At 66.0% G+C, this 57,671-nt stretch carries 47 protein-coding genes (2 of these 47 running past the window's edge); 27 read left to right on the forward strand and 20 right to left on the reverse strand.

Annotation, left to right across the window (positions count from 1 at the left end; translation table 11 throughout):
- The 10 genes from gltB to KU884_RS01050 all read right to left on the reverse strand — a co-directional run.
- Positions 1-2,137: the start of a glutamate synthase large subunit gene (gene gltB, locus KU884_RS01005; RefSeq protein WP_254432138.1), read on the reverse strand. Its footprint begins 2,339 nt before the window's first position; only the first 2,137 of its 4,476 coding nucleotides appear in the window; the start codon lies at positions 2,135-2,137; its stop codon lies beyond the left edge, outside the window.
- Positions 2,138-2,407: 270 nt separating this feature from the next.
- Positions 2,408-3,607 carry an Ig domain-containing protein gene (locus KU884_RS01010; RefSeq protein WP_167780873.1) on the reverse strand — a complete coding sequence of 400 codons (1,200 nt, stop codon included), beginning with the start codon at positions 3,605-3,607 and terminating at the stop codon, positions 2,408-2,410.
- A 281-nt stretch (positions 3,608-3,888) separates the two neighbouring features.
- The gene (locus KU884_RS01015) at positions 3,889-5,004 is read right to left on the reverse strand and encodes a deoxyguanosinetriphosphate triphosphohydrolase (RefSeq protein ID WP_254432232.1); all 1,116 of its coding nucleotides are present in this window, start codon (positions 5,002-5,004) and stop codon (positions 3,889-3,891) included.
- Positions 5,005-5,058: 54 nt separating this feature from the next.
- Positions 5,059-6,171 (reverse strand): 3-dehydroquinate synthase, encoded by a 1,113-nt coding sequence (gene aroB, locus KU884_RS01020; protein WP_167780875.1) that lies wholly within the window; start codon positions 6,169-6,171, stop codon positions 5,059-5,061.
- The gene (aroK, locus tag KU884_RS01025; RefSeq protein WP_167780876.1) at positions 6,168-6,692 is read right to left on the reverse strand and encodes a shikimate kinase AroK; all 525 of its coding nucleotides are present in this window, start codon (positions 6,690-6,692) and stop codon (positions 6,168-6,170) included. The genes aroB and aroK overlap by 4 nt, the downstream gene beginning before the upstream one ends.
- A gap of 134 nt (positions 6,693-6,826) precedes the next feature.
- Entirely contained in the window at positions 6,827-9,010 is a 2,184-nt protein-coding gene (pilQ, locus tag KU884_RS01030; RefSeq protein ID WP_254432139.1) for a type IV pilus secretin PilQ, read from the reverse strand.
- A gap of 20 nt (positions 9,011-9,030) precedes the next feature.
- Entirely contained in the window at positions 9,031-9,585 is a 555-nt protein-coding gene (locus KU884_RS01035) for a pilus assembly protein PilP (RefSeq protein WP_167780877.1), read from the reverse strand.
- On the reverse strand, positions 9,582-10,175 hold the full coding sequence (locus KU884_RS01040) for a type 4a pilus biogenesis protein PilO (protein WP_167780878.1): 594 nt from the start codon (positions 10,173-10,175) through the stop codon (positions 9,582-9,584). Before KU884_RS01040 ends, KU884_RS01035 begins: the two co-directional genes overlap by 4 nt.
- A complete protein-coding gene (locus KU884_RS01045; protein WP_167780879.1) occupies positions 10,172-10,747 on the reverse strand; it encodes a PilN domain-containing protein in 576 nt (191 codons plus the stop codon). The genes KU884_RS01040 and KU884_RS01045 overlap by 4 nt, the downstream gene beginning before the upstream one ends.
- Complete coding sequence (locus KU884_RS01050; protein ID WP_167780881.1) at positions 10,744-11,805, reverse strand: pilus assembly protein PilM; 1,062 nt, start codon at positions 11,803-11,805, stop codon at positions 10,744-10,746. The genes KU884_RS01045 and KU884_RS01050 overlap by 4 nt, the downstream gene beginning before the upstream one ends.
- Before the next feature lie 268 nt (positions 11,806-12,073).
- Here KU884_RS01050 and KU884_RS01055 point away from each other — a divergent pair, with 268 nt between their 5' ends.
- Both KU884_RS01055 and KU884_RS01060 read left to right on the forward strand, forming a co-directional pair.
- Positions 12,074-14,428, forward strand: a complete 2,355-nt coding sequence (locus tag KU884_RS01055) for a penicillin-binding protein 1A (protein ID WP_254432140.1) — start codon at positions 12,074-12,076, stop codon at positions 14,426-14,428.
- Positions 14,429-14,473: 45 nt separating this feature from the next.
- Positions 14,474-15,127: a M3 family oligoendopeptidase gene (locus tag KU884_RS01060; protein WP_167780883.1), complete on the forward strand. Its 654-nt coding sequence runs from the start codon at positions 14,474-14,476 to the stop codon at positions 15,125-15,127.
- Between the two features lie 117 nt (positions 15,128-15,244).
- Here KU884_RS01060 and KU884_RS01065 read toward each other — a convergent pair whose 3' ends face one another.
- From KU884_RS01065 to KU884_RS01075, 3 genes are all read right to left on the reverse strand, one after another.
- Positions 15,245-16,540, reverse strand: coding sequence for a citrate synthase (locus KU884_RS01065; protein ID WP_167780884.1), 1,296 nt, complete (start codon positions 16,538-16,540; stop codon positions 15,245-15,247).
- 428 nt (positions 16,541-16,968) lie between these two features.
- Positions 16,969-17,229: a type B 50S ribosomal protein L31 gene (locus KU884_RS01070; RefSeq protein WP_167780885.1), complete on the reverse strand. Its 261-nt coding sequence runs from the start codon at positions 17,227-17,229 to the stop codon at positions 16,969-16,971.
- 127 nt (positions 17,230-17,356) lie between these two features.
- On the reverse strand, positions 17,357-17,731 hold the full coding sequence (locus tag KU884_RS01075; protein WP_167780886.1) for a DUF3135 domain-containing protein: 375 nt from the start codon (positions 17,729-17,731) through the stop codon (positions 17,357-17,359).
- A gap of 146 nt (positions 17,732-17,877) precedes the next feature.
- On the opposite strand from KU884_RS01075, the gene KU884_RS01080 reads away from it, so the two are divergent.
- The gene (locus KU884_RS01080; protein WP_167780887.1) at positions 17,878-19,098 is read left to right on the forward strand and encodes a hypothetical protein; all 1,221 of its coding nucleotides are present in this window, start codon (positions 17,878-17,880) and stop codon (positions 19,096-19,098) included.
- A 34-nt stretch (positions 19,099-19,132) separates the two neighbouring features.
- Here KU884_RS01080 and KU884_RS01085 read toward each other — a convergent pair whose 3' ends face one another.
- Positions 19,133-20,557: an FAD-binding oxidoreductase gene (locus KU884_RS01085; RefSeq protein ID WP_167780888.1), complete on the reverse strand. Its 1,425-nt coding sequence runs from the start codon at positions 20,555-20,557 to the stop codon at positions 19,133-19,135.
- A gap of 76 nt (positions 20,558-20,633) precedes the next feature.
- On the opposite strand from KU884_RS01085, the gene dinB reads away from it, so the two are divergent.
- Positions 20,634-21,713 (forward strand): DNA polymerase IV, encoded by a 1,080-nt coding sequence (gene dinB / locus KU884_RS01090; RefSeq protein WP_167780889.1) that lies wholly within the window; start codon positions 20,634-20,636, stop codon positions 21,711-21,713.
- On the opposite strand, the gene KU884_RS01095 is transcribed toward dinB, so the two are convergent.
- The 5 genes from KU884_RS01095 to rph all read right to left on the reverse strand — a co-directional run bounded on the left by KU884_RS01095 (position 21,708) and on the right by rph (position 24,982).
- On the reverse strand, positions 21,708-21,944 hold the full coding sequence (locus KU884_RS01095; protein WP_167780890.1) for a transcriptional antiterminator, Rof: 237 nt from the start codon (positions 21,942-21,944) through the stop codon (positions 21,708-21,710). The genes dinB and KU884_RS01095 overlap by 6 nt on opposite strands.
- Before the next feature lie 137 nt (positions 21,945-22,081).
- A complete protein-coding gene (locus KU884_RS01100) occupies positions 22,082-22,270 on the reverse strand; it encodes a CPXCG motif-containing cysteine-rich protein (RefSeq protein WP_167780891.1) in 189 nt (62 codons plus the stop codon).
- The gene (gene hemW, locus KU884_RS01105; protein WP_167780892.1) at positions 22,267-23,427 is read right to left on the reverse strand and encodes a radical SAM family heme chaperone HemW; all 1,161 of its coding nucleotides are present in this window, start codon (positions 23,425-23,427) and stop codon (positions 22,267-22,269) included. Before hemW ends, KU884_RS01100 begins: the two co-directional genes overlap by 4 nt.
- A 207-nt stretch (positions 23,428-23,634) precedes the next feature.
- Positions 23,635-24,228 (reverse strand): RdgB/HAM1 family non-canonical purine NTP pyrophosphatase, encoded by a 594-nt coding sequence (gene rdgB, locus KU884_RS01110; protein ID WP_167780893.1) that lies wholly within the window; start codon positions 24,226-24,228, stop codon positions 23,635-23,637.
- 31 nt (positions 24,229-24,259) lie between these two features.
- A complete protein-coding gene (gene rph / locus KU884_RS01115) occupies positions 24,260-24,982 on the reverse strand; it encodes a ribonuclease PH (RefSeq protein WP_167780894.1) in 723 nt (240 codons plus the stop codon).
- Between the two features lie 101 nt (positions 24,983-25,083).
- Between rph and KU884_RS01120 the strand changes: the two genes are divergently transcribed.
- From KU884_RS01120 to KU884_RS01210, 19 genes are all read left to right on the forward strand, one after another.
- Positions 25,084-25,947, forward strand: coding sequence for a YicC/YloC family endoribonuclease (locus KU884_RS01120; RefSeq protein WP_167780895.1), 864 nt, complete (start codon positions 25,084-25,086; stop codon positions 25,945-25,947).
- Between the two features lie 7 nt (positions 25,948-25,954).
- Complete coding sequence (gene gmk / locus KU884_RS01125) at positions 25,955-26,569, forward strand: guanylate kinase (protein ID WP_167780896.1); 615 nt, start codon at positions 25,955-25,957, stop codon at positions 26,567-26,569.
- Between the two features lie 147 nt (positions 26,570-26,716).
- Positions 26,717-26,989 carry a DNA-directed RNA polymerase subunit omega gene (gene rpoZ, locus KU884_RS01130; RefSeq protein WP_167780897.1) on the forward strand — a complete coding sequence of 91 codons (273 nt, stop codon included), beginning with the start codon at positions 26,717-26,719 and terminating at the stop codon, positions 26,987-26,989.
- 8 nt (positions 26,990-26,997) lie between these two features.
- Positions 26,998-29,175, forward strand: coding sequence for a bifunctional GTP diphosphokinase/guanosine-3',5'-bis pyrophosphate 3'-pyrophosphohydrolase (gene spoT, locus KU884_RS01135; RefSeq protein WP_167780898.1), 2,178 nt, complete (start codon positions 26,998-27,000; stop codon positions 29,173-29,175).
- A gap of 25 nt (positions 29,176-29,200) precedes the next feature.
- Positions 29,201-30,889: an ExeM/NucH family extracellular endonuclease gene (locus tag KU884_RS01140; protein WP_167780899.1), complete on the forward strand. Its 1,689-nt coding sequence runs from the start codon at positions 29,201-29,203 to the stop codon at positions 30,887-30,889.
- A gap of 162 nt (positions 30,890-31,051) precedes the next feature.
- Complete coding sequence (locus KU884_RS01145; RefSeq protein ID WP_167780900.1) at positions 31,052-31,441, forward strand: RidA family protein; 390 nt, start codon at positions 31,052-31,054, stop codon at positions 31,439-31,441.
- Positions 31,442-31,446: 5 nt separating this feature from the next.
- A complete protein-coding gene (recG, locus tag KU884_RS01150; RefSeq protein WP_167780901.1) occupies positions 31,447-33,537 on the forward strand; it encodes an ATP-dependent DNA helicase RecG in 2,091 nt (696 codons plus the stop codon).
- 72 nt (positions 33,538-33,609) lie between these two features.
- Positions 33,610-34,203: a chorismate lyase gene (locus KU884_RS01155; RefSeq protein WP_167780902.1), complete on the forward strand. Its 594-nt coding sequence runs from the start codon at positions 33,610-33,612 to the stop codon at positions 34,201-34,203.
- On the forward strand, positions 34,200-35,078 hold the full coding sequence (gene ubiA, locus KU884_RS01160; protein ID WP_167780903.1) for a 4-hydroxybenzoate octaprenyltransferase: 879 nt from the start codon (positions 34,200-34,202) through the stop codon (positions 35,076-35,078). Before KU884_RS01155 ends, ubiA begins: the two co-directional genes overlap by 4 nt.
- Before the next feature lie 32 nt (positions 35,079-35,110).
- The gene (locus KU884_RS01165) at positions 35,111-36,535 is read left to right on the forward strand and encodes a phospholipase D-like domain-containing protein (RefSeq protein WP_167780904.1); all 1,425 of its coding nucleotides are present in this window, start codon (positions 35,111-35,113) and stop codon (positions 36,533-36,535) included.
- A gap of 152 nt (positions 36,536-36,687) precedes the next feature.
- Positions 36,688-38,019, forward strand: coding sequence for a nitrate- and nitrite sensing domain-containing protein (locus tag KU884_RS01170; RefSeq protein WP_167780905.1), 1,332 nt, complete (start codon positions 36,688-36,690; stop codon positions 38,017-38,019).
- Between the two features lie 300 nt (positions 38,020-38,319).
- The gene (locus KU884_RS01175; protein WP_167780906.1) at positions 38,320-39,738 is read left to right on the forward strand and encodes a CmpA/NrtA family ABC transporter substrate-binding protein; all 1,419 of its coding nucleotides are present in this window, start codon (positions 38,320-38,322) and stop codon (positions 39,736-39,738) included.
- A 16-nt stretch (positions 39,739-39,754) separates the two neighbouring features.
- On the forward strand, positions 39,755-40,681 hold the full coding sequence (gene ntrB / locus KU884_RS01180) for a nitrate ABC transporter permease (protein WP_167780907.1): 927 nt from the start codon (positions 39,755-39,757) through the stop codon (positions 40,679-40,681).
- A 12-nt stretch (positions 40,682-40,693) separates the two neighbouring features.
- Complete coding sequence (locus KU884_RS01185) at positions 40,694-41,491, forward strand: ABC transporter ATP-binding protein (RefSeq protein ID WP_167780908.1); 798 nt, start codon at positions 40,694-40,696, stop codon at positions 41,489-41,491.
- 335 nt (positions 41,492-41,826) lie between these two features.
- Positions 41,827-44,259 carry a nitrite reductase large subunit NirB gene (nirB, locus tag KU884_RS01190; RefSeq protein WP_167780909.1) on the forward strand — a complete coding sequence of 811 codons (2,433 nt, stop codon included), beginning with the start codon at positions 41,827-41,829 and terminating at the stop codon, positions 44,257-44,259.
- A 144-nt stretch (positions 44,260-44,403) separates the two neighbouring features.
- A complete protein-coding gene (gene nirD, locus KU884_RS01195; protein WP_167780910.1) occupies positions 44,404-44,754 on the forward strand; it encodes a nitrite reductase small subunit NirD in 351 nt (116 codons plus the stop codon).
- 148 nt (positions 44,755-44,902) lie between these two features.
- Complete coding sequence (locus KU884_RS01200; protein ID WP_167780911.1) at positions 44,903-47,578, forward strand: nitrate reductase; 2,676 nt, start codon at positions 44,903-44,905, stop codon at positions 47,576-47,578.
- A gap of 245 nt (positions 47,579-47,823) precedes the next feature.
- Positions 47,824-48,570: a uroporphyrinogen-III C-methyltransferase gene (gene cobA / locus KU884_RS01205; RefSeq protein ID WP_167780912.1), complete on the forward strand. Its 747-nt coding sequence runs from the start codon at positions 47,824-47,826 to the stop codon at positions 48,568-48,570.
- Positions 48,571-49,004: 434 nt separating this feature from the next.
- Positions 49,005-50,333, forward strand: coding sequence for a nitrate/nitrite transporter (locus tag KU884_RS01210; RefSeq protein ID WP_167780913.1), 1,329 nt, complete (start codon positions 49,005-49,007; stop codon positions 50,331-50,333).
- Between the two features lie 3 nt (positions 50,334-50,336).
- On the opposite strand, the gene KU884_RS01215 is transcribed toward KU884_RS01210, so the two are convergent.
- Positions 50,337-50,819 carry a DUF2721 domain-containing protein gene (locus KU884_RS01215; protein WP_254432141.1) on the reverse strand — a complete coding sequence of 161 codons (483 nt, stop codon included), beginning with the start codon at positions 50,817-50,819 and terminating at the stop codon, positions 50,337-50,339.
- Positions 50,820-50,929: 110 nt separating this feature from the next.
- Between KU884_RS01215 and KU884_RS01220 the strand changes: the two genes are divergently transcribed.
- From KU884_RS01220 to KU884_RS01235, 4 genes are all read left to right on the forward strand, one after another.
- Positions 50,930-51,550: a flavin reductase family protein gene (locus KU884_RS01220; RefSeq protein ID WP_167780914.1), complete on the forward strand. Its 621-nt coding sequence runs from the start codon at positions 50,930-50,932 to the stop codon at positions 51,548-51,550.
- 370 nt (positions 51,551-51,920) lie between these two features.
- On the forward strand, positions 51,921-54,533 hold the full coding sequence (locus KU884_RS01225; RefSeq protein ID WP_167780915.1) for a carboxypeptidase regulatory-like domain-containing protein: 2,613 nt from the start codon (positions 51,921-51,923) through the stop codon (positions 54,531-54,533).
- Between the two features lie 2 nt (positions 54,534-54,535).
- Positions 54,536-55,741 carry a hypothetical protein gene (locus KU884_RS01230; protein WP_167780916.1) on the forward strand — a complete coding sequence of 402 codons (1,206 nt, stop codon included), beginning with the start codon at positions 54,536-54,538 and terminating at the stop codon, positions 55,739-55,741.
- Positions 55,666-57,671 carry the 5' portion of a hypothetical protein gene (locus KU884_RS01235; RefSeq protein WP_167780917.1) on the forward strand. Its footprint extends 136 nt past the window's final position, so 2,006 of the gene's 2,142 nt are visible here — the first part of the coding sequence; it begins with the start codon at positions 55,666-55,668; its stop codon lies beyond the right edge, outside the window. The genes KU884_RS01230 and KU884_RS01235 overlap by 76 nt, the downstream gene beginning before the upstream one ends.

A 57,671-nucleotide genomic window follows, 5' to 3' on the forward strand; every position in this document is an offset into this window, starting at 1 on the left:
GGTAGTTGCGTCGCAGCTGATCCACCGGGGTCGCCTTGATCTGGCCGCTGCGCCGCATGTCGCGGATGGAGGCATAGGCCAGGTAGGGGTAGACCGCCGTGGCGCCGTAGCCGATGAGCACGGCGAAGTGGTGGGGATCCCGCGCGGTGGCCGTCTCCACCACGATGTTGGCGTCGCAGCGCAGGCCGCGGGCCACCAGCCGATGATGGACGGCACCGGTGGCCAGCAGTGCGTGGACCGGCAGCTTGCCCTTTTCCACATAGCGGTCGCTGAGGACGATGATGACCTTGTCATCCCGCACTGCCTGCTCGGCCTCGTCGGCGATGCGGGCGATGGCGGCTTTCAGCCCCTCGTCGGCGTCGTACTGGAGGTCAATAACGTGGTTGGCGTACGCCGGGTCGTCCTGGTTGAGCAGCGACAGGAACTTGGTGCGCGACAGCACCGGTGATTCCACCACCAGGCGCCGGGCGTGTTCCTCCGTCTCATTGAAGATGTTCAGCTCGCGCCCCAGACAGGTCTCCAGGGACATGACGATCTGCTCGCGCAGCGGGTCGATGGCCGGGTTGGTGACCTGGGCGAACTGCTGGCGGAAGTAGTCGTACAGGGCGCGCTCGTTGCGCGAGAGCACCGGCAGCGGCGTGTCGTCGCCCATGGAGCCCACGGCCTCCTGGCCGCCCTCGGCCAGCACCCGCACGATCTGGTCGTTCTCTTCCAGCGTGAGGTTGTAGAGCTTCTTGAACACCGGCAGCTCGTCCTCGCTGATGGGGCTGCCGCTGTCCTCCAGCTCCGTCTCCTCGAGGGTGGACTCCAGGCGCTGCAGGTGGTTGTGGAGCCAGCGCTTGTAGGGCTGGCGCTGCTTCAGCCGGTCATCGATGGTCCGGGGCAGCAGCAGTTCGCCGGTCTCGGTGTCCACGGCCAGCATCTCGCCGGGCTTGAGGCGACCCTTGGCCTCCACGTCCTCGGCGGCGTAGTCATACACGCCGATCTCCGAGGCGAGGGTGATGTGGCGGTCCTTGGTGATGACGTACCGCGCCGGCCGCAGGCCGTTACGATCCAGCACGCAGGCAGCGTGGCGCCCTTCGGTGAGCACGATGCCCGCCGGGCCGTCCCACGGCTCGATGTGCATGGAGTGGTATTCGTAGAACGCCCGCAGGTCCGTGTCCATGCTGTCCACGTTCTGCCAGGCCGGCGGAATCATGATGCGCATGGCGCGGAAAATGTCCATGCCGCCAGCGAGCATGGCGTCGAGCATGTTGTCCAGGCTGTTGGAGTCCGAGCCCTCGTTGCTCACCAGCGGGGCGACCTTGTCCATGTCCGGGATCAGCGGCGTGTCGAACTTCGCCGCCCGGGCGTTGGCCCAGTTGCGGTTGCCCTGCACGGTATTGATCTCGCCGTTGTGGGCGAGGAACCGGAACGGCTGTGCCAGGCGCCACTGGGGCCAGGTGTTGGTAGAGAAGCGCTGGTGGAAGACGCAGATGGCGGTTTCCATGCGCGGGTCGTTGAGATCCTGGTAGAACACCGGCAGGTATTCCGGCATGACCAGGCCCTTGTAGGAGAGCACCTGGCTGGAGAGGCTCGGGATGTAGAACAGGTCGTCGTCCGGCTCGATGGCCTTCTCGGCGACGCGGCGGGCGGTGTAGAGGTGGCGGCCGAAGTTGGCGTCATCCATGCCTTCCGGGCAGTTGACGAACACCTGCTCGATCCGCGGCAGGGTCTTCAGCGCCTCCTCGCCACAGGCGGAGGGGTCCGTGGGAACATCGCGCCAGCCCGGAACCTCCAGGCCTTCGTCGGTGAGTGCGCGGGTCAGCGTATCCCGGGCGTGTTTCGCGCTGGCGTCGTCAGTGCTGAGGAACACGGTGCCCACCGCGTACTGCTCTGCCAGCTGCCAGCCCTGTTCGGCGGCAACGGCGCGCAGGAAGCCGTCGGGCTTCTTGATCAGCAGCCCGCAGCCGTCACCGGTCTTGCCGTCGGCGGCGACGGCGCCGCGGTGGGTCAGCCGCGCCAGGGCGCTGATGGCGGTGGAGAGCACCCAGTGGCTGGGCTGCCCGTCCATGTGCGCGATCAATCCGAACCCGCAGTTGTCCTTCTCGAAGCTCGGCCGATACAGCGTCGGCCTGTCAGCGTTCTCGTATCTCAAGGGGAATGCCTCTGCGTGATGGTTAATGTCGTCCGGGGAGGAGCGCCGCCCGCACCAGCCGAGGGCGGGCAAATCGTCGCGCGCCATCCACACCGGCACGCAACCGCCTCCATCCGTGGGGCAAAGGGCCAACTAGTATAGCGCCTTGGGGTGCAGGTCGACAAATGAAGGGGGTGTAAGCACCGCCTCGGTGGAAAAGGAAGCCAGCCAGGCAGACGGTGGGCGTTTGCCCGGCTGGCGGAGAGGAGTCAGAAAAGCGGGTGTGGCTGCTCAGTCGTCCTCAACATCGATCGAGAATTCCTGGGAGTCTGATCGGCCCTGGTTGTCTTCCACATGCACCCGGAAGACGTAGCGGCCCGTTTCCACGTCCTCGCTAACAGTTCCCTTCAGAATGCCGGCGTCATCCAGAGCCATTCCGTCGGGAAGCATGCCGCCTTCAAGCGACCATGTGTACGGTCCGGAATCTGAAATCGCCTCGAAAGCCCAATCCGGGGGAACGGTGGCGCCGGGAGCGATGGCGTCGAACGCGGCGTTACTGGTCGTGATCTGGGGGCCTTCATCAGGCTGACCGACGGCAATCTGGACATCCGTCATGGCTTCGCCAGAGGAATGGAACGCCTGAATGTCAAGATTCGTGGTGTCGATGCCGTCCAACCCCGTGACGTAAAAATTGGCCATACCATCACTGGTGGGGAGTTCGAGCTCGTCCTGGTTGACGGCCTCCTTGTTGCCACCGAGCTGGACCGAGCTTGCCGATTCGGAATCCGGCGCTATCGTGACGTAACTGTCTTTACTATCGGCTACCGGTTTGCCGTCTTCGTTCAGAACCGTGACCGAGAACTGTTGCGGGCTGTTCGACGGGATTCGTCGCGGCGTCGGGCCTTGAACGAGGATGCTGGTGCCCGCGGGGTCGCCGGAAAGCGTGGTCGGATTGCCCACGTCGAACGTTCTGGTTTCGGACAGCGAAACTCCGTCGGCGGCCATGGAAGCCCGGAAGCGCACGGTGCCGGAGACGGTTCCCGCGATGATGAACGTGGCAGTGTCGGCGGTCAGCTCCACGGGGACCGCAACGTAGCTCCCACAGGCGTCGTCACCGTTGTCGTCTTCGCCGCCGCCGTTCTCGTCCGGATCAGGGAAGCGGCTCAGGATGGCACGGCCTTCGTCCAGCCATTCGATGGCTCCCTGAACCTCCGTGCCGCCCAAGTCGCCGGCGCCACTGCCGTCGCTGCGCGAGATGCGAACCTGGATATGGCGAACGTCGTCGCTTGCCGCCGAGCAAAGGACTTCATCATCCCCGGTGAAGATGGGGATATACGGGGTGTCACTGTCGACCTGCGATGCCGAAATGGACATCTCGAGCTGCGGTTGAAGAGGATCCTGGCCTTCTGTATTGCACCCGGCAATCACTAGGGCAAAGGCGCCCGCTGCCGCTATTCGAATCAGGCCGGTTAGTGGGACTTGCTTGTTCATGGTGTGGTTCCCCCGTGTGCCACCCGAGGCGAGGGCGGCGTGAATGGGCGGTTTTCCTTGAAAACCGCCCGTCGTCCGTGAACTTCGATTGTTCTGCATTAACGTTTTATTGCGATGTTGAAACGTCGAGTCAACAATACGCTCCAGTATATTGTTTTCGTGTTCTGGATCAATGCAACTGCTGGCCGAAGCCCGGGTTATTCTTCGGTTTTCGTGATCTCTGTCACGTCCGGGATTCCTCGCAAGCGCAATCTCTCTTGTCGTCGTGTCCACCGATGGACTCAAGTCAGAGTTCGAGGGTTGAACAGGCGCTCGTGTTCTTCGATGGCATACCGATCCGTCATCCCGGCAATGTAATCCGCAACGGCACGGGCGCGGCCCGCATCGCCGTCGGTCGCTTCCAGCGCGCGGCTGTGCTCGCAATGTTGCGGCGGCATCAGCGCCGGGTCATTGGTAAACGCCCCGAACAGCCGCGTGATGGTTCGCTTCGCCTTCTCGGCCATGCGGTAGACGCGGTGATGACGGTAGAGGGCGCCGAACAGGAAGCGTTTCAACTCCAGATGATCCTTCTGCATGCCGTCACTGAACCGAAGCATCGGTTCCGTTTGTGCGCGGACGTCGTCGATGCTGGCCGGGTCCTCCCGCCGCAGGTTGTCGCTGGTGGTGTTGATGATGTCGCCGACCTGGGTGGCAATCATGTTGCGTACGGTCTCGTAGATCAGGCGCCGGCGATCGATGTCCGGGTGGTTCGCGCGGACCTCCGCCAGCAGACGGCCGAGGAGGCCGAGGCGTTCAAGATCTTCCAGCTCGAGCAGGCCCGCCCGTAGGCCATCATCCACATCGTGGCTGTTATAGGCCACTTCATCGGCCAGGTTGGCGAGCTGGGCTTCCAGGCCCGGTTGCGTGCGGTTGAGGAAACGCTCGCCCAGGGTGTCGAGGGTGCGGGCGTTGGCCCTGGAGCAGTGCTTGAGAATCCCCTCCCGGGTCTCGTAGGTGAGGTTGAGGCCATCGAAGCGCGCATAGCGCTGTTCCAGCACATCCACCACCCGCAGGGACTGCAGGTTGTGTTCGAAGCCGCCGTGGCCGGCCATGCAGGCGTTCAGGGCATCCTGGCCGGCGTGACCAAAGGGCGTGTGCCCCAGGTCGTGGGCGAGGGTAATGGCCTCGGTGAGGTCCTCGTTGAGATCCAGCGCCCGGGCGATGGTGCGGGCGATCTGGCAGACCTCCAGGGTGTGCGTCAGCCGCGTGCGGAACAGGTCGCCCTCGTGGTTGATGAAGACCTGGGTTTTGTACTCCAGCCGCCGGAACGCCGAGGCGTGAATGATCCTGTCCCGATCCCGCTGGAAGGGGTTGCGGAACGTTGCTTCTTCCTCGGGCCGGGCCCGGCCGCGGCTCATGGCCGGGTTGGCGGCGTATGCGGCGAGCGGTCGAGCCTCGGATGTCGCCACGGTTCACAGGCCCCCGGTGAAGTGGTCCAGGGTCGCCCGCAGCGTTGCGTCCGGCACCTCGTCGGTGACAGTGGCATGCCCGATACGCCGCTGCAGGACAAGGCGGATCCGTCCGCCCTGCGCCTTTTTGTCCACTGCCATCAGTTCCAGGAACCGCTGGCTGGGGATCCCGGAGGGTGGGGCGACAGGGAGCTTGGCGCGCCGGAGCAGGTCCAGGATGCGCATCTGCTCTTCGGCGCTCAGCCAGTCCATCGCCCGCGCCAGGTGGGCGGCCATGGCGATGCCGGCGCCCACGGCTTCGCCATGCAGCCAGCTGCTGTACCCGGTTGCCGTCTCAATGGCGTGGCCGAAGGTATGGCCCAGGTTCAGGGTTGCGCGAACGCCCTGTTCGCGCTCATCTGCCGCCACCACGGCGGCCTTGTTGGCACAGGAGCGTTCGATGGCGTAGGCCAGTGCCTGTTCGTCCCGGGCCAGCAGGGCGCCGATGTTGGCTTCCAGCCAGGCGAAGAATTCCGCGTCGCGGATCAGTCCGTACTTGATCACCTCGGCCAGGCCGGCGGAAATCTCTCTCTCGGGCAGGGTGGCCAGCACACCGGTGTCGGCAATAACCCCCAGGGGCTGATGGAAGGCCCCGATCATGTTCTTGCCCAGCGGGTGATTGACCCCGGTCTTGCCACCCACGGAGGAGTCCACCTGTGCCAGGAGGGTGGTCGGGATCTGCACGAAGGCGACGCCGCGCTGGTACGCCGCTGCTGCGAATCCGGCGAGATCGCCGATCACGCCGCCGCCCAGGGCAATGACGGTGCAGCTGCGCTCGAAGCGGTGCTCCAGCAGGCTGTCCCAGACCTTTTCGCAGCTGGCCACGGTCTTGTGGGCTTCGCCGTCGGGGAGTGTCAGGGTCTGCGTGTGTTTGCCGTCCAGGCTGCGCAGGAGGGTATCCAGATACAGGGGCGCCACGGTTTCGTTGCTTACCACCAGCGCCTGACGCCCGGGCAGCCAGCTGGTCAGTTCGTCACCGTTGCCGAGCTGTCCCGGGCCGATGACGATGGGGTAGCTGCGATCGCCCAGCGCCACGGTGAGCCGGTGAGCCGGTGTCGTGGTGCCTGAGGTGCTCATGCCGGGTGTTCCTCGAGGGCAGCCATGATCCGTTGAACCATCTGGCCGATGGAGCCCCGATCGGTGCTGACGGTGATGTGCGCCGTTGCCTCGTACAGTGGTTGGCGTTCCGCCATCAGCGCTTCCAGGCGTTCCTGCGGGTTCTCTGTTTGCAGCAGCGGTCGCCGCTTGTCCTTGCCGGTACGACGCAGCTGCTCCGCCACCGACGTGTCCAGGTACACCACCATGCCCTGATCTCGCAGGCGGGCGCGGGTGTCCGCGTCCAGCACCGCGCCGCCACCGGTGGCGAGAACACAGGCGGGCTCATTCAGGAGATCAGCAATGGCGTCCTTTTCGCGTTGCCGGAAGCCGGCTTCTCCCTCGACGTCGAAGATCCGCGCGATCTCCACGCCGGTGCGCTCGCGGATGACCTGGTCACTGTCGATGAACGGACGTCCAAGGTCGCGGGCGAGCCGCTTGCCGATGGTGGACTTGCCGGCGCCCATGGGGCCGATGAGTACGATGTGTCGGGATGGGTCCATGCCACTTCGATCCGGACGACCAGGGGAGAGAGGGAAGCCTACCGCTTGTGCAGAGGATGTTGAAGAGCCACGGTTCCCGAAGCAGCGCAGCCCCCGGGCGTGAGCATCCGGGGGCCGCTGCGCCTGGTCGCCGATCAGCGCGGCACGCTGTCGCCGCTGAGGCTTTCCTGCAGGATCCGCGGTGTGACAAAGATCAGCAGTTCGCTGTTCTCGTCCACCGCCGAGCGGTTACGGAACAGCCAGCCCACGGCGGGCAGGGAGCCGAAGAACGGAACCCTGGACTCCTGTTCGCGCCGCTCCCGCTCGTAGATGCCGCCGAGGACCACCGTCTCGCCGTTGTCCACCAGCACCTGGGTGGTGACGGATTGAGTGTCGATGCTCGGTACCCCGGCGAAGACTTCGCCGACAGTGTCCTGGCTCACCTCCAGGTCCATGATGATGCGGTCATCCGGGGTGATCTGCGGGGTCACGTCTAGCGCTAGCAGGGCTTCCTGGAAGGAGACGTTGGTGGCGCCGCTGGCCGTGGCTTCCTGGTAGGGAATCTCCACGCCCTGGCGGATGCTCGCCGTCTTCTGGTTCGACGTGATCACCCGCGGGCTGGAGACCACTTCACCGCGGCCTTCCGTCTCCATGGCGGAGAGTTCCAGTTGCAGCAGGCGGTCGCCGATGCGGCCCACGGCCAGGCCGACGGAACCTGCCGCGCTGTCCACCGGCAGATCCACAAGCATGCCCTCGGCGGCACCAAGGGTCGAGGCGCCGGCAGCAGGAGAGGTCTCGAACCCGGTCGTCCCTTCAGCGATACCGCCGGATTGGGTGCCCCCGACCTGGTAGCCGTCGTTACCCGATGTGCCCGCTGCACTTGCTCCGAACCGCACGCCCAGGTCACGACTGAAGTCATCGTTGGCGATGACAATGCGGGATTCGATGAGCACCTGGCGTACCGGCACATCCAGACGGTTCACCAGCGAGCGGATGCTGGAGAGGTTCTCGTCGGTGTCCCGGATGATCAGGGTGTTGGTGCGCTCGTCGATGGTCACCTGGCCGCGGCTGGAGAGCAGGGACGTCTCCTCCGAGCGGATCAGATTGGCCAGGTCATTGGCGGTGGCATAGTTGATCTCAAAGAACTCCGAACGCAGCGGTGCCATTTCCTCCCGCTCCCGCTCGGCTTCCATCTGCTGACGCTCCCGGGCCGCGATTTCCTCCGCCGGCCCCACCAGCATGACATTGCCGGAGACGCGCTTGTCCAGGCCCTGGGTCTGCAGGATGATGTCCAGCGCCTGGTCCCAGGGCACGTTCTGCAGCCGCAGGGTGATGTTGCCGGTCACCGAGTCGCTGACTACGACATTCATACCCGTGAAATCGGCGATAAGCTGCAGCACCGACCGGACTTCAATGTCCTGGAAGTTCAGGGACAGCCGATCGCCGGTGTACTCGGGCTCTTCGGCTTCGCGTTCTTCTTCGGTCAGCGGGCGGAACTCCACGGTGAACTGGTTGCCGGCCTGGTACCCCATGTAGTCATAGTCCTCGCCCTCGATGGGCTGGATGCGCATCACCGTGTCGCCGCCCTCCTGGCGCGTCTCGATGGTCTCCACTGGTGTCGCGAAGTCCACCACATTGAGCCGCCGCTGCAGCTGTTCCGGGACTTCGGTGTCGCGGAAGCGCGCCTCGATGCGGCCACGGCTGCGGCGCAGGTCCACGGGCACGCGGGCGTCGCTCATGTCGATGACGACTCGCCCGGTGCCGTCCGGCCCGCGCTGGAAGTCGATGTCTTCCAGGGCACTGCCCCTGGGTGCTTCCTGTTCCTCGTCGGCGCCGATCATTTCGGCGTCCCGCGGGGCCGTGTCCCGGCGTTCGGTGCGGGCAACACTGTCGGGGCGACCACCAAGGAAAACATGGAACGTGTTGCCGTCGACTTCGTAGTCGTACTCGGTCATCTCGGCGAGATTCAGCACCACCCGGGTGCGCCCGTCGGCCTCGGCCGTGGACACTCCTTCGACATTACCGACCCCGATACGCATGCTGCGTTCGTCGAGGCGGTTGCGTGTCCCGGGGAAATCGAAGGTGATCCGTGCGGGGTCGTCGATGGTGAAACTGCTGGTGTCTGCCGGCGCGTTCTCCAGCTCCATGGAGACCTGGATGCGGTTGCCCGGCAGCGTGGAGTAGCTGATATCACGCAGGGCATTCTCCGCCAGCGCCTCGCCCGCCAGGAGCAGCCCGGCTGCCAGGGCCATGAGGCGGCCGCCGAGGCGCCCGCCCGCACCGCCGCTTCCCCTGGTGGTGGCATTCGTCCACGCCGTGCCCGTTGCAAACCTCGTCATGGTGGTCGACTCCCTCTGCCTTATTCTCGTGTCGTCAGCGAGGCTTCGCGCTCGCGCCAGCCGCCTTCCTGGGCAGGAACCAGCTCCAGGACCTCAACGCGCTGCTCGGAGATCTGCTGAATCTCGCCGTGGTTCTGGCCCAGGTAGTTGCCTTCCTGGACTCGATGGATCGTGCCGCCCGGGTCCCGGATCAGCGCCCAGCGCTGACCATCCTGCTCGAGGATCCCTGTCATGCGCATGGAGTCCAGCTCGAACCGCTCCAGCGGTTCCCGGGCTCGGTCACGATCCGGGCTCGGTCCGTCCGCGACATCCTCGGTTTCGTCCTCCGGCTCGGCGAAGCTGAGCTGCGCGAATGGGTCGCGGATGTCGAAGTCGGGATATCGGTGACTGCGCGCCGGCTCCGGTTCGGGAACCGGGTCCAGTGGCTGGGCCGGGCGCGCATGGATTCTCTCGATTTCTTCCTCCAGGTCGTCCGTGTCCCGGGTGCAGCCAGCCAGCAGCATGCTGCCTGCTGCCAGCAGGATCAGGACCAGGCCGGAGGTGTTCACGGGGCGGGAGGTGCGCTGTTCCATCATTCGCCCTCCTCCAGGTACCAGTACGTGCGCGCAGTGGCCTGCATGGTCAGTTCGCCGTCGTCGCCGCCGCCGTCAGTGATGGTGACATCGTGCAGTGTGACAATACGCGGAAGGTTGGCCACGCCACTGACGAAGCGCCCGAACTCGTGGTAACGGCCGCGGACCTCGATGTCGATGGGCATTTCTGCGTAAAACTCCCGCTCCTGGGTGCTCTGCGGCCGAAACAGTTCGAATTCCAGGCCCGAGGCCAGTCCGGTCTGGGAAATGTCCACCAGCAGGCCGGCAACTTCCACCCGGCTGGGCAGCTGACGAAGCATGGCGCCGAAGGAGTCCTCCATCTCTTCCAGTTGCGCCTTGTAATCGTCCAGGGCCGCGGCGCGGCGCTGCCGGATCTCGAACTGGGAGCGCAGCTGGTCCTCCTCGCCCTGGACCTGCTCCAGGCGCTGCTGCTGGTCCTGCCAGTCGAAATACCAACCGGCCGCGACCACCGCGGCCAGGACGATGACCAGGACGATCGCCTTTGCCGGCCAGGGCCAGATCCCGATTTCGTTGAAGTCGAGTTCGTTCAGGTTGATTTCGGAGAGCTTCATTGGTCGGCCTCCCCGTTGAGTTCGTCCTCGTCCGGTTCGGATTGCTGGACGCGCAGGGAGAAGTCGCTGACCCGGCTGCCGTCGCGGTCGCGTACCTCGATCACCTGCAGGTCGGGATCGGCAAGCCAGGGGGAGCCGTCCAGGCGTTCCATGTAATCCGAAACCCGGGCGTTGGACTCGGCAACTCCCTCGATGGTCAGGCTGTCGGAGCTTTGCTCCAGGCGCTCCAGGAAAACGCCCTCCGGCAGTGTCGTGGCAACTTCCTCGAACAAGTGAACGATCTGCGGCCGACCTGCCTGAAGTTCCTCAATGACATTCATGCGCGCCAGAAGCTGGTCCCGCAGCGTCTCGAGTTCCTCGATCTCTTCGATCTGCCGGTCGAGCTCCGCAATTTCATCCTCGAGCATCTGGTTGCGGTGCTCGTGATAGTCCACGAGCCCGGACAGGTGCCAGTGCCCGGCGTACCAGATGGCGACGCCAAGCACCGCCGTGAGACCGAGGATGACGAAGAATTCCACCTGGCGCTGCTTCTTGAGCTCTTCGCGCCAGGGGAGCAGGTTGATCCGGGTCATGCGTCGAAACTCCTCATGGCCAGGCCGCAGGCGATAATCAGGGCCGGGGCGTCCTCGCTGAGGCGTTCCGGCTTGATGCGGGATGAAACGGCCATGTTGGCGAACGGGTTGGCGACCTGTGTCGGCACCCCCGTTTCTTCTTCGATCAGTTGAGCCACACCCGGGATAACGGCGCAGCCTCCAGCGAGCAACAGGGCGTCCACGGTATTGTGCTGGCTGGCGCCGTAGAAGAACTGCAGTGAGCGCACCACCTGCTGCGCCATGGCGTGCTTGAACGGTTCCAGCACTTCTTCCTCGTAGCTGTCCGGCAGCCCGCCCTGACGCTTGGCGCGGCCGGCTTCCTCGAAGGAGAGGCCGTAACGCCGCTGAATCTCCTCGGTGAGCTGGCGGCCGCCGAACACCTGCTCGCGGGTGTAAATGATCTGCCGGTCTTCCAGAACGGTCAGGGTGGTCATGGTGGCGCCCACGTCCACCACGGCGACGGCCTGGTCCCGGCCCTGTCCGCCCAGGTCCGATGCCAGCAGCGAGAACGCCGTCTCCGTCGCATAGCTCTCGACGTCCATGACCCGAGGCGTGATGCCGGCCGCTTCGCAGGCGTCCACCCGACTCTCGACATTGTCGGACCGGGACGCCACGAGCAGCACGTCGACATTGTTTTCGCCTTCCGACGCCCCCATCACCTGAAAATCGAGGTTAACCTCGTCCAGCGGGTAGGGAACGTACTGATCGGCCTGCAGCTCGATCTGAGCCTCCAGCTCCTGTTCGCCCAGGTCCGCCGGCATGGCGATGGTCTTGCTGATGGCGGCGGAGCCCGGCACGGCCAGAGCGGCAGAGCGGAGCTTGGTGCGAGACCGCTTCACTGCGGCCTTGATGGCCTCGGAAACGGCATCGATATCAGAGATGCTTTTTTCCACCACGGCATTGGCGGGGAGCGGCTCCACCGCGTAGCTTTCAACGCGATACTTGCCGTCCTGGCCCTTGAGCTCCAGCAGCTTGATGGCGGTGGAGCTGATGTCGATGCCCAGCAGTGGTGGGCTTTTCTTGCGAAAGAGTCCCACGGAAAATCCCTTGTCGTTATATGGCTTTAGGGTAAGGATGTGCCCTGGAACATTCAGAGTTCATCCTAACTATAGATCAAAAGGCGGGAAATGAAAATCGAGGCCTTTGATCCAGTGCTCGTCCCTGCGGTTATAACGCTTTATACTCTGCGAAACCGAGACAACGTAGACACTATTGGAACCCATGCGCCGATTCTCCCGCATCCTTGTGTACGGTCTGGCGACCGTGCTTTCCCTCGCTCTCTTGGCAGCCGTCGGGGCCGCCGGTGTGTACCTTTACCTGGCGCCGCAGCTGCCGGACGTCGAGACGCTCCGGGACGTGCGTTACCAGGAACCGCTCCGCGTTTATGCCAATGACGGCCAGATGATCGCCGAGTTCGGTGAGAACCGGCGCGAGCCGATCCGTCATGATGCCATCCCCGAGCGTATGCGTCAGGCCTTCATCGCCGCCGAAGACCAGCGCTACTTCGATCACCCCGGAGTCGACTACCAGGGGCTTGCCCGCGCCGTATTGCATCTGGCCCGGCATCGCGAGATTGGTCCCGGTGGCAGCACCATCACCATGCAGGTGGCCCGGAACTTCTTTCTCAGTCGCGAGCAGACCTACCTGCGTAAACTGAACGAAATTCTCCTGGCGTTCAAGATCGAGCGTGAACTCGACAAGGAACAGATCCTCGAACTGTACCTCAACAAGATTTACCTGGGGCAGCGCGCCTACGGCGTCGGGGCGGCATCGCAGATTTACTATGGTGTGGATCCGGAGGAGCTGACCCTGGCCCAGACAGCGATGATTGCGGGACTGCCCAAGGCGCCGTCGGCGTGGAATCCGGTGGCCAACCCTGAGCGTGCGTTGCAACGCCGTGCGTACGTTCTACGCCGCATGCACGAGTCGGGGTTCATCTCCGACGAGGAGCTGGCCGAGGCCAGCACCCAGCCGGTGACTGCCCATGTGCGCCGGGCGCGCCCCACTGTATCGGCTCCGTTCATCGCCGAGATGGCGCGGGACCATATCGTGGACATGGTCGGTGATCGTGCCTACACCGGCGGCTACAGGGTACACACTACGCTGGACCCCGCGTTGCAGGAGTACGCCGACCGGGCCCTGCGGGATAACCTCATGGCGTATGATCGGCGCCATGGCTATCGCGGGCCGGAGGGGCGTGTGGATCTGGATGAGCACGCCGACGCTGACGCCTGGGATCGTGTCCTCGATGGTCTAAGGACCCTGGGTGGTTTGCGCCCTGGTCTGGTGGTGGAGGTTGGCGACACGGCGACGGTGTATCTGGGCGACGGTGAGCGCGTGGAGTTGGCCTTGGAGGCGATGGAGTGGGCGCGGCCGAGGGTGACCCAGGCCGTGGTCGGCGATCCGCCCGAGGCGGTCAGCGACGTGGTGAATCCCGGCGACGTCGTGCGCGTGCAACGCGTTGGCGACGACGTGCGACTGTCCCAGGTCCCGGACGTGGAGGGCAGTGTCGTCAGCCTGTCGCCACGCAGTGGCGCGGTGCTGGCCCTGAGCGGTGGTTTCGACTTCCGCAAGAGTCAGTTCAATCGTAGCGTGCAGGCTGTGCGTCAGCCGGGTTCGGCGTTCAAGCCGTTCATCTATTCCGCGGCACTGGAGAACGGCTACACGCCGGCCAGCATCATCAACGATGCCCCGGTGGTCTTCCGTGACGATGCCCTGGAGAGCACCTGGCGCCCCGAGAACTACACGGGCCGCTTCTACGGACCGACCCGGATGCGCGAGGCGTTGGCGCAATCGAGGAATCTCGTTTCCATCCGTGTGCTCCGGGATGTGGGGACGGGGTCGACCATCGATCACTTGAGTCGCTTCGGATTCCCCGCCGAGCGTATGCCGGACAACCTCTCCCTGGCCCTGGGCAGCGCTGGCGTTACGCCGTTGGAGCTGACTGCAGGCTATGCCGTGTTCGCCAACGGCGGGTATCGGGTGGAACCCTATTTCATCTCCCGGGTCGAGGATGGCGACGGCAACGTGATCCAGGCCGCCGAGCCGACGCTGGCCTGCGAACGGTGCAGCAATCTCGATATCCACCAGGGGGTGCGTCTGGGCGTGGGCGAAGACTCTGCCGCCGAGGCGAACGAGGACATCCGCTTGACGCCGACCTATCGACCGGCCGAGCGGGTGATTTCCGAGCAGAACGCGTACCTGATGACCAGCATGCTGCAGGATGTGATCAGTCGTGGCACCGGGCGGGCGGCCCGCCGTCTCGGCCGTGACGATCTGGCCGGCAAGACGGGCAGCACCAACGATCTCTACGACGCCTGGTTTGCCGGTTACAACCCCCACCTGGTCACAACGGCATGGATCGGGTTCGATCAGGCGCGCACGATGGGGCCCGGCGAGACCGGCGCGCGGGCGGCATTGCCGATCTGGACGGATTTCATGGAGCGCGCGCTTGGCGAGGTGCCGGAAGCCCAGCCGCGGCGCCCCGGTGGTCTGGTCACCGTGCGCATCGATCCCGAATCCGGCCTGGTGACGGATTCCGACAATCCTGACGCGATCTTCGAGACCTTCCGTTCGGATCAGGTGCCGGAGCGTGATCCGGATGCGCGGCGTAACGGCGGTGACCGGGAGCGGGATCAGGGTGACGCGCCGTTGTTCTGAGTGGGGCTCCGTGCTCGCAGAGCCCGGCGACAATGAGGTGATCCGATGGCCAAACAGGCAACCACCCGCGATCAGCGCATGCGTCAACGCCTCACCCAGGAGGCTGCCAGGATCATGGTGGACGAGGGGGTGCGCGACTACTACCAGGCGAAGCGCAAGGCCGCGGTCCGGCTCGCGGCTCCGGACACCCAGAACATGCCGCGGAACCGGGAAATCCAGGAGGCCGTGGCCGAGTATCAGCGGCTGTTCCAGGGCGAGGGGCAGGCCCAGCGCCTGCGGGAGCTGCGTGAGGCGGCCTGCGAGGCCATGCGGTTCTTCGGGCGGTTTCGCCCGCGGCTGGTCGGAGCGGTCCTGGATGGTACCGCGGGCGACTGGTCCGACGTCAGCCTGCATCTGTTCGCCGATACCCCCGAGGAGCTTGATCTCTTCCTCATGGATAACGGTATTCCCTTCGAGTGGGCGGAGCGGCGGCTACGGTTCAAGCGGGATGCCTGGGCAACAATGCCGGTGTACCGCTTTGTGGCGGGCGACGTCATGGTGGACATGACTGTTTTCACGTCGGATGGCCTGCGTCAGGCGCCCCTGAGTCCGGTGGATGGCCAGCCCATGTCGCGGGCCAATCTGCAGGCGGTGGAAGCGCTCCTCGCCGGTAGCGGTGGGCAGGACGATCTCCTGGACATTCCCCTGGCGGGGCGGTAGCGCCTCAGCTGGTGGTTGCTCTGCCCGGGATTTCCTCTATGAACCTTGCTGCGCGCAGGGCTTTGCCGGAATTGGCCACGCCCCCGGCGTGGCCAATTCACATGCGGCATGCGTGGGTCAGCGCTTGTCCACGGGTACATAGTCCCGCTTGGCGGCGCCGGTGTAGATCTGCCGTGGCCGGCCGATGCGCTGCTCCGGATCCGACACCATTTCCATCCACTGAGCCACCCAGCCCGGGGTGCGTCCCAGTGCGAACATCACCGTGAAGAAGGACATGGGGATGCCCAGTGCGCGGTAGATGAGTCCGGAGTAGAAGTCCACGTTGGGGTAGAGTTTGCGCTCGACAAAGTAGTCGTCGCTGAGGGCGATCTCTTCAAGCCGCACGGCCAGCTCGAGCTGCGGGTCGTTGGCCATGCCCATCTCTTCCAGCACCTCGTGGCAGGTCTTGCGGATGATGGTCGCCCTGGGGTCGTAGTTCTTGTAAACGCGGTGACCGAAGCCCATGAGGCGGAAGGGGTCGTTCTTGTCCTTCGCCTTGGCGATGAATTTCTCTACGTTCCGTGCGTCGCCGATTTCTTCGAGCATGCGCAGCACCGCCTCGTTGGCACCGCCGTGGGCAGGCCCCCAGAGCGCGGCGCAGCCGGCGGAGATGGCCGCGAACGGGTTAGTGCCCGTGCTGCCCGCCAACCGCACCGTGGAGGTGCTGGCATTCTGTTCGTGATCGGCATGGAGGATGAGTAACTGGTCCAGTGCCTTCTCGGCCACCGGGTTGATCTTGTACTCCTCCGACGGGCGGGAGAACAGCATGTTCAGCAGGTTGCCGCTGTAGCTCAGGCGATTCTTGGGGTAAACAAAGGGCTCGCCGACGAAGTGCTTGAACGCCGCTCCGGCGATGGTGGGCATCTTGGCGATGATCCGGTTCGCGCACAGCTGGCGGCTGGCCGGATCGTTGATGTCGATGCTGTCGTGGTAGAACGCGGACAGTGAACCCACCACCGCCGTGAGCATGGCCATGGGATGCGCGTTGTAGTGAAAGCCGTTGAAGAAATTCTTCAGGCTCTCGTTCACCATGGTGTGCCGGGTGATCGAGTCGACGAAATTCTCCAGCTGCGTCTTGTCCGGCAGCTCGCCGTAGAGCAGCAGATAGGACACTTCCAGGAAGGTGCTGTGCTCGGCGAGTTGTTCGATGGGGTAGCCGCGATAGAGCAGCGTGCCCTCGTCACCGTCGATGAACGTGATGTCGCTCTGGCAGCTTGCCGTGGAGGTGAAGCCGGCGTCGTAGGTGAACTGGCCGAACTCCCCGTAGAGGGATTTGATGTCGATGGCTTTCGGACCGTGCGTGCCTTCGCGCACCGGGAGTTCCAGGCTCTTGCCGGAAGCGTTGTCCGTGAGCGTCACAGTGTTCTTGGACATTCGGTGTACTCCTCGTCTCTACGGGCCATTCAAGCCACGCCTGAACCGGCGGTGACGGAGCCGCACTGTGGTGACGGTTGCTGGGGAACGGTCCAGTGCTGCGGCAGCTGCGGTCGTGATGCACTCGCTTGCCTGCGCCGCAGGTCACGAAACCCCGCGCGTCCAGGTTTCGATAGCGGCACAGTGGTCTGTTCCGTCTACCGAGTCGCAGGGATATTACCAGCAATGGCCTGACCGGGGAAGAAGGTGAGGAGAAGGCCGAAAATAGGGGGAATATCCTAGAAGTTACGCATCTTTGTTTCGAAAATGCGGCCATCTCCGTTTTGCTATCCATGCACCGGAGAAAATCGGTTGCTGCAACGCAAAGACCCACGCCGCGGCGTGGGTCTTTGCGTTGCCGTGCGCCAGTGGAGCGGCGCTGCAGCCAGTTACTGCTTGGTCTTGCCGAGTCGACCGTACTTCTGCTTGAACCGGTCAACACGCCCGCCACTGGTCAGGACCCGCTGTTTGCCGGTATAGAAGGGATGGCTCTTGCTGGAGACTTCCACCTTGACCAGCGGATACTCCTTGCCGTCTTCCCAGGTGATGGTGTCGTCGGTGCGCACCGTCGAACGGGTGAGGATCGCGAAATCCGAGGCGATGTCCTGGAAAACGACTTCCCGGTAGTTCGGATGGATGTCCTTCTTCATGACCCTTAGACCTGCATCTGTGGGCGGGCCATCGTGATCGGCCCGACAAGTGTTCGATAAGGCCGCGGATCATACCGTTCGCCGGGGCGAATGGCAACAGCCACTCGTGCGGATGGAGGCCACTCGCTCAGAGTCCCGCATTGTTCTGATCCCGGCGCCCCGGGAACCCCAGAACGCGTGCCTTGGGCATGTGTTGCCGGGGGTGCCCCAGCCAGCACGCCTCGAGTTCCCTGAGGTGTTCCACCAACCCGCCCGGCCCGTGGACAGACTCCCACATCATCCGCGACAGCCGCGCACAGGCCGCCATGGGGTCGGGGTAGCGGTCCCGTTCGCGGTCGATCCGCCACTGCAGACGCCGGAGCCGTTCCCGGCGCCCCGGCGGCGCCGTGCGGATGACCTCCGCTATCGCCTCCTGCCGACGTTTCTCGAACATCGCGGGGTCGGAGCGAGCGAGTTCTCGCCACTGGTCGAAGTTCGCGCTACTCGGGCGGCGGGTGTGCATGGCCGGTGTCCTCCCGGGCCGCAATGTGGCCAGGTTCTCCCCGAAAGATTAGTCCAGATCGGCGTATCCCGCGCGCCCGCGTTCTCCTTTTCGCCTCGACACCGGTACCATGGCGGCGGTCATCGGTGCCAACAGGGAGATGCCTGATGCGGTGTAACGGGTTGCGGGTCGCCGCCGTCTGCGGTGTGTGCGCCCTCATGATGGCGGCAGAGCTTGCCGCCGACTGGCGAGAGGCAGAGCCCTTTCGGCGGGGCGCCATCGAGGGGCGACAGTTCGACTACAACACCGAGAGCTTTCTCCATCGATTCACGTTCGAGCCTGGGCCGGCCCTCGGGCAAGGTGGTCGGCCCGCCCGCGACGGCATCTTCGGTACCGCGGGGAGCAGCCGCAGTGACGAGCTCTACACCCGCCAGGACGTTCAGGTGACTGCAGGGAGCGATGGCCCGGTGCATTTCCGCTACCGGTACCGGCGCTACGAGGACTTCGATGGCCGCTATGATCGCAATCTCGTCGGTGTCGGGGCCCGCCTCAATGAGCAGTGGCTGGCGACGCTCTACGGGGATGTGGAGGGCGCCAAGGAGAACATCGACGTCCAGACCGAACTTGCCTGGGCAGATAATGCCGGCAACCGGTTCCGTGCGGCACTGGTGGCCCCGGATGTCGCCTTCGACGGCAAGCAGGACAATGCCGTCTACGAACGCCAGCCCTATACCTATTACCTGGAGGGGGCGCGGCGGTTCGAGGGCGCCACGGTCTACGGGTTCACCAATTACAATGATTACCTGCGCCTGCGCGACAACGAGCGCGACTTTACCTACCGCTACGATCAGGCCCGCGCCGGCCTGGGTGTGGACGTGTCGCTGAGTGACCGCCTGGAGGGCAGCCTCGAGGCGGAAGGCCTGTATACCACACGCCGCCTGGACGACCGCGACGGCGAATTCGAGGACAGCCGGCTGCGGCGTCGTCACGGCCAGATCACCGCGGAGCTGCGTCACGACTACCGCGCCGACCTGGATCTCTGGGGGGGCGCTCGGTACTTCCGGCTTTCCGAGCGGGATCGCCGCCCTGCCGATGACGACCGTCTGGACCGACAGGAGCGCATCGAGCGGATGGTCTATGCAGGCGTTACCTGGCATCTGAGCGATAATCTGCGTTTCGCGCCGGGGGTATTCATCAACCAGGCGGATGTCCGCGAACGCGAGGATGGCGAGGACGACGACGAAGATGGTCTCTACGGCAAGCTGACGCTGCCGCTACAGATCACCGTGGACGGCAACACCGGCGGCTACGTCACGCTGAATCCCACGGCACGCCTTCACCGGGCGGCATTCGGTGGCGGCAACATCCAGGTCGATCTGCCGTTCTGAACGCCGCAGCACGCGTCGGGGGGCGCGGTGGGGTTCAGCGTAGGATCTTGCCGGGGTTCATGACGCCCCCGGGGTCCAGCGCGGTCTTGATGCTGCGCATCAGTTCCAGCTCCACCGGGTCCTTGAGCCGCTCCAGTTCCCCGACCTTGAGCTGGCCGACGCCGTGTTCCGCGGCGATGGAGCCGCCCATGGCGGCAACCACATCATGGACGATGCGGTTGCACTCCGCCCAGCGGGCGAGAAACGCGCCCGGGTCTTCGTGCCGCGGCTGTGACAGGTTGAAGTGGATGTTGCCATCGCCCAGGTGGCCGAAGGGGCACACCCGCACCCCCGGGATTGCCGCCTCGATGCGGGTGGTGGCTTCCTCGAGGAATGCCGGGATCCGGGAAACGGCCACGGAGACGTCGTGCTTGATACTGGCGCCGTCATGGCGCTGGCCCTCGGGGATGCTCTCCCGCAGGTGCCATAGGGTGCGTGCCTGCTGCACCGACTCGGCCACCACGGCGTCCAGCGCCCGGCCGCTCTCCAGCGCATCGCCCAGCGCCGCTTCCAGGCCCTCGCGCAGCTCGTCGCCGGGGCGGGGCGTGGAGAGTTCCACCAGCAGGTACCACGGGTAGGCCGCCTCGAAGGGGTCGGCGCAGCCTTGGATGTGGTCGATGGCGGTGGCCAGGCTGGTGCGGCTCATGAGTTCGCAGCCGGTGAGGGTGTCGCCGCTGCACTCCCGCAGCGCCGGCAGCAGTTGCACTGCCGCCGCCGGGGACTCCAGGGCCACCAGGGCAGTCCGCGTCTGCCGAGGGCGCGGGAACAGTCGCAGCACCGCCGCGGTAATGACCCCCAGGGTTCCCTCCGCACCGATGAACAGATTCTTGAGGTCGTAGTGGCTGTTGTCCTTGCGCAATCCGCTGAGCCCGTTCCAGATCCGCCCGTCCGCCAGGACCACTTCCAGACCAAGGCACAGGTCCCGGGCGTTGCCGTAGCGCAGTACATTGGTGCCCCCGGCGTTGGTGGCCAGGTTGCCGCCGAGCATGCAGCTGCCTTCGGCGGCCAGGCTCAGCGGAAACAGCCGATCGACATCCTCGGCCGCACGCTGCAGGTCGGCCAGGATACAGCCGGCTTCGGCGGTCAGGGTCTCGTTGGCGGTGTCGATCTCGCGGATGCGCCGCATCCGCCGCAGGCTCAGCAGCAGCTGCGTCCCGGACGTGTCGCAGGCGGCGCCACCACAGAGCCCGGTGTTGCCACTCTGGGGCACCACCGCGATGCCGGCCTCGCTGCAAAGGGCGAGAACCCGGGCCACCTCCGCGGTAGTCGCCGGTGCCACCACCGCCACCGGCACGCTCCGGTACAAACCCCGCCATTCCCGTAGCAGTGGCTCCCGGGCGTCACCGGCCAGCCAGCCCGCCTCGCCGACGGTGGCGCGAATGCGCGCGAGCGTAGTGTCAACGGGATCGGTGCTATTCATGCGCCCATTCTGCCATGCGCCGCCCGCTGCGGGGTGGTGGCTCCTGTACCCATGCCGCGCAGGATAGAATGCAGCCATGAGCGAGCGGCCGCGCAAGATCATCCACGTGGATATGGACGCGTTCTATGCGTCCGTGGAACAGCGGGACGACCCGGATCTGCGCGGTCAGCCGGTGGTGGTGGGCGGCTCGCCGGACGGGCGCGGTGTGGTGGCGGCGGCCAGCTACGAGGCGCGCCAGTATGGCATCCACTCCGCCATGCCGGCGGCCCGTGCATTGCGGCAGTGCCCTCACGCCGTGTTCATCCGGCCCCGGTTCGACACCTACAGGGCCGTGTCCCGGCAGCTCCGGGGCATATTCCTGCGCCACACCAGCCTGGTCGAACCGCTGTCCCTGGACGAGGCGTATCTGGATGTCACCGACACCCCCGACTTCGGCGGCTCCGCCACCCGGGTTGCGGAGGCCATCCGCCGGGCGGTGCGCGAGGAAACCGGTCTCACCGCCTCCGCCGGCGTCTCCTACAACAAGTTCCTGGCCAAGCAGGCCTCGGACATGGACAAGCCGGACGGCCTGACGGTCATCACTCCGGGCCACGGTGCGGATTTTGTCGCCACCCTGGCCGTGGGCCGGTTCCACGGTGTCGGCAAGGCCACCGAGGCGCGCATGCACGAACTCGGCATCCATACCGGCGCCGATCTCCGGCACTGGGAGTTGCACGATCTCCAGGAGGTCTTCGGCAAGCGGGCGCCGTTCTACTACGGCATTGCCCGGGGCGTGGACGAGCGCCCGGTGGAGCCCACGCGGGAGCGCAAGTCCGTGGGCGCCGAGAACACCTTCCGCCGCGACCTGGCCGCCCGGGGTGACATGGTGGCTGCGCTGGAGCCCCTGGCGGGCAAGGTTGCGGAGTCCCTGGCGGCGAAGGGGCTGCAGGCGCGGACGCTGACGTTGAAGGTGAAGTACGCGGATTTCGAGCAGATCACTCGTCGCCGGACCGCCGCGGCCCCATTGCATGACGCCGCGGGCATGATGCCGCTGCTGGATGTCCTGCTGGACGAGACCGACGTGCACCGGCGCGCCGTGCGCCTCCTCGGAGTCACGGCGTCTGGCCTGGAGCCACGGGAGCCGCGCGCGGTAAGGCAGCTCGCCTTTTCCCTATAACGGCATGAACCGCCGTATGCGGTCGAGGCGGATCTCCAGCGGCCGGCCCACGGCGCGCTGGGCGATCAGGAACTCCTCGTGCTCGCGGGTGCGCAGGTCCACCGGCAGCAGGGGCTCGATATGCCAGCGCCCGTCCGGGCTCTGCCAGCCCACCCGCAGCCGCGTGCCCTGCACGATGGCGATCTCCAGTGCGGCGTAGGTCTCGCAGCCGATGGGATGATAATCGCTCATGGCCAATGCCCTTCCCCTCGTGGGGCCGGTGGGTGACACACCGCGCGATTCAGGTCGGCCCCTACCGCATGGTTATAGTACAGATCTCGGCGACCGCGACATGTGTCGCCGGAAATGTTCAGTGTTTCCCGAGGGGGTCAGTCGTCATCGCGGAGGACGGTGATGCCGGCCAGTTCGCCGGTCCCGTCCACCTCCACCATGAACTCGATGGGTCGGCAGCAGATCTCGCAGTCCTCCACGTACTGCTGGCTGCCGGCGGAGCAGTCCACGGCGGTGATGAAGGGCTCGCCGCAGTACGGGCATTCCACGGTGGTCTCGGTGATCATTCCGTCTCCGGCAGGAAGCGCTGCAGCAGCGTGTCCAGGTGGTTGTGCCCGGCCGTCGTGGGCATGATGGCCCCGTCCCGGCGAGTCAGTAGTCCGTCCCGGGTGGCAGCGGCCATCATGGGCTCCAGGTCCGCGAAGGTCAGACCGGTGCGGGCTTCGAACAGCGCCGGCGTGAAGCCCTGTTCCAGGCGCAGGCAGTTCATGAGGAACTCCAGCGGGCGCTCCGCGGTGGGGATGGTCCACTCTTCGGCGTTGGCCGACCCCTGATCGGCCCGAGGCATGTACAGCGCCGGAACCTTGACCTTGCGGTAGCGGTGGATGGTGTCGGCGTCCGGGGCGGTGAGCTTGCCGTGGGCCCCGGCGCCGATGGCCAGGTAGTCACCGAACTGCCAGTAGTTCAGGTTGTGGCGGCAGGCATGCCCTGGACGGCCCCAGGCCGAAATCTCGTAGCGCAACAGTCCCTGCTCACGCAGATGTCCGGTGCACGCTTCCTGCATGGCCCACGCCGTGTCCGGATCCGGCAGCGCCGGCGGCCGTGCGTAGAACACCGTATTGGGTTCGATGGTGAGCTGGTAGTGGGAGATGTGGGGAGCACCCAGGCGGACCGCCTCGTCGATATCGGCCAGGGCGGCGTCCTGCGCCTGTCCCGGCAGAGCGAACATCAGGTCGACGTTGAAGGTCTCGAAGCCGGCGGCGTGGGCAGCTTCGATGGCCCGACGCGCCTCGTCGGGGCCGTGGATGCGGCCCAGAACCTCAAGCCGGTGGATGTCGAAGCTCTGCACGCCGATGGACAGGCGGTTCACCCCGGCGCTGCGGAAAGCGGCGAAGCGCCCCTGCTCCAGCGTGCCCGGGTTGGCCTCCAGCGTGATTTCGGCCCCCGGTGCCAGATGGGGCTGCAGCCACTCGATGACGCGGCTGATGGCCGCCGGCGGGAACAGGCTGGGCGTGCCGCCGCCGATGAACACCGTCTCGATGGTGCGTCCCGCCGCACGCTCGAGTTCGGCGTCAAGGTCCGCCCGCAGCGCCGCCAGGTAGTCCTCGACGGGAAGTTGCTCCGGGGCAGTGTGGGAGTTGAAGTCGCAGTACGGGCACTTGCGCACGCACCAGGGCAGGTGCACGTACAGGCCGAGCGGTGGTGTGGTGAGGCGCGACGTCATGGTGCCTACTCTGCAGGTGTTTACGGCGGCCGGGCGCCGCATGTTCACGCTGTCCGAAGGACGCCTCTTGATACACCGTCAAACCGGCGGTCGCGGCTGCAACTGCCCGCGTAGGGTGGACCTTCAGGTCCACCTTCCCGAGACGTACCAGCCGAGGCGGCTCAGCGAAAACCGGCAACGGTGGACCTGAAGGTCCACCCTACGGAACTACGAGACGTTCAGTGCATCCAGCAGCGCCCGCAATGCCTGCCCCCGATGGCTCAGCCGGTTCTTGGTGTCCGCCGGCAGTTCAGCCGCCGAACAGCCTTCCGTCGGCACCCGGAACACCGGGTCGTAGCCGAAGCCGCCCTCGCCGCGGGGGGCATCAAGGATTCGCCCTTCCCAGACGCCCTGGCAGATCACTGGGGCCGGATCCTCCGCATGCCGCATGTAGACCATGACGCAGCGGAATCGTGCCGTGCGTTCGGCCTCCGGCACGCCGGCCAGTTCGGCCAGCAACAGGCTGTTGTTGGCGTTGTCGTCGCCGTGGGTGCCGGCATAGCGCGCCGAGTGGACGCCCGGGTCCCCGTCCAGGGCGTCGACCTCCAGGCCGGAATCGTCGGCGATGGCAGGCAGCTGCGTATGCGCGCAGGCGTTCCGGGCCTTGATGATGGCGTTCTCGACGAAGGTCAGCCCCGTCTCCTCCGCCTCCGGTACCAGGTACTCGGACTGCGGGATCACGGTATAGCCGCCGGGCCGCAACAGGGCGTCTACTTCGGCGACCTTGCCGGCGTTGTTGCTGGCGAATACTGTGCGCTGCATTGCGTCTCCGGGTGGCGGGTGCCTCGGCCTCTTATTTCTGATCTTCCAGGGCGTCGCGCTGGTGCGTGACCAGCCCCGCGATGCCTTTCTCCGCCAGTTCCGTCATGGCGTTGAGTTCGTCGCGGCGGAAGGCGTGACCCTCCGCGGTGCCCTGGATCTCGATGAAGGCACCGGCATCGTTCATGACCACGTTCATGTCCGTTTCCGCTTCGCTGTCCTCCGGGTAATCCAGGTCCAGAACCGGCGTGCCGCGGTAGATGCCCACCGACACCGAGGCCACCTGGCCGTGCAGTGGATTGCGGCGAAGCAGTCGGCGGTCCACCAGCGAGCGCATGGCGTCGGCCAGCGCCACATAGCCGCCGGTGATGGAAGCGGTGCGGGTGCCGCCGTCGGCCTGCAGCACGTCACAGTCGATGACCACGCTGCGCTCGCCGAGCGCTTCCAGATCGATGGCCGCACGCAGGGAGCGGCCGATCAGCCGCTGGATTTCCACCGTGCGGCCCTGCTGCTTGCCCCGGGCGGCCTCGCGGCCCATGCGCGAGCCCGTGGACCGGGGCAGCATGCCGTACTCGGCGGTGACCCAGCCGCGGCCCTTGCCGCGCAAGAAGCCGGGCACGCTCTCCTCCACCGAGGCGGTGCACAGCACCTGGGTGTCACCGAACTCCACCAGCACCGAACCTTCGGCGTGCTTGGTGTAACGGCGGGTGATACGCACTGGGCGCAGCTCGTCGGGTTGGCGACCGCTGGGGCGCATGAAATCTCTCCGGGGTGTCTGAATCGGGGTTGGTGAGGGTAACATAGCGTGTTTACCAATATCCGGTCTGCACCGGTCCTTGAAACAGGGAGGGTTGATCCATGCCCCGCAGCATGACGGCGTTCGAGCGGCGCGAGACCCAGGGCGACTGGGGGCGACTGAGCTGCGAGCTGCGCTCGGTCAACCACCGTTACCTGGATGTGCACCCGCGCCTGCCTGAGGATCTCCGCGCCATTGAGCCGGCAATCCGCGAGCGCATCGGCCGGCGGCTGTCCCGGGGCAAGATCGAGTGTACGTTCCGGCTGGAGAGTGCGCGGGTGTCCCGGGAGGTGCGCGTGGACTGGGACTACGTGGACCAGTTGCTTGCGGCCACGCGGGAGCTCAATGTCCGTCTCCACGGTGCGGCCTCGATTCCGGCGACGGATTTCCTGCGCATGCCCGGCGTGCTCATGGAGGACCGGCCGGACATGGAGCCGGTGCAGGAGGCGGCGCTGGCGTTGCTCGACGAGGCCCTGGAAGGGTTCGTCGCCACCCGGGAGCGCGAGGGCGAGCGGTTGGGTTCCATGATCGGTGAACGTGCGGGCCAGCTGGCCGACCTGGCAGCGGATATCCGTCAGCGCCTGCCGGAGCTCTCCCGGCGCTGGCGCGAGCGTCTGGAAGTGCGACTGGAGGAGCTCGCGCAGCCCGCCGATCCGGGGCGCCTGGAGCAGGAGCTGGTCTACATCGCTCAGCGCACGGATGTCGCCGAGGAGTTGGACCGGCTGGACGCGCATGTGCAGGAGATCCGCGACGTGCTGGGGCGCACGGAACCCGTCGGCCGACGGCTGGATTTCCTCATGCAGGAGCTCAACCGGGAAGCCAACACGCTGGGGTCCAAGTCCGCCGCCCTGGAGACCACCAACGCCTCCGTGGACATGAAGGTCCTCATCGAGCAGATGCGCGAACAGATCCAGAACGTCGAATAGGCCCTTCATGATCGGTACGCTCTATATCATCTCGGCGCCTTCCGGTGCCGGCAAGACCAGCCTGGTCAAGGCTCTGGTGGATACCATGCCCGGCCTGGCCATCTCCGTGTCTCACACCACGCGCCCGCGGCGTGACGGCGAGACGGATGGCGTCGATTACCACTTCGTCGACGCGGACGCCTTCCGGGCCATGGTGGATGCCGGCGACTTCCTGGAGCATGCCCGGGTTTTCGGTAACGCGTATGGCACGGCGCTCAGCAGCGTGCAGGAGCAGCTGGAGACGGGGACCGACGTGATACTCGAGATCGACTGGCAGGGCGCCCGGCAGGTGCGTGAGACCCTGCCGGGGGCGGTGTCCGTTTTCATTCTGCCGCCGTCCCGCGACGAACTCGAGCGCCGTCTGCGCGCCCGCGGCAAGGACTCGGAGGAGGTCATTGCCCGACGGTTGCAGGAAGCCCAGGGCGAAATGTCGCATTACGGTGAATACGACTACCTGGTGGTCAACGATGCCTTCGGCCACGCCCTGGAAGAACTTGTCGCCGTGGTGCGTGCGCGCCGGTTGCGTATGACCGCCCAACGGGACCGTCTGGGAGCCACGCTCCGGGATCTGCTCGGCGATTGACCCGCTGCATGCGGGTGGTCGCCTCCCGCGGTTGCCCCGCCCTGGTGCATGTTTCGGTCCAATTCTGGTGCAGAGCACCACTTGTTGCCGTGTTTCAGTTACACTGAAGCGTCAGAAAGTGTTTTCAATCAGGGAGTCATTCACCCCATGGCACGCGTTACCGTCGAGGATTGCCTCGAAAACGTCGATAACCGCTTCGAACTCGTTCTGGTCGCCTCCAAGCGCGCCCGTCAGATCTCCCATGGCGTGGAGCCGCGGGTGCCACTGGAGAACGACAAGCCCACCGTGCTCGCGTTGCGCGAAATCGCCGGTGCCCATGTCGGCGCCTCCATCCTCGAAGAGGATCTGCAGGCGGAGTACCAGCAGGCGGTTGCCGAAAGCCCCGCGCCGGCCATGCCCGAGACTCCGGACGATACGTGAGGTAGCCCTTGGCGAACGCGGACCCGCTCCCGGCGGCAGAGCAGCAGACCGGGGCTGACCCAGCCCGCCGGGCGAGCGAGCTTTGTTCCCTGCTCGAGACCTACCTTGAGCCGGAGCAGGTGCAGACCATCTACCGCGCTTACCAGTTCGGCGCCGCGGCCCACGAAGGGCAGCGGCGACTCTCCGGCGAGCCCTACATCACTCACCCGCTGGCGGTGGCCAAAGTCCTCGCCGAAATGCGTCTGGACTACCAGAGCATTGTTGCCGCCATCCTGCACGACGTCATTGAAGACACCCCCACCGCCAAGGAAAAGATCAACGAGGATTTCGGCGAGGAAGTTGCGGAACTCGTGGATGGTGTCTCGAAGCTCACCCAGATCCACTTCGAGAGCAAGGCCGAGGCCCAGGCCGCCAACTTCCGCAAAATGATGATGGCCATGTCCCGGGATATCCGGGTCATCATCATCAAGCTGGCCGACCGGCTCCACAACATGCGCACCGTCTGGGTGATGCCGCCCCACAAACGCCGCCGCATCGCCCGTGAGACGCTGGATATCTATGCCCCCATCGCCCACCGGCTGGGCATCAACAACATGCGCATCGAACTGGAGGACCTCTGCTTCGCCGCCATTCATCCCATGCGCTGCCGGGTCATCAAGGCGCAGGTGCGCAAGGTTCGCCGTAATCAGAAGAAGTTGGTGACCAAGGTCAGTGAGGCCTTCGGCGAGCGTCTCAAGGAGGTGGACGTCAGTGCCGCCCTGGAGTCGCGGGAGAAGCACCTCTACGGAATTTACCGGAAAATGCGCGGCGAGATCGGTGATCGCAAGGGCTTCCATGCGGTATTCGACGTCTACGGTTTCCGCGTCATTGTCGATTCCGTGGATGCCTGTTACCGGGTGCTCGGTATCATGCACGGCCTCTACAAGCCGGTGCCGGGTTGCTTCAAGGACTACATCGCCATCCCCAAGAGCAATGGCTACCAGTCACTGCACACCACGCTCTGGGGGCCGAAGGGCATTCAGATCGAGGTGCAGATCCGCACCACGGAAATGCACCGGGTGGCGGAGATGGGGGTGGCCGCCCACTGGATGTACAAGGTGGGCGAGGCGGCGCAGAACACGGCCCAGAGCCGCGCCCGCGAGTGGGTCAAGGACCTGCTCGAGATGCAGCGCAATGCCGGCAATCCCCTGGAGTTCATCGAGAACGTCAAGATCGATCTCTTCCCCGACGAGGTCTACGTCTTCACTCCCCAGGGCGACATCATGGAAATGCCCCGGGGCGCCACCCTGGTGGATTTCGCCTACGCGGTGCACTCCGACATCGGCGACACCTGCCTCGCAGCCAAGGTGGACAAGCGCCTGGTGCCCCTGCGCACGCAACTCGAAACCGGCCAGACCGTCGACATCATCACTGCCCCGGGCGCTCGCCCCAATCCCGCATGGCTTGATTTCGTGGTCACCGCCAAGGCTCGCTCCGCCATTCGCCATTCGCTGAAGAGTCTGCGGGAAGAGGAAGCCGCCAGCCTCGGTCGGCGGTTGCTGGATCAGGCGCTGGAGAGTCTCTCCCTGTCGCTGGAAGACCTGCCGCCGGAGCAGGTCCAGCGCGGGCTGGAAGCCCAGGGGTTCGAGACCATGGACGGACTGCTGGAGAATATTGGCCTCGGGCGCCGCATGCCCTGGCTGGCGGCGCGTCACCTGGCCGGGCTGTCCGAGGACCTGGTGGAGTCCGAGGAGGGTGGGCGCCAGCGCCTGACCATCCGCGGCACCGAGGGGGCGGTAGTCACCTTCGCCCGCTGCTGTAACCCCATTCCCGGGGATCCCATCATCGGCTTCGCCAGCTCCGGGCGCGGCATGGTGGTGCACCTGCAGGACTGCAAGAACCTGCAGGAGTACCGCAAGCACCCGGAGAAGTGGCTGGATGTGCAGTGGGAGCCGGAGATCAGTCGCGAGTTCTCGGTGCCGGTCCGCGTCGACGTGGTCAACGAGCGCGGCGTGCTCGCAGGAGTCGCTGCCACCATTTCGGAGAGCGAGGGCAACATCCTCAACGTTTCGGTGGACGACCGTGAGGGTATGATTGCCACCATCAACTTCAGCATCGCCGTCAGGGGACGACGGCACCTGGCGCGGATCATGCGCCGACTGCGCGTACTCAACAGCGTGCTGCGGATCACCCGCGTCAAGGGATAACCGGGTCAATCAGGGAGTGATGAACGTGCCTCAATGGCTCAAGCGCAAGGACGTGCTGTGGACATGCGGCCTGGCCGCACTGCTTGCCAGCTACCTCGTCTTCGGCGATGCCGCCGATTCCTGTCAGCCCGATCCGCAGACCGTGGCCGCCGTGGCCGGCCAGGGCAGCGATGCCATTGCGGAGGGTGAGCGGGTCACCGTGGAAGGCAGCGTGACCGGTGTGTTCCTCGGCGTTGACGCGCTGAACGGCTTCTTCCTGCAGAGCACCCGTGGCACCGACGGCCCGGCAGCCGTGTTCGTCTACGCCCCGGGGCTCGACGGTGCTGCGCGGGAGCGAGTGCGGCCCGGTGCGCGTCTGCAGGTCACCGGTATCACCGACCGGTTTCACGGACGCCCCCAGATCGGCTACCTGGATGGAGTACACCGTTGCGGACCGCGACGGAGTGTGGAGCCGGTCCCCCTGGAACTGCCCCTGGCCGAGGCGGATCGGGAGGCCATGGAGGGTCTGCTGGTGCACTACCCCGAGAAGCTGGTCGTCACCGGCAACCACCAGCTCGGCCGTTTCGGCACGCTCAAGCTTGCCCCCGAGCGGCTGTTTCGCACGCGCAGCGGCGATGACGTTGAGCCAGTGATCCTGCTGGACGACGGCAGCTACCGAACCGACCCGGACCCTGTGCCCTACCTCGATTCTGATTCCGGAACCCGCCGTGCGGGTGACCGGGTCGAGCCCGTCACCGGCATCGTTACCTATGCCTTCGACGATTGGCGTCTGCACCCCGTGGAAACACCGGAGTTCCGGGCCGACAACCCGCGGCCGGAAGGCCCGGCGGACGTGGGCGGTGACCGACGCGCTGCTGCTTTCAATGTGGAAAACTATTTCCTGACCCTGGGCCAGCGTGGCGCCTCCAGTGAGGCTGAACTGGAGCGCCAGCGTCGGCGCCTGCTGGCCGCACTGGAAGCCCTGCAAGCGGATCTTATCGGGCTGGTGGAAGTGGAGAATGACCCCGAGGCGCTGCGCGATCTGGTGCAGCGCGCCAGTGATGCAGTGCCCGGTCCAGCGTACCGGGAGCTGTCCACGGGTGAGGCCGGTGGCGACGCCATCAAGGTCAGCCTTGCCTACCGCCCCGAGCGGCTGCAACTGGTGGCCGGGCCGTTTCGTGATGACCGCCCCGTGCATCATCGCCCACCGCAGGCCGCCGTGTTCCGTCCCCCTGACGGCGAGCCGTTCCTGGCTGCCGTGGTGCATTTCAAGAGCAAGATCCGTTGTCCGGACAGTGGTGACGTGGACCGCGGCCAGGGCTGCTGGAACGAACGGCGTACCGCGCAGGCGCGGGCGCTGCGGGAATTCGTCAGCGAGACGGCCACCGAGCACGGTGTCGAGGACATCGTGCTGCTGGGGGATTTCAACAGCTACGCCGGCGAAGCCCCGATCCAGTTGTTTGAGCAGAGCGGGTTCCGCAATCTGGTGGCCCGCGACCTGCCGGCCGAGCGGCAATACAGCTACGTCTTTCGCGGCGCCTCCGGGACGCTGGACTACGTTTTGGCGAACCCGTCCATGGCGCAGCGGGTCGCCGGGACCGAGGTCTGGCACATCAATGCCGATGAGCCTCCGGTGTTCGACTACCAGGGGCGGCTTGCGGACTCGCCGCAAGTGGACGGCACACCGTATCGGTCTTCGGATCACGATCCCGTGCTGATCGGGATCGGCGACTAGTGTGTACACCAGGTTCGTGATCACCACAGCGGGTGCAGCTTTCTGATACCTTGGCCGGGTGCCGTTGGTGCGGCACCGGAAGCGCGGAGGCGCGCGGGATTCAGTCGCGTCTCCCTGGCTTTCCACTCCGTCTTTATTTCGACGCAGGAGAGGACTCAAATCATGACGCGGGAAGTGATCCACACGGATCGGGCGCCTTCAGCCATCGGCCCCTATTCCCAGGCCGTTCGGGTCGGTGACACGGTCTATCTCTCGGGGCAGATTCCGCTGGAGCCCGAGAGCATGGATCTGGTGCGCGGCGACATCCGTGCCCAGGTCGAGCAGGTGTTCAATAATCTGCGCGCAGTCTGTGAAGCCGCCGATGCCGGGCTCGCGGATATCGTCAAGCTCAACATCTATCTCACGGATCTCGGCAACTTCGGTCTGGTCAACGAGATGATGGAGGAGCACTTCGACGAGCCCTATCCGGCCCGCGCTGCCCTTGGCGTCGCCAGCCTGCCCAAGGGCGCAGGCGTGGAAATGGATGCCGTGCTGGTGCGCAGCAAGGGCTGACGGCCATGGCCGCCGACAGGGATGTCAGCGCCCTCGCGCAGCCGGTCACCGCGCTGCGCGGCGTGGGCGCCCGTCAGGCGGAGCGGCTGACGAACCTGGGCATCCACTCGGTGCAGGACCTGCTGCTGCATCTGCCACTGCGCTACGAGGACCGTACCCGTGTGCGCCGGATCGGTGAACTCCGCCCGGGGGAGCAGGCGCTGACCAGCGGTACCGTGGAACTCACGGAGGTTGCCACGGGGCGGCGTTCGCGCCTGCTGTGTAGGCTGACCGATGGCACCGGGGGGCTTACCCTGGTGTTTTTCCACTTCCACCCATCGCAGCAGAAGCGGCTGGCGCGGGGCACCCGCGTGCGCTGTTTCGGCGAGGTGCGGGAAGGCCCCGCGGGGCTGCAGATCATTCACCCGGAGCTGGAGATCGGTGTCGACGACGACGGTCAGGGTGATGGACTGCTGCCGGTCTACCCCACGACCCAGGGGCTCAACCAGAGTTCGCTGCGCCGTCTCACCGACCAGGCCCTGGCCTGGCTCGCCCAGGCACCGCCGCCGGAGCTGCTGCCCGAGTCCCTGCGCCGGCAATGGCAACTGCCAGGACTGATCGAATCCGTTACCACCTTGCACCGGCCGTCGTCCGGGATCTCTCTGGGGGCCCTCGAGGCGCCGGATCATCCCGCCCGCAGGCGGCTGATCATCGAGGAGCTCCTGGCTCATCACCTCACGCTGCGGTTGCAGCGCCATACCCTGCGAGAACAGGCAGCGGCGCCGGTGCTCCGTGGCAACGGTCGACTGACTGCGGCGTTCACCGACGGCCTGCCCTTCACGTTGACGGCGGCCCAGGCGCGCGTCGACCGGGAAACGGCGGCGGACATGGCCAGTCGCGCACCCATGCTGCGGCTGGTCCAGGGGGATGTCGGCTCCGGCAAGACGGTGGTCGCCGCGCTGGCGGCGTTGCGCTGCGTGGAGAGCGGCATGCAGACGGCCATCATGGCACCCACCGAGTTGCTCGCAGAGCAGCACTACCGCAATTTCCGCGACTGGCTTGAGCCACTGGGAGTGGCCGTGACCTGGCTGTCCGGCCGCATGGCCGCGGGCGAACGGCGACGGGCCCTGGAGGCCCTGGCCGGCGGTGACACCCAGGTGGCAGTGGGCACGCATGCCCTGTTCCAGGACGAGGTGGAATTCCGGCGACTGGGCCTGGTGGTAGTGGACGAGCAGCACCGTTTCGGGGTCCACCAGCGCCTGGCGCTGCGGGAGAAGGGCCACTCCGAGCGGGCGCAGCCCCACCAGCTGATCATGACCGCCACGCCCATCCCCCGGACTCTGGCCATGACTGCCTACGCCGATCTGGATGTCTCGGTTATCGATGAACTGCCCCCGGGGCGCAGTCCGGTGACCACTGTCGCAGTGCCCGACAGTCGGCGCAACGAGGTGATGACCAGTGTCGCCAAGGCCTGCGGCGAAGGCCGGCAGGCCTACTGGGTCTGTACCCTGATCGAGGAGTCCGATGCCCTGCAGGCGCAGGCGGCCGCCGATACCGCGGAGGAGCTGCAGGCGGCCCTGCCGGAACTGCGCATCGGTCTGGTGCACGGGCGCCTGCGGGCGGCGGACAAGGACGCGGCCATGAAGGCGTTCGCTGCGGGTGAGGTGGACGTGCTGGTGGCCACCACCGTCATCGAGGTGGGTGTGGACGTGCCCAATGCCAGCCTCATGGTCATCGAGAACCCGGAGCGCCTGGGGCTGGCCCAGCTCCATCAGTTGCGTGGCCGAGTCGGTCGCGGCGCGGCGGCGAGCAGCTGCGTGCTGCTCTATCATGCGCCGCTCAGCGACACGGCCCGCGCCCGGCTGGCGGTGCTGCGTGAGTCCGGTGATGGTTTCGAGATCGCCCGCCGGGATCTGGAGATCCGCGGTCCCGGCGAGCTGCTGGGCACGCGGCAGACCGGCGCCTGGCAGCTCAAGGTGGCCGATCTGGTCCGCGACAGCGAGCTGATCGCCCCGGTACAGCAGGCCGCCGACCGCATGCTGTGGGAGGCACCCGCCGATGCCCATGCGCTGATCCACCGGTGGGTGGGCGAAGCCGCCCGCTACGGGCGGGTCTGAAAGGGCCCGGGATGCAAGGGCCGCGGGTGCATGCGATACTGCCCGCCCGTTTCGTACCAGGGGGCAGAGGCGTTGAATCCCGCGGCACAATGGCGTGTTCGTGATGGCCGGCCGGGCAGCGCCGTGCCGCATCCCTACCGCGACTGGGTGGTGGATACCGGCTCCCTCACGGCCCGGCTGCGCACGCGATGCCCGGGCGCCTTCCGGGTGCGGCTGATCGGGCAGACGTGGGCGCGGCCCGCCCTGGAGGAGGCATGGCGCCTGGAGATCCCGCGCCGCCGACTGGCTTGGGTTCGGGAGGTCGCTCTGTGCTGCGCCGATCAGCCCCTGATTCTGGCGCGCACCGTGATTCCCGGGGCATCGCTGGGTGGCGGTAACGAAGCACTGCGCCACCTGGGTACGCGGCCGCTGGGGGAGCTGCTGTTCCGCGGCGCGGGCAGCCGGCGTGAACCCATGGAGGCGGCACGCCTGCGGCGCGGTGACTGGCTCGCCCGGCGCCTGGGGCCGACTGCGGGTGCCTCGCTGCAGGGGTGCTGGGCCCGGAGGGTGGTGCACTACATGCACGGCTCCCCCCTGCTGGTCGCCGAGGTCTTTCTGCCGCCATTGTTCGCCGCGCAGGGCGTCGAGCCCGACAACGCATCGATCCGGAAGAGGGCAAGCGCATGAACACCGCTTTTGTCGCAGATCGCCTGTTGCAGTACGCCAGGCTGGCGCGGCTGGACCGCCCCATCGGCAATTTCCTGCTGCTCTGGCCGATGCTCTGGGCGCTGTGGCTGGCGGCCGAGGGATTCCCGGATCCGAAGGTGTTCACCGTGTTCGTCCTCGGCGTGCTGGTGATGCGTGCGGCAGGCTGTGTCATCAATGACTTCGCCGACCGCAACGTGGACGGCCACGTCAAGCGCACCACCCATCGACCCATGGCCCAGGGCAAAGTCAGTGAGCGCGAGGCCCTGATCCTGTTCGCGGTGCTGTGCCTTGTGGCCTTCGGGCTGGTGCTCTTGATGAATACCCTGACCATCCTGCTGTCCCTGGTGGCGGTGGCGCTGGCCGCCACCTACCCGTTCGCCAAGCGCTACACCCATCTGCCCCAGGTGCATCTGGGGGCGGCCTTCGGCTGGGCGGTGCCCATGGCCTTTGCCGCCCAGACCGGCACGGTGCCGGACCTCGCCTGGCTGGTGTTCATTGCCGCCGTGGTGTGGGCCACGGTCTACGATACCCAGTACGCCATGGTGGATCGGGACGACGATCTCAGGATCGGCGTCAAGTCTACTGCCATTCTGTTCGGCGACAATGACCGGCTTATCATTGGCCTGCTGCAGGGCCTGATGACACTGACCCTGCTTTTCATCGGACTGCAGGCTGAACTCGGTCTGGCCTACTACGCGGGCGTGTTCCTGGCGACCCTGCTGTTCGTCTACCAGCAGCGGCTGATCCGGGATCGCAGCCGGGAGGGCTGCTTCCAGGCGTTCCTCAACAACAACGTGTACGGTGGCGTGGTGTTCGTCGGCATCCTGCTGAGTTACGGCTGGTCCGCGTTGTAACCCTGCACCACCTCCGGCAAAGGCGTAGCGCCATGGATTTCTGGTACAGCGTTGCCGCACTCATCGCCCCGCTATTCGCGATCATCGCCTCCGGCCATGCCGTCCTGACCAAGCGTGATTCGCGCAGCGCCCTCATGTGGGTGGCGTTGCTGTTCCTGGTGCCCCTGATCGGTGCCGTTCTCTATCTGCTGTTCGGCGTCAACCGGATCAACCGTCGGGCCGAGGCCATGCGGCGCGAGACGGTGGACGAGTTCCAGCGCGACCACGAGTGCGATCTGGGTGTGCTGAGCGCCAGGCTGGGCCCCGACGCGCGCTACCTGGAGGCACTGGCCAGGGCAAGCAACCGGGTGGTGCCGCGGCCGCTGGTGCAGGGCAACGAAGTTCAGCCGCTGGTGGACGGTGACGAGGTCTATCCGGCCATGATCGCCGCCATTGAGGCCGCCGAGCGCACGGTCACTCTGGCCACCTACATTTTCGGCAACGACCATATCGGCCACGAGTTCGCCGACGCGCTCGAGCGTGCCGGTGAGCGTGGCGTGGAAGTCCGGGTGCTGATCGACAATGCCGGCGAGCGCTACACCTGGCCCTCCATGGTGGGTGAACTCCAGCGAAGGGGCGTTCCGGTGGCGCGGTTCTTCCCGGGTATGCCCGCGCGGCTGGTGGGGATCAACCTGCGCAATCACCGCAAACTGCTGGTGGTGGACGGCGAGGTCGGCTTCACCGGCGGCATCAATATCCGCCGCCACCACATGCGCAATGCGGGCCGGCGGACCACCCGCGACGTCCAGTTCCGGCTGCGGGGGCCGGTGGTGCGCCACCTCCAGGAGGTGTTCTACGAGGACTGGCTGTTTGCCACCGGCGAGCGGCTTCAGGGACCCGAGTGGTTCCCGTCCCTGAGCCCCGCCGGGAGCGTCGTGGCCCGCGGCATCCCCGACGGCCCGGACCACCACTTCATGTCCCATCAGATGGTCTTCCATGCGGCGGTGACCACCGCCCGGGACTCCGTGCGCATCGTCACGCCCTACTTTCTCCCCGAGGCAACCCTGGTGGCGGCGCTCAACACCGCTTCCATCCGGGGGGTGCAGGTGGACATCGTGCTCCCGGAGGCGTCCAACCTGCCCTTCGTCCACTGGGCGATGATGGGCCACATCCGCCAGGTGCTCACCTACGACTGCCGCGTCTGGCTGTCACCACGCCCGTTCGATCACTCCAAGCTGCTGGTGGTGGACGATGCCTGGTCGTGCTTCGGTTCCTCGAACTGGGATCCGCGCAGCCTGCGTCTGAACTTCGAGTTCAATGTTGAGTGTTTTGACCGCGGACTGGCACGGGATCTTGCTGGTCGCATCGATGCCCGCATCGCTGCGGCCCGGCGTCTCACCCTGGAGGACGTGGAGACCCGCCCGTTGCCCCTGAAGCTGCGGGACGGCGTCGCCCGCCTGGCCATGCCCTACCTGTGACGGCGATGTGCGCGCACCGTTATGGTGCTTGGCTCGTTGTCCCGGCGCTCTAACTCATTGAATTCTGGTGTTCGCCCACCTGGCCCGGTTCTTGATGGTCGGATAGGAAACGTGGGCATATCGCTCGAAGCATTTCCGGAGTTGGGGCTCTTATGGACAAGCAGATCGATCGCCGCCAGACCGCCGCCGACTATCTCATCGCCTCGAAGCGGTGTGACATTCTCAGCCTGGAGCAGCTGCTGCGCATGGGCCGGCTGGTGGTCAGCGTCAGCAACCTGGTCCATGCGCTGCAGCGGGAACGCGGGGTCTCCAACATGTACGTGGCCTCGGGCGGGCACCGCTTCGCGGATCAGTTGCGCCCCCTGCGAGAGCGCACCCATGAAAAGGAGGCGCAGTTTCTCACCTGTCTCGACGAGATCGATACCGAGTCGGCATGCCTGCCCGGCGCCAGCCGTCTGTTCAGCCGGATTGCGTACGTGATCCACGGTCTCGACGCCCTGGAGACGATCCGGGCAGCCGTCGATCCGCTGAACGTCGACTCGGAAACCCTGATGACGGGCTACAGCGACCTGGTCCAGGGGCTGCTGGCGGTGGTCTTCGAGGCGGCGGATTCCGCCGCGGACCCGGATGTCTCCCGCGAGCTGGTGGCCATGTTCCACCTCATGCAGGGCAAGGAGTTCGCCGGTCAGGAGCGCGCGGTGGGCGCCGCCGGATTCGCCCGCGGCGGCCTGGACGCGGCCATGGCCGAGCGGTTGCGTCACCTGATTGACAGCCAGGAGCGCTGTTTCGAGATCTTTGCGCAATTCGCCGACGAGGCGTCCCAGGCGTTGTGGCGTGACAGCGAGGTGGAGCCCTGTTCCGCGGACATGGAGCGCCTGCGCAGGATCGCGTTCGCGTCAACGGCCGAAGGCGGGGTCAACGCGGAATACTGTGACCTCTGGTTCGAGCTGGCCTCCCGCCGCATCGACGCCATGAAGCAGATCGAGGATCAGATCGAGGCGACGCTGGATGCGCTTTGCCACCACAAGATCGAGGCGGCGCGGGATGACCTGAACTCCCACCGCAACGAGATCGACGCCCTTGCCGAGCAGCACCAGACTGCAGGCAGTTTCGCGGTGTTCGTCAACGGTGAATTGAGCGAGTCCGCCGGGACGACCGGCAGCGCGGCCTACTCGGCGGACATGGCGAGTTCGCAGCTCGGCCGTTCGCTGGCCGATCTGGTACAGACACAGTCCCGCCGCCTCCAGGAGATGAGCGAGGAACTGAACGCCGCCCGCGCCGCGCTGGACGAACGCAAGACCATCGAGAAGGCGAAGGGCCTGATCATGCGCCACCGCGGGCTCAGTGAAGAAGAGGCCTACAAGTTTCTGCGTCAGCTCGCCATGGCGCAGAGCCGCAAGCTGGCGGAAGTGGCCGTCGACACCATCAACATGGCGGACATCTTCCGTACTTCCGGTGATGCCCGCCGTTCCCGCGAGTCCTGATGGCGATGGCCGGAGCCGGCCTCGCCACGCCCTGTTAGGGGGCAGCGCGTTCTGCGTTGCACCATCATGTGCCGCTTTCCGGGCTCGCCGGGGCAGCCTCCCGTCCTGTTGAATCCCGCGCCATGTATGGCCGTGGCACTCATGAAACGCGTTCTGGCACGAATGATGTATTCCTTGTGAGGTAGATGATGGTCAATGGTGACCATCTCGCTCGAACAATGGCGTTCATCCCTGCCCATCGGTCAGCCGGTGCGGGGATGAGCGCCTTTTTTTTGCCTTCAGAAGGGAGAGCTTCGAGTCATGAGCAATCACGGATCCGATGGTGACAGGACCAACCTTTCACGCCGCAGCTTTCTGCGCAACGCGGGGCTTGCCCTCGGTGGTTCCGCCGCACTGGGCGGGATTCCGGGGTGGCTTCAGAACGCGGCTCACGCGGGCGGGAGCGAAGGCCTCGAGAAAACCGATCTGACCCTGGGTTTCATCCCGCTGACGGACTGTGCCCCCATCGTTATCGCCTACGAGAAGGGGTATTTCAAAAAGCACGGTCTGAATGTCCGCCCGAGCCAGGAAGCCTCCTGGGGCAACATCCGTGACAAGGTCACTGTGGGCGAGCTGGACGGCGCCCACATGCTCGCGGGCATGCCCATTGCCTCGTCCCTCGGCGTGGGCGCCACCGAGAAGCCCACCATCACGGCCTTCAGCATGGACCTCAACGGCAACGGCATCACCGTGTCCAACGCGCTCTACGACCGCATGGTCGAAGCCGACCCCGAGGCCATGGAGGAGCGGCCCATCACCGCGCGGGCCCTGAAAAAGGTCATCGAGGACGACAAGGCCAACGGACGCCCACCGCTGACGTTCGCGCAGGTCTTCCCGGTGTCCACGCACAACTACGAGCTGCGCTACTGGATGGCCGCCGCCGGCATCGACCCGGACAACGACGTGCGCCTGATCGTCGTGCCGCCGCCGCAGATGGTGGCCAACCTGCGCTCCGGCAACATGGACGGCTACTGCGTCGGCGAGCCGTGGAACATGCGCGCGGTCCACATGGGCATCGGCAAGGTCCTGATCACCAACTACGAGATCTGGAACAACAACCCGGAGAAGGTGCTGGGGGTCACCGAAGAGTGGGCCGACAAGCACCCCAATACCCACCGCGCCATGCTGCGCGCTCTCATCGAGGCGAACCAGTGGATGGACCAGCCCGAGAACCGCGAGGAGGTGGTCAGCATCATCTCCCGGCGCTCGTACGTGAATGCGCCGGAGGATATCGTCGCCATGTCCATGACCGGGACGCTGCAGTTTACCCCCGACGGGGAACCGCGGGAGTTCCCGGACTTCAACGTCTTCTATCGCTATGCGGCAACCTACCCCTGGCGCTCCCACGCCGCGTGGTTCATCACCCAGATGATCCGCTGGGGGCAGCTGGATCGCGCCATCGACATCCACAAGGCCGCGGATTCCATCTACCGCCCGGAACTCTATCGCGAGGCGGCGCGTGACCTGGGCATCGCCTATCCCACCGTGGACTACAAGCCGGAAGGCGTCCACGAGGGGGACTGGACCCTCACCGATGCCAGCGAACCCATCACCATGGGGCCGGACCTGTTCCTGGACGGCATGAAGTACGACCCGGAGAACCTCATGGCGTACCTGGAGGGTTTTCGCGTGCACAACCGGCGGGTCGAACTTGCCGATCTTTCCGGTCTCAACGGATAACCAGGGAGGCACTGTCATGGCCACCGTTATCAATACCCGGGACGTGAACGCCGCCGCCGAGGGGGCGGAGGAGCAACACACCGAGGCACGGGATTCCGGAGCGCGGAGCCCCGCAAGGGCTGCCGGTAGCGCCGCACGCCTGCCCATGAGTCGCGCGCGGGCACAGCAGATCAGCGGCTGGGTGCTGACCGTGGTGCTCCCCATGGTGACCTTCGGCATCGTGCTGGCGCTGTGGTCCTTCCTCGGCAGCCAGGTCGCTTCGGCCCTGCCGGGGCCCCTGGCCACCTGGGAAGAGGCGAAGTATCTGTTCGCCGAGCCCTTCCACCAGCACGGGCCCAACGACATGGGCATCGGCTGGCAGGTGACCTACTCCCTGGGGCGGGTGCTGGCCGGCTTCGGCCTGGCCATGCTGGTGGCCATTCCCATGGGCTTTCTCATGGGCATGAGCCGCAACTGCAACCGGGCCTGGCAGCCGCTGGTGCAGATCCTGCGACCGGTCAGTCCGTTGGCGTGGCTGCCCATCGGCCTGCTGGTGTTCGAGTCCTCCAACCCGTCGGCGATCTTCGTGATCTTCATCACCTGCATATGGCCGACCATGATCAACACCGCCGCCGGCGTGCGCGCCATCCCCGAGGACTACATGAACGTCGCCCGGGTGCTGCGCCTCAACGGCTGGGAGATCATGCGGCGGATCCTGCTGCCGGCAACGCTTCCGCACATCATCACCGGCATGCGCCTGTCCCTTGGCATCGCCTGGATGGTGATCGTGGCCGCCGAGATGCTCACCGGCGGTGTCGGCATCGGCTATTTCATCTGGGCCGAGTGGAACAACCTGCTGGTGGAGTCGATCATCGTCTCCATCATCGTCATCGGCATTGTCGGCATCCTCATGGAGTCCGGCATGAATCTACTTCAGCGTGTTCTGGACTACCGCCAGGCCTGAGGAGGCACCGTCATGAACAACTTCCTGACCATCGAGAATGTCGGCATTGAGTTCGATACCCGCAGCGGTCCCTTCCGTGCCCTGGAGAACGTCAGTCTGGGCGTGGACGAAGGCGAGTTCGTGTCGCTGATCGGGCACTCGGGCTGCGGCAAGTCCACGGTGCTGAACATCGTTGCCGGCCTGCTGGAGCCCACCGAGGGCGGCGTGATCCTGGAGGGCAAGGAGGTCAACCGCCCGGGCCCGGACCGTGCGGTGATTTTCCAGAATCACAGCCTGCTGCCCTGGCTGACCGTCTACGACAACGTGCGCCTGGCCGTGGACAAGGTCTGTTCCGGAACACGCAGCAAGGCGGAGCGGGACGAGTGGACCCGGGAGAACCTGGCGCTGGTGCACATGGAAGAGGCCATGCACAAGCGTCCCTTCGAGATCTCCGGCGGCATGAAGCAGCGCGTGGGCATCGCCCGGGCGCTGGCCATGGAGCCCCGCGTACTGCTCATGGATGAGCCGTTCGGCGCCCTGGATGCGCTGACCCGCGCCCATCTGCAGGACTCGCTCATGGAGATTCATGCCCGCCGCGGCAATACCGTCATCATGATCACCCATGACGTCGATGAAGCCGTGCTGCTCTCCGACCGCATCGTGATGATGACCAATGGCCCGGCGGCCACCATTGGGGAGGTGCTCCCGGTGGAGCTGGAGCGCCCGCGGGCTCGCCTTGAGGTGGCCGATCAACCGGTCTACACCGCTGCGCGGAAGTCGGTTCTCCGGTTTCTGTACGAGCGCCACGGTCGACCGGCCGACGCGGCATGAATGGTCCCACGGTGGACGGCCCGAACCGTCCCCGCCGACGACACCGTTCATGCCCTGTGCTGATGCAATGTCGTATCGCACTGCACCATCACGGAGCAGGACGCGGCGTCCGGCGCTTAACTGATGGGCCGTAAGTTCTCGTGATCGCGGGAAAATGCCTGGTTTGCCAGGCCTGGCACGATTTCTGAAAGCCTATTGGTAAGCAATGCGGTCAATGGCGACCGCACCATGGACAACGGCGTTCACGATCGCTCGGCCCTGACAGGGCTGGCGATTGTGAGCGCCTTTTTTTTGGTGCCTCAGTGGCACGACCGGGTTTCCGGAGGGAGGACGACATGAAAGAGAAACTGGTGCTGGTCGGAAACGGCATGGCGGGCATGAAGGTCATCGAGGAACTGCAGACCATTGCCCCGGACAAGTACGACATCACCGTGTTCGGCGCCGAGCCCTACGGCAACTACAACCGCATCATGCTCTCGCCGCTGCTGGCCGGGGAGAAATCCCTGGACGACATCATGCTCAACAGCGAGGACTGGTACGACGCGCACGGGGTCACCTTCCATAAGGGCAAGGAAATCATCGAAGTGGATCGCATCGGCAAGCGCGTTTTCGCTGCCGACGGCACCGTCGAGTCCTACGATCGCCTGCTGCTGGGGACCGGCTCCCACCCGGTGGTCATCCCGGTTCCGGGGCGTGATCATCCCGACGTGGTGACCTACCGGGACGTCAAGGACGTGGACAGCATGCTGGCCGCCAGCCGCAAGCACCGCAAGGCGGTGGTGATCGGCGGCGGGCTGCTTGGTCTGGAGGCCGCCTACGGGCTCATGCAGCAGGGCATGGACGTAACGGTGGTGCACCTCATGCCGTGGCTGATGGAGCGTCAGCTCGACCAGACCGCCGGCAACTACCTGCAGCAGTCCCTGGAAGAGCGGGGCATGAAGTTCCGCATGGAGGCCCAGACCAGTGAGATCGTTGCCGACGAGAACGGCATCGAGAAAGTGTGCTTCAAGGAGGGCCCGGAAGAGGACGCCGACCTGGTGGTCATGGCCGTGGGCATCAAGCCGAACAAGGAACTCGCCGAGAAGGCCGGCCTTTACTGTGACCGCGGCGTTGTGGTGTCCGACACCATGCAGACCTTCGACCCCAGCATCTACGCCGTGGGCGAGTGCGTGCAGCACCGCGGTGTCTGTTACGGCCTGGTGGCTCCCCTTTTCGAGCAGGCCCGGGTGTGCGCGAACCACCTGGCGGGCTACGGCTTCCGGCTGTACCAGGGATCGGTGACCTCCACCAAGCTCAAGGTCACCGGGGTCGATCTCTACTCCGCCGGCGAGTTCCAGGATGCCGACGGCGTGGAGAACATCGTCTATCAGGACCCGGCCGCCGGGGTCTACAAGAAGATCTGCGTCAAGGACGACCGCATCGTCGGCACCGTGCTCTACGGCGACACCGGTGACGGCACCTGGTATTTCCAGCTGCTGCGCGACGGGACCTCCGTCGCCGACTTTCGCGACAGCCTGCTGTTCGGCCAGGCGCATCTGGGCGACTCCGGGCATGGTGGCGTCAATCAGGTGGCCAATCTGGCCGACGAAGCCCAGATTTGCGACTGCAATGGCGTGTGCAAGGGCGACATCGTCCAGGCCATCACCAAGGAGGGGCTGTTCACCCTGGATGACGTGAAGTCCCATACCAAGGCGGCCGCCTCCTGCGGCTCCTGCAGCGGACTGGTGGAACAGCTCCTGGCCGCCACCATGGGCGGTGACTACGAGGCCGGCAAGGCCAAGCCCATGTGTGGCTGCACCGACATGAGTCACGACCAGGTGCGCGAGGCCATCCGCACCGAGGGGCTGACCACCTTGCGCCAGGTGTTCGACAACCTGGCCTGGAAGACCGACGACGGCTGCGAGAAGTGCCGCCCGGCGCTGAACTACTACCTCATCTCCACCTGGCCGGATGACGCCGAGGACGACTCCCAGGCACGCTTCGTCAACGAGCGCATGCACGCCAACATCCAGAAGGACGGCACCTTCTCCGTGGTACCCCGCATCTGGGGCGGCGTTACCACGCCCCAGCAGCTGCGCTCTATCGCCGAGGTCGCGGAGAAGTACGAGGTGCCCACGGTGAAGATCACCGGCGGCCAGCGTATCGACCTGCTGGGGGTGAAAAAGGAGCAGCTCCCCGGCGTCTGGGGCGATCTCTCCGACGCCGGCTTCGTCTCCGGCCACGCCTACGGCAAGGCGCTGCGCACGGTAAAGACCTGTGTCGGTTCCGAGTGGTGCCGCTTCGGCACCCAGGACTCCACCACCTGCGGCATCGAGCTGGAGGAGATGACCTGGGGCACCTGGACGCCGCACAAGTTCAAGATGGCCGTCTCCGGCTGCCCGCGCAACTGCGCCGAGGCCAGCATCAAGGACTTCGGCGTGGTCGCCATCGAATCGGGCTGGGAGCTGCACGTGGGCGGCAATGGCGGCGTCAAGATCCGCGCCACCGACGTGCTCTGTCGCGTGGAGACCATGGAGGAGGTCAAGGAGTACGCCGCCGCCTTCCTGCAGCTCTATCGCGAGGAGGCCCGCTACCTGGAGCGCACCGCGCCGTGGATCGAGCGGGTGGGCCTCAGCTACGTAAAGGACCGGGTGGTGGAGGACGCCGAGGGTCGCAAGACCCTGGCGGAGCGCTTCGACGCCTCCCAGAAGCAGGCCCAGGAGGACCCCTGGAAGTTCTACAGCAAGAACCACCAGGAGAAGTTCGAGCCGTTGAGGAAGGCGGGGTAGGCCGCGGTCGGAATCGCGACTGACGTCGCTCCCACGGTGAGGCCTTTCCCGGTGCCTTCCCAAGGGCACCGTGGGAGCGACGTCAGTCGCGACAGCTGCCTGCCTCGCCGGTACCAGAACACGCAATACAGCACAGGTGAATCCATGACTGCACAAGCTCAACCCACTGCCGAGACAGCCCAATGGCTCCCTGTCGGCCGCCTGGATGACATTCCTCGCCTCGGCGCCCGGGTGGTGGAAACCGCCCACGGCCCCGTGGCCGTGTTCCGCAACGGGTCCGACGAGGTCTTCGCCCTGCTGGACCGCTGCCCCCACCAGGGCGGCCCGCTGTCCGAGGGGCAGGTCCACGGCCGGCTGGTCACCTGTCCCCTGCACCAGTGGAACATCCACATGGACAAGGGCGAGGCCAAGGCCCCGGATGTGGGCTGTGTGCCCCGCTTCGAGGTCCGCAACGACGATGGCGATCTGTATCTGAACCCTGAGCCCGTGACCTGAGGCCCCGGGACCGTCGCGACTAACGTCGCTCCCACGGCGGCTCTCGGGAGGGCATCGAGCATGCCTCCCGGTGGGAGCGACGTGAGTCGCGATTCCACGCAGCCGCCCCATGCCAGCTCGGACGCGCGCAGCGCGAAGAGGTGTCACCATGCACGACCAACACTCGCAAACGATCCGCACGACCTGCCCCTACTGTGGTGTCGGCTGCGGCATCCTGGCATCGCGCGACGTCGATGGCACCGCGAAGATTCAGGGCGACCCGGAGCACCCGGCCAATTACGGCCGCCTGTGCTCCAAGGGGGCTGCTCTGGGCGAGACCGTGGATCTGGAGGGCCGGTTGCTGCACCCGGTGGTGCACGGCGAACGGTCCGACTGGGATACAGCCCTGGACACGGTGGCCGACGGCCTCCGCCGGATCATCGCCGAGCACGGACCGGAGGCCGTGGCGTTCTATGGCTCTGGACAGATGCTCACCGAGGACTACTACGTCTCCAATAAGCTGTTCAAGGGCTTCATCGGCACGCCGCACGTGGACACCAACTCGCGGCTGTGCATGGCCTCGGCGGTGGCGGGGCACAAGCGCGCCTTCGGTGCCGACACGGTGGCCGGCAATTACGAGGACCTGGAACAGGCCGAATTGCTGGTCCTGACGGGTTCCAACCTGGCCTGGTGCCACCCGGTGCTCTACCAGCGGGTGAAGGCGGCAAAGGCGGACAACCCCGACATGCGGGTGGTGGTCATCGATCCGCGGCGCACGGACACCTGCGAGATTGCCGACCTCCACCTGCCGCTGGCGCCGGGAACCGACGTCTGGCTTTGGAACGGGCTGCTGCACCACCTGGCCCGGGACGGTCAGGTGGACTACGCCTTTCTCGAGCAGCATACCGAGGGCTTTGGTCAGGCCATCGAAATGGCGCGCAGTGGCGGTTCCGTTCCTGACGTCGCCGCCCAGTGCGACCTCCCGGAAGGCGATGTGATGCAGTTCTTCCGCCTGTTCACGCGCACCGACAAGACCGTCTCCCTGTTCTCCCAGGGGGTGAACCAGTCCAGTGCCGGCACCGACAAGGTCAACGCCATAATCAACTGCCACCTGCTCACGGGCCGTATCGGTCGACCGGGCACGGGGCCGTTCTCCATCACCGGCCAGCCCAACGCCATGGGTGGTCGCGAGGTCGGCGGGCTGGCCAACCAGCTTGCCGCACACATGGACTTTGCCCCCGAGGATGTGGACCGGGTGCGCCGCTTCTGGGATGCACCGAAGCTGGTGACCGGCCCCGGTGACAAGGCCGTTGACCTGTTCCAGGCCATCGCCCGCGGCGAGATCAAGGCTGTCTGGATCATGTCCACCAACCCGGTGGTGAGCCTCCCGGACGCGGACAGGATGCGTGATGCGTTGAGGGACTGCGAACTGGTGGTGGTCTCCGAGGCCATGGCGCACACGGACACCACCGAAGTCGCCGACGTCCTGTTGCCGGCGCTGGCATGGGGCGAGAAGGACGGCACGGTCACCAACTCCGAGCGGCGCATCTCCCGCCAGCGCCCGTTCCTGCCCGCACCCGGCGAGGCACGGGCGGACTGGCAGGCCCTGTGCGCCGTCGCCGAGCGCCTGGGCTTCGGCGATGCATTCGCCTACACCGGGCCGCACCAGATCTTCGACGAGCACGCGCGGTTGTCCGCCTTCGAGAACGACGGCCGGCGCGATTTCGACATCGGCGGCCTGGTCGGCATGGACCGCGCGGCCTATGACGCCATGCCGCCGCGGCAGTGGCCGGTGCGCGCCGACGGCGCCGATACCTCGCGGTTGTTCGCCGACGGCCGCTATTACACCGAATCCGGACGCGCCCGGTTCGTGCCGGTGGAGCCCCGCGCCCCGGTGAATCGCCCCGACCCGCAGTTCCCGCTGGTGCTGAATACCGGCCGGGTGCGGGATCACTGGCACACCATGACCCGCACCGGCAAGGCGGCGCGTTTGTCCGCCCACGCGGTGGAGCCCTTCGTCCAGGTGCACCCCGAGGATGCGCGGGTTTTCGGGCTGGAGCAGGGCGGTCTGGCCCGGGTCGGTAGCCAGTGGGGCCATTTCCTCGGTCGTGTGGTCCTGGATGAAGGCCAGCGCCGCGGCAACCTCTTCGTGCCCATGCACTGGAACGCGCAATATGCGTCCCAGGGGTGCGCCGACGCCGTGGTCAATCCGGAAACCGATCCCCTGTCCGGCGAGCCGGAGTTCAAGCATACGCCGGTGGCCGTGGCTCCGGCCAATGCGGCGTGGCATGGCTTCATGCTGCTGCGCGAGACTCCCGGGGCGCACCCGGGTTGCGCCTGGTGGGCATTCGCGCGGGGCGGTTCATTCGTGCGCTACGAGCTCGCGGGTAACGACGCCCCGGATACGCTGCCGGCGGTGGCCAGGGAGCTGCTTGGCAACAGCGGCGACTGGGTGGAGTTCGAGGATGCCGCCCGTGGCGCCTACCGCGCGGCCTGGATCGCCGACGGCCGGCTCATGGGGTGCCTGTTCATGGGGCCCCTGGAAACCCTGCCCGGACGCCACTGGCTTGCGAGTCTTTTCGACGAACCGACGTTGTCGTCCGCCGACCGCATGGCCTTGCTGTCCGGCCGTCCGCCGGCCGGGGTGCCGGATGCGGGCCGGACTGTCTGCTCCTGTTTCGGAGTCGGCGAGAACACCATCATCGATGCCATAACGGCCGGCGCCACGGCGTCGAACGCCGTCACCGCCGCCTGTCAGGCTGGCGGCAATTGCGGAAGCTGTCTGCCCGAGATCCAGAACCTGATCGTGCAACACGCGCCGGCGGCCAACCGGAGGACCGCGTGATGCTGGGCCATCTGGTGCGGGCTCTGCATCCGTCGCGGCTGGCGCCGCTCCTACAGCGCGCGAGCCAGGCCGGTGCCGCCGGTAGGAGCGGCGCAACCCGCGACCTGCACGAGAGATCAACGCCACCGGAACGTGGGAGGGGCTTCAGCCCCGACAAGGAACGGTGTCGTTCCGGTGGCCCTTGTAGGAGCGGCGCAAGCCGCGACACCCGGCGAGCCACGACCGGGTCCGGCCGCGTCTACCTCGTGGGCGCCGGCCCCGGCGATCCGGAACTCCTCACCCGCAAGGCCGAGCGGGTGCTCCGCGAGGCGGATGTCATCCTGCACGACCGCCTGGTGTCGCCGGCGATCCTGGCCCTGGCCGGGCCCGGACCGGCGCGCGTCTACGCCGGCAAGAAATGCGGTGATCACCACGTGCCCCAGGGGCGGACCGAGGAGTTGCTGATCCGCTACGCCCGTCAGGGGCTCACTGTGGTACGGCTCAAGGGCGGGGATCCGTTCATCTTCGGTCGTGGCGGCGAGGAACAGGATGCGCTCCGCGCCGCCGGGATCCCCTGCGAGGTTGTTCCCGGCGTGACGGCGGCCCTGGGTTGTGCCGCAGCCACCGGCATTCCCCTCACCCATCGGGACTACGCCCGTTCGGTGCTGTTCATCACCGGTCACGACCGCGACGGCCGCAGCCCGGACGACTGGTCGACCCTGACCCGCCGAGACCGGACGCTGGTGGTGTACATGGGGCTGCAGCCGCTGGCGGACTTCTGCGCCGGTCTGCGGGCCAACGGGCTGCCGGACGACTGGCCCGTGGCGGTGATCGCCGAGGGCACCACCAGGCAGCAGCGTGTCGTGCGGGGCACCTTGCGTGACATCGCTGACCGGGCCGCCGGTGCTGGCCTGCCAAGCCCGGCGCTCACCCTTATCGGTCGGGTGGTGGCGGCCGCCGATGACTGCGCCCTGAAGCGGACGGCGGCGGCGATTGCCCCCGCCGTCGACTGAACGCCCCTGCGCCATCCCGTCCCTCCGGTCCGATGCTCGTCCGCACCACCGGCCCGCGGTGTGGCGACGGCAACTGCAGGTGCGCCACGCTGATGCGGGGCGCCTGCACTGGTCGATTCTTGATGGCTGGGGGGCTGCCCCAGGGGGGTGCAGACGAGCGTTGCACTGCTCTGCCGCGGTGCAATATCGGCTTTTCCGGCATCTCGAGCCTGGACTGGGCAGGCCCTTGGCGGTCGCGCGTCTGCCGGGCGAGAGATTGCAGTGACGCCGGTTTCAGGGGTGGAGCCGAGAACCGGACAGCTATCTGGCACCGGGTTTGCAACCCCATTGTTGATCGCTGCCAATGCTGGCGGCACGAACAGGCACAGGCGCCTGCGCAGCATCCCTGGAGAGGGAGTGCCGCGCAGGCGCTTTTTTTTTGTGGAGACGAAGCAATGACCATGGCAGCACGTATTCGGGGGAGTCGCCTGGCGACCTTGATCGTTACCTCGTTCGGTTTCTTCATGGGGATATCAGGCATCGCGCTGTTCGGCCCCACCGCCGCCCAGTTGCGTGAACCCATGGAGCTGACCGCCACCCAGGTGGGCTGGCTGGTGGCCATGCCAGCCCTCAGTGGCGCCCTCATCCGGGTGATGTTCGGCGCCTGGGCGGATGCCACCGGCGGCAAGAAGCCGTTTCTCGCCCTGCTCGGCATCATGCTGGCGGCCATGGCCGTGCTGGTGTGGCTGCTGTTCGCCTATTATCCGGACAACATGGGCCCCGCCTTCTTCCCGTTGCTGCTCCTGCTGGGGGCCGTGATCGGTTTCGGCGTGGACGTCTTCTCCGTGGGTATTCCCATGAACGCCTACTGGAACCCCATGCGCAAGCAGGGAACGGCACTGGGCGTCTTCGCCGGCTTCGGCAATGCCGGCGCCGGCGCCTTTACGCTGCTGGTGCCGTTCATGGTGGCCGCGCTCACGCTGCCGGGAGCTTACCTGGTCTGGATCGCCCTGGTGGGGCTGGCCTTCGTTCTTGTTGCGCTGTTCGCCCAGAATGCCCCGTACTTCCAGCTGCGCGCCGATCACGGTCTGGATCAGGCCGAGGCGGAACGCGTGGCCGGTGAGCTCGGTCAGGAGGCCTTCCCGCGGGGCAGCATGTTCCCGGCGCTCATGGAGGCGGCACGCGCCTGGCGCACATGGGCCCTGGTCAGCACCTATTTCGTCTCCTTCGGCGGGTTCCTGGCGCTGACTGCATGGCTGCCCACCTACTGGTACACCTTCCACGAGTTGCCCATTACCACTGCGGGGGTACTGGCCGCCGTGTTCGGGATTCTTACCGGGCTGATCCGGGTCCCCGGCGGCCTGCTCGCGGACCGCATCGGCGGCGAGCCGGCCAATATGCTGGCCTTCAGCGCTGCCCTGGCCGGCGCCCTGCTGCTCACTTTCACCGGCACCGTTGCGGTTGCCTTCCTCGGCACCCTGCTGATTGCGTTCGGGTTCGGCGTGGCGAATGCCGCCCAGTTCAGTCTGGTGCCGGTCTATCTGCCCTGTGCCATCGGTGGGGCTGCGGGCTGGATCGGGGGGCTCGGCGGTTTCGGCGGCACACTGCTGCCCCCGGTGATGGGTGCGTTCGCGGACTGGGGCGGGCACGGCGGCTATGCCACCGGTTTCGTTGTCTTCGCCGGCCTGTGCGTGTTCAGTCTGGCGGTGATCACGCTGCTGCGTCTGACCCGGCCGGATGCGGCCGACGAGCTGGTTGCCGCAGAGCCTGCAGCAGCCAGCTGACTGTCAGGGAGCGGACGGAGGATCGCGTTCCGCCCGCTCCCGGGTTTCCGGTGCGGTGCCGTCCCGCATGCCGCTGAGCTGGATGTTCAACGCCTCCACGGAGATCTGTATCTCGCGCAGGGATAGCGCCAGGGAGAGCAGCATCAACAGCAAGCTGATGACGAACAGCGCCAGTGCCGTGCCGTGCCAGCCCGCCAGCAACACCAGCATGCACACCACGCACAGGAACAGGCTGGCCACGCCCATGACCTGCATGTTGCGGATCAGTAACACCCGTCGACGCAGGTTCTCGATCTGCTGATAGAGGTTGCGTTCGTGGGTATCCCGGTAGCGGGACTGGAGATCCCGGATCAGCGCCGCCAGGGCCAGGAAACGGTTGGTGTAGGCCAGCAGCAGCAGGGAGATGGCCGGGAACAACAGCGCGGGCGTGGCCAGGGTGAGTTCCATGGCGGAGACTTGGTCCTCGATGGCGGCGAAAGGGATCATGGCGCCGCTTATCTTGCAGCCGGCTTGCGCGCGGGCGCAATACTGCGGCATTTGGCAAGTGGCACCGGAGGCGGCATGCTAACTGCTCCTTCTCCAACCGAGGATCCTTCATGGCCGCAGACTTCTACTTCTACGAGCCCGCCCGGGGGCACGGCCTGCCCCACGACCCGTTCAACGCCATGGTGGCGCCCCGCCCCATCGGCTGGATCTCCTCGCAGGACGCGGCCGGCCGGTTGAACCTGGCCCCTTACAGCTTCTTCAACGCCTTCAACTACCGGCCGCCCATCGTCGGCTTCGCCAGCATCGGCTTCAAGGACTCCGTGCGCAACATCCTGGAGACCGGCGAGTTCGGCTGGAACCTGGCCACCCGGTCGCTGGCCGAGGCCATGAACGCCAGCTGTGCCCACGTGGCCCCGGAGGTGGACGAGTTCGAACTGGCCGGACTGACGCCGGCCGCCTCCCGGGTGATCAGCGCGCCGCGGGTCGCAGAGGCGCCGGTGTCCTTCGAATGCCGGCTGACCCAGCATCTGCAGCTGCAGGGTGCTGATGGTCGCAAGGCAGATACCTGGATGGTGTTTGGCGAGGTGGTGGGCGTGCACGTGGACCGTTCCCTGCTGCGCGACGGCATCTACGACACCGCCGCCGCCCAGCCCATACTTCGTGCCGGCGGTCCGGCGGACTACTTCACGGTGACACCCGAACAGCTCTTCCGGATGCACCGGCCTGGTTAGTGTCCTGTCCCCGAAGTGCGTTGTATTTCGAGCGCCTTTGCGGTGCCAGGGCGAACGCCCGGGATGGTTCCCTGCCGGACTTCACGGATGGGATCACCGCATTCCCCGCATCGACTGCGTCTCTAAAAGAGACATTTATATTTTGTGTGACATTTATTGATCCATATTGACACAATGACTCACTGTCGCTAACGTCGAGGGAAACACCGGTAAAAGGAACTTACTCGTGGCGCCTTCCCTGCCCGTTCTGGATTCCCGCGCATCTCACGTTTTCGTGTGTTTCGCGTGGGCAGTGCTCGCCGTCTTTTCGTCAGCCGCACCCGCGCAGCCGTTGGATGCCGGAGCCGAATGGCTGGAAAATCGGCAAAACGTGGACGGCTCCTTCGAGCCTGGTGGCCCGGTGGCGAGCAACCTGCAATCGGACGCGGAAGCGGAACTGGCGCTGCTGGTTCTCGACCGTGGGGGATTTGCCCCCGGAGACGGATTGCTCGAGCGGCTCAGTGCGGGGGTCGACGACCACACCGAGCTGCTTGCGCTGGCAATCCGCCAGGCCAGCGTGCAGGGCCAACAAGCCCCGACTGAGCTCATTGAGACGCTTCTCGAGCGGCAGCAGCCGGATGGCGGTTTCGCCGATGCCCCGGGTCACCCGAGTTCCGTCCAGGCAACTGCCTTTGCCTTGCTCGCGCTGCAATCAGCCGGTCATGAGGCGGATTCGGCGGTCGAATCCGGGGTGCTGTTTCTCCGCGAACAACAGCAGCACGATGGTGGCTGGGAGGAAATAGAGAGCCTTTCCAGGGTTTATACGAGTGCACTGGCGACTCGTGCGCTGTCCCGCTACGCCTCTGCCTTTGGGCTTGGTCCCACTCTCACCGAAGCTCGCGCCTATCTGGTGGCTGAACGCCACAGTGACGGCGGCTATGGCACCAGCTGGGAAACGGCACATGCCCTGCTTGCGATTCTCCCGGTAACGCCGCGCGAAGAAGCATTCGAGCCCCCGTTGCAGTGGTTGCTGGGGCAGCAGGCCAGCGATGGCGACTGGGACGGAGACGTGTACTCGACCGCACTCGCCCTGCGGGCACTACATACCGCACAGCAGCTGGACGGAGGCGAAACCGTTCTGCCCGACGATCCCGACAAAAGCACGGTTGTCGGCCGGATTACGAGCGCGGCCAACGGCAGGCCCGTGGCTCAGGCCAGCGTGTTCAGGGAAGGGGACGAGGAACTGGTTGCCAACACGGGCAGCGACGGTGCCTTTGAGCTGGTCGTTCCGGCGGATAAGGACGTCACTCTGGTGTACGCGGCAGACGGTTTCAGCGGTACTACGCAGACAGTTCGGGTGAGCCGCTCTGAGCTGGTCGACCTGGGTGAGATCGCACTGATACCCGAGCCTGATACCGGGCGGCTGCTCGGTGCCGTGACCGACCGCGAGACAGGTGCACCGGTAGCGGAAGCACAAGCGCGGATATCCGGGGACAGCGCAGCGGAGACCGGCACCGGGAGCCACGGAAATTACGCGTTCGTGCTGCCGGCGGGCTCGTACACCGTCACCATAACGGCGCCCGGCTACCATCCGGTGAGCGTCGAGTTTCAACTGGCCGTGGCCCAGGACCTCAAGTTCTCTCCGGGGCTGACCCCGGTATCGGAACCTCCTCCCGGGGATGAGCCCGTGACAGTTACTGGTGAGGTACGTTCCTCCGGTAGCGGTGAGCCACTGGCGGGCGCATTGGTCTCCAGCGGGGCGCAGGAGGTTGCCACCGACGATACCGGTGGCTTCCGGTTCGATGCCATCGACACCGGCGAACAGACGTTCACGGTGACCGCGGCAGCCCATGAGGGGGTCTCCCTGACGGTGGCGCTGCCTCCGGGCGGAATTGCCGAACTGGGTGCAATCGAGCTTGAGCCCGTTGAGGCGCCTGATGGGGTGACGTTGCGGGGCAGGGTATTTGATCGTGCCTCGCAGGCGCCGATAGAAGGCGCCACGATCAACGCGGGAGGCTCGTCGGCGGTCTCCGACGGCGATGGACAGTACCGCATTGCCGGGCTCGATGTGGGGCAGACGACTCTGTCCGTGTCCGCGGAAGGCTACCGCAACAGGGAACTATCGTTCACCACGGGCGCCCATGGCGTCCTGGAACGCTCAATCGGGCTCGATCCGCGTGATCGCGGCGGTCTGCGGCTTTCCAGCCTCCGCGCCGATGCCGACAGTTACGAGGCCCACCGGGAAGCTGAGCTCGCGCTGGATCTGGAAAACACCGGCCACGAAACCCTGGTGACCCGACTGTACCTTGCCGTGTTCGCTGCCGACGGGGCGTTGCTGTCCGAAGAGCCGGTCACACCGGGACTGATCGGAGAGCATGGATCGTTGCCGGAGGAGGCGCTGGAAGAGGCCCGTATCCGGCTCGACGGTGGCGAGCAGGTAACCGAAACCTTCTCCTGGTTTACCGATGCTCGTCCGCCGGGGGACTACGAGCTTCGGGTGCGGGCCTATGAAGCCTTTGATGGCGAGTTGCTGGCGGAGCGCAGCCGCACCGTCAGCGTGTTGCCCACGCGCCGGGTCGAATTGCTCTCGGTCCGACCGCAGCCACTGTATTTCCCGCAGGGCGCCAGTGACCCGCTGGGCTTCACGGTCCTGCTGCAGCATCGCTCCAATGAGGCGTTCACTGTCTCTGGTCAGTTCGAGCTGGCCGACCCCGACGATGAATTCGTGCGTCGCGAAGATTTCTCTTTCGATCTCACACCGGAGCAGACGGACCACCGCCTGGATATTCCCGGTAGCGTCTTCCTGGCGCAGCAGCCGGGCGAGCACGCCCTCTCGATCTCCGTGATCGAAGGCCCCGACCCGGTGATCATTCACGGCGAGTCGCTGTTTGTCGCCCCCGGGACGCGCCTCGAAATCGAGCAGCATCGAAGCCCAGGGACGGTTCCCCCGGACGGGGATCACCGCATTGACATCGAAATCCGGTTGCAAGGGAAGGAACAGTAACGATGCGTGCGCCGACTACACCCCGCCTGACGGGTCTGTTGATGGTCCTGGTCTTGGTCCTGCTGACTGTCGGCGAGGCACAGGCGAGCCACTTTCGCTTCGGGCACCTGACCTGGGAGCCGCGACCGGAGATCAGCCCGACAACGGTGGATTTCAGCCTCACCGTTGCCGCCCGGCGAGGCTTCTACTCGGGGAGTGCCAGCGACGGTCGCGCCCAGGTGGGCGATACGATCAACATGATCTCCACATTGCGTTTCGGTGATGGCACCACCACCAATCCTGACTTTGAGGTCATTGCCTCCAATCCGGAAGAGGACTGGGTGATCGGTGTTGCCCGCACCGAGGACGGCGACGTCATTCGCAAGACGTATCCGGCTCAAACCGACGGTAATGGTGAGCCATGGCGCGCCCGGATCAGTCAGTGTTGTCGCCTCGGTGCCCTGCGTAACGCGGGCGGAAGCTTTCGGGTGGAAGCCCGGGTTGATTTGAGTGATGGCCTGCGTTCGCCCCTGAGCAGCATTTCCCCTGTGGTGACCTGTCAGCGCGGAACGTTGTGTCAGTTCGCGGTGCCGGCAGTGGATCCGGACGGGGAAGGCTTGCGTTGGCGTGATGCCCTGGCCAGCGAGTCCGGTATATCCAGCCTACCCAGTGGTGGAGGTCAAACCCTGGCGATTGATGAAGACACCGGCATCATCACCTGGCAGACGAGTCAGCAAACCCCCCTGGGACTCTACAGCGTGCCTGTGCAGATCGAGGATCTGGACGCCGAGGGGGACGTGCGGAGTTCGGTACCGCTGGAGTTCATCGTCAGTATCCAGGACTTCGCCGACAATGCCCCGCCGGTATTCGATGTGCCGCCCAGCCCTGCCAGCGGCGAAACGGTCAGCATCCCGCGTGGACGAACACTGGAGTTCATGATCCAGGCCTCGGCCGCTTTACCACCGATGGCGAGCTCGCCCTGGCTGTCGTTGATGAAGACGACATCGTCGTCAGTGACCTGGGGCTGCGCCCGGTTGAGGAACTTGCGGCCGCGGAGTCGCGCAGTTTCGATGACCCGGCCTTCGCCACCGCGGGCATCTTGGCCGGCACCTACGTCGTGCGCGCGCAAGCCATTGGCGACACAGGCGATCCCGTGGCCACGGCGCGGGCACCGTTCGTGGTGGATACGGGCGCCACCGACGGCGATAGTGACCTCTCCGGGCGCGTGACAACGGACCGGAGTGTCTATGACGTGGGCGATGTGGTGGCCATTCGCGATCGTGTCGGCAACGTTGCGTCCAACGCCACCGCGCAGAGTGTTCGGGTTCAGACCCGGGTCCGAGATCCAGAGGGCGACATTGTCTGGGCGGAAGACGACGAAGTCGCCTTTATTGCCCCGGGTGCGGAGCAGGAACTGACCTATAGCCTGCCACTTGGCCGCGCGGCCCCGGGAGGCTATCGCATTGAACTCGCCGTCGATGACGCCGAGGGAAGCCGAGCCGCGGAGGACGTGGCGCGTTTCGACGTACGCTCGACTTCCGAGAGTGGTGTCGGCCTGGTCGGTGATATCCAGGTCGAGCCCGATCCCGTGCGACGTACCGAGCAGCTGGATCTTCGGGCGCAGCTGCACAATGACGGCAACGCGCTGCTGGAAGACCTTCCCGCTGAGCTGCTCATCACCGATGGCGAAACCGGGGAAGTACTGGCCGACTGGGAATTCCCCGGTACCGACCTCGGGGTCGATGGGCAGCGGGTGGTGACCCGTGAATGGGACGCCGTGACCGAACGTTCCGGCTCACGGTTCGCCGCACTGTTGCGCACCACCGTCGCGGATGAGCCGCGACCGCTTGCGCAGGCGTGGTTCACCGTTACTGACAAGCTGAATGTGACCGTAGACCGTGCGTCACGTGGCCGCGTGCTGGTCATGGTGGACGGGCCGGCCCGGGCGGCGACGGATGGCGAGTGCCGCGAGGCCGACGAGATCGAGCTGGGCGTTGCCGAGCCGCTGGCGCTTGATCCCGACGACCAGGTGCGTGTAGCGCTCTATGACGAGGCTGGCGGTCTGATCAGCGCTCGCAGCGCCACCGTATCGGGCTTCCAGTCCCGTTGGGCCGAAAGAGGCGAAGCCGGCGAGATTCTCGCCCTGACCCACTTGACCCGCGGGCGGGTCCATCTGGCGTTAATGAACCTGGCGGCGGAGAACCCGCAAGGCACCTGGCGCGTGGAGGTGGAGGCCGACGGCAAGCAGGGAATCCGCCGGTGGGACTCCGGATACTTCGCGGTGGATTGTTCCGGTGTGCCCGCCAATGGCTACGGTGACCTGGAGCGGGTTGCCGCCTGGGCAGCGGGCGCTGCCGACCCGCACGGTCCGAAGGATGCGCCGAGCCTGGCGCACCAGCGCCGGCACCTTGAAGCCGCCCTGCGCTCCCGGGGATGGAGTTATCACCTGGCCGTCTCGGCGGATGACCTGGAACGGGCCCTCGGGTCCGGGCGCTTCAGTGCCTATGCCCTGCTCCACGAGCACGAGAAACTCCCGGAAGCGCTTCAGCATCGCCTGGTCGAGGCCGTTGATGCGGGCAGCGGGCTGCTTGTGGCCGGTCGGCATGATCAACGCAACGGACAGCTTGATCCCGCGCTCGGGATCGATTTCCGTGGGCGCCTGCCCCATGCCGACGGCGTCGAGGTGGATGCCCGCGGGGAGTTCGGGGGCGGCACCGCCGGATTCCTGACATCCACCAAACCGCTGAGTGCCCGCCTCGCTGGCGCCGAGTTGGCAGCCACCTTTACCGGTACCCATCCCGGGCGAGGCCCGGGGGGCGGTCGTGGCGGCGCCCGTCATGGCGAAGAGGTCGCCATTGCGTACCACAAGCCTGGTACCGGCGTCTCGGGTTACATGGGTTTCGACGTGCTCGCCGAGGCGACGTTGGCACAAGGCGGCTTCTTTGACGATGTGCTCCTCACGGGGCTTGAGCACATCGCAACGGCTCGAGACAAGGCCGGTTACGGCCCATCAGCGCGAATGCTCACCATCAGAAACCTCGGTGAGGGCACGGAAGGGCGCTTGCTGCTGCCCGCGGTCCCCGGCGTTGAGGTGGTCGATCCCGGTCCGGGACGTATCACCGGCGAGGGTGGTCTGGATCTGCGTTTTGACATCGCCGA

Source organism: Aquisalimonas sp. 2447, from assembly GCF_012044895.1.
GTDB lineage: Bacteria > Pseudomonadota > Gammaproteobacteria > Nitrococcales > Aquisalimonadaceae > Aquisalimonas.

Bases quoted from the DNA above. Each gene is read 5' to 3' on its own strand.
- KU884_RS01070 (WP_167780885.1), bottom strand. From the start codon at position 17,229: ATGAAGAAGGACATCCATCCGAACTACCGGGAAGTCGTTTTCCAGGAC.
- KU884_RS01210 (WP_167780913.1), top strand. From the start codon at position 49,005: ATGACCATGGCAGCACGTATTCGGGGGAGTCGCCTGGCGACCTTGATC.
- KU884_RS01080 (WP_167780887.1), top strand. From the start codon at position 17,878: ATGCGGTGTAACGGGTTGCGGGTCGCCGCCGTCTGCGGTGTGTGCGCC.
- pilQ (WP_254432139.1), bottom strand. From the start codon at position 9,010: ATGACGAGGTTTGCAACGGGCACGGCGTGGACGAATGCCACCACCAGG.
- recG (WP_167780901.1), top strand. From the start codon at position 31,447: ATGGCCGCCGACAGGGATGTCAGCGCCCTCGCGCAGCCGGTCACCGCG.
- KU884_RS01015 (WP_254432232.1), bottom strand. From the start codon at position 5,004: ATGAGCCGCGGCCGGGCCCGGCCCGAGGAAGAAGCAACGTTCCGCAAC.
- KU884_RS01065 (WP_167780884.1), bottom strand. From the start codon at position 16,540: ATGTCCAAGAACACTGTGACGCTCACGGACAACGCTTCCGGCAAGAGC.
- KU884_RS01095 (WP_167780890.1), bottom strand. From the start codon at position 21,944: ATGAGCGATTATCATCCCATCGGCTGCGAGACCTACGCCGCACTGGAG.
- KU884_RS01215 (WP_254432141.1), bottom strand. From the start codon at position 50,819: ATGATCCCTTTCGCCGCCATCGAGGACCAAGTCTCCGCCATGGAACTC.
- dinB (WP_167780889.1), top strand. From the start codon at position 20,634: ATGAGCGAGCGGCCGCGCAAGATCATCCACGTGGATATGGACGCGTTC.
- KU884_RS01075 (WP_167780886.1), bottom strand. From the start codon at position 17,731: ATGCACACCCGCCGCCCGAGTAGCGCGAACTTCGACCAGTGGCGAGAA.
- KU884_RS01185 (WP_167780908.1), top strand. From the start codon at position 40,694: ATGAACAACTTCCTGACCATCGAGAATGTCGGCATTGAGTTCGATACC.
- nirD (WP_167780910.1), top strand. From the start codon at position 44,404: ATGACTGCACAAGCTCAACCCACTGCCGAGACAGCCCAATGGCTCCCT.
- KU884_RS01220 (WP_167780914.1), top strand. From the start codon at position 50,930: ATGGCCGCAGACTTCTACTTCTACGAGCCCGCCCGGGGGCACGGCCTG.
- KU884_RS01100 (WP_167780891.1), bottom strand. From the start codon at position 22,270: ATGATCACCGAGACCACCGTGGAATGCCCGTACTGCGGCGAGCCCTTC.
- KU884_RS01040 (WP_167780878.1), bottom strand. From the start codon at position 10,175: ATGAAGCTCTCCGAAATCAACCTGAACGAACTCGACTTCAACGAAATC.
- rpoZ (WP_167780897.1), top strand. From the start codon at position 26,717: ATGGCACGCGTTACCGTCGAGGATTGCCTCGAAAACGTCGATAACCGC.
- KU884_RS01145 (WP_167780900.1), top strand. From the start codon at position 31,052: ATGACGCGGGAAGTGATCCACACGGATCGGGCGCCTTCAGCCATCGGC.
- KU884_RS01170 (WP_167780905.1), top strand. From the start codon at position 36,688: ATGGACAAGCAGATCGATCGCCGCCAGACCGCCGCCGACTATCTCATC.
- KU884_RS01085 (WP_167780888.1), bottom strand. From the start codon at position 20,557: ATGAATAGCACCGATCCCGTTGACACTACGCTCGCGCGCATTCGCGCC.
- aroB (WP_167780875.1), bottom strand. From the start codon at position 6,171: ATGAGCACCTCAGGCACCACGACACCGGCTCACCGGCTCACCGTGGCG.
- aroK (WP_167780876.1), bottom strand. From the start codon at position 6,692: ATGGACCCATCCCGACACATCGTACTCATCGGCCCCATGGGCGCCGGC.
- ntrB (WP_167780907.1), top strand. From the start codon at position 39,755: ATGGCCACCGTTATCAATACCCGGGACGTGAACGCCGCCGCCGAGGGG.
- rph (WP_167780894.1), bottom strand. From the start codon at position 24,982: ATGCGCCCCAGCGGTCGCCAACCCGACGAGCTGCGCCCAGTGCGTATC.
- KU884_RS01045 (WP_167780879.1), bottom strand. From the start codon at position 10,747: ATGACCCGGATCAACCTGCTCCCCTGGCGCGAAGAGCTCAAGAAGCAG.
- ubiA (WP_167780903.1), top strand. From the start codon at position 34,200: ATGAACACCGCTTTTGTCGCAGATCGCCTGTTGCAGTACGCCAGGCTG.
- KU884_RS01175 (WP_167780906.1), top strand. From the start codon at position 38,320: ATGAGCAATCACGGATCCGATGGTGACAGGACCAACCTTTCACGCCGC.
- KU884_RS01230 (WP_167780916.1), top strand. From the start codon at position 54,536: ATGCGTGCGCCGACTACACCCCGCCTGACGGGTCTGTTGATGGTCCTG.
- KU884_RS01035 (WP_167780877.1), bottom strand. From the start codon at position 9,585: ATGATGGAACAGCGCACCTCCCGCCCCGTGAACACCTCCGGCCTGGTC.
- KU884_RS01060 (WP_167780883.1), top strand. From the start codon at position 14,474: ATGGCCAAACAGGCAACCACCCGCGATCAGCGCATGCGTCAACGCCTC.
- hemW (WP_167780892.1), bottom strand. From the start codon at position 23,427: ATGACGTCGCGCCTCACCACACCACCGCTCGGCCTGTACGTGCACCTG.
- KU884_RS01120 (WP_167780895.1), top strand. From the start codon at position 25,084: ATGCCCCGCAGCATGACGGCGTTCGAGCGGCGCGAGACCCAGGGCGAC.
- KU884_RS01010 (WP_167780873.1), bottom strand. From the start codon at position 3,607: ATGAACAAGCAAGTCCCACTAACCGGCCTGATTCGAATAGCGGCAGCG.
- rdgB (WP_167780893.1), bottom strand. From the start codon at position 24,228: ATGCAGCGCACAGTATTCGCCAGCAACAACGCCGGCAAGGTCGCCGAA.
- nirB (WP_167780909.1), top strand. From the start codon at position 41,827: ATGAAAGAGAAACTGGTGCTGGTCGGAAACGGCATGGCGGGCATGAAG.
- KU884_RS01200 (WP_167780911.1), top strand. From the start codon at position 44,903: ATGCACGACCAACACTCGCAAACGATCCGCACGACCTGCCCCTACTGT.
- gmk (WP_167780896.1), top strand. From the start codon at position 25,955: ATGATCGGTACGCTCTATATCATCTCGGCGCCTTCCGGTGCCGGCAAG.
- KU884_RS01165 (WP_167780904.1), top strand. From the start codon at position 35,111: ATGGATTTCTGGTACAGCGTTGCCGCACTCATCGCCCCGCTATTCGCG.